57 protein-coding genes (1 of these 57 running past the window's edge) are annotated in these 57671 nt (G+C 43.2%); 23 read left to right on the forward strand and 34 right to left on the reverse strand.

Annotated features, from left to right (window positions below):
* Positions 1-537: 537 nt before the first annotated feature.
* From FTT87_RS06745 to def, 3 genes are all read right to left on the reverse strand, one after another.
* On the reverse strand, positions 538-2550 hold the full coding sequence (locus FTT87_RS06745; protein ID WP_180174577.1) for a TonB-dependent copper receptor: 2013 nt from the start codon (positions 2548-2550) through the stop codon (positions 538-540).
* 87 nt (positions 2551-2637) lie between these two features.
* Entirely contained in the window at positions 2638-3060 is a 423-nt protein-coding gene (locus FTT87_RS06750) for a DUF2946 family protein (RefSeq protein ID WP_180042920.1), read from the reverse strand.
* A 93-nt stretch (positions 3061-3153) separates the two neighbouring features.
* On the reverse strand, positions 3154-3684 hold the full coding sequence (gene def, locus FTT87_RS06755; RefSeq protein WP_086196623.1) for a peptide deformylase: 531 nt from the start codon (positions 3682-3684) through the stop codon (positions 3154-3156).
* Positions 3685-3803: 119 nt separating this feature from the next.
* Between def and FTT87_RS06760 the strand changes: the two genes are divergently transcribed.
* The 3 genes from FTT87_RS06760 to FTT87_RS06770 all read left to right on the forward strand — a co-directional run bounded on the left by FTT87_RS06760 (position 3804) and on the right by FTT87_RS06770 (position 6810).
* Positions 3804-4958 carry a LysM peptidoglycan-binding domain-containing protein gene (locus FTT87_RS06760; protein ID WP_180042919.1) on the forward strand — a complete coding sequence of 385 codons (1155 nt, stop codon included), beginning with the start codon at positions 3804-3806 and terminating at the stop codon, positions 4956-4958.
* A gap of 94 nt (positions 4959-5052) precedes the next feature.
* The gene (gene dprA / locus FTT87_RS06765) at positions 5053-6198 is read left to right on the forward strand and encodes a DNA-processing protein DprA (protein ID WP_180174578.1); all 1146 of its coding nucleotides are present in this window, start codon (positions 5053-5055) and stop codon (positions 6196-6198) included.
* A 42-nt stretch (positions 6199-6240) separates the two neighbouring features.
* On the forward strand, positions 6241-6810 hold the full coding sequence (locus FTT87_RS06770; RefSeq protein WP_086196626.1) for an L-threonylcarbamoyladenylate synthase: 570 nt from the start codon (positions 6241-6243) through the stop codon (positions 6808-6810).
* A gap of 418 nt (positions 6811-7228) precedes the next feature.
* Here the strand turns inward: FTT87_RS06770 and FTT87_RS06775 are convergent, their stop codons facing one another.
* On the reverse strand, positions 7229-8143 hold the full coding sequence (locus tag FTT87_RS06775; protein ID WP_086196627.1) for a DMT family transporter: 915 nt from the start codon (positions 8141-8143) through the stop codon (positions 7229-7231).
* 183 nt (positions 8144-8326) lie between these two features.
* On the opposite strand from FTT87_RS06775, the gene FTT87_RS06780 reads away from it, so the two are divergent.
* From FTT87_RS06780 to FTT87_RS06800, 5 genes are all read left to right on the forward strand, one after another.
* On the forward strand, positions 8327-9079 hold the full coding sequence (locus tag FTT87_RS06780) for a helix-turn-helix transcriptional regulator (RefSeq protein WP_086196628.1): 753 nt from the start codon (positions 8327-8329) through the stop codon (positions 9077-9079).
* Between the two features lie 199 nt (positions 9080-9278).
* Entirely contained in the window at positions 9279-9821 is a 543-nt protein-coding gene (locus FTT87_RS06785) for a hypothetical protein (RefSeq protein ID WP_180174579.1), read from the forward strand.
* Positions 9822-9972: 151 nt separating this feature from the next.
* The gene (locus tag FTT87_RS06790; RefSeq protein WP_086196630.1) at positions 9973-10518 is read left to right on the forward strand and encodes a glutathione peroxidase; all 546 of its coding nucleotides are present in this window, start codon (positions 9973-9975) and stop codon (positions 10516-10518) included.
* A 488-nt stretch (positions 10519-11006) separates the two neighbouring features.
* Positions 11007-11390 carry an RcnB family protein gene (locus FTT87_RS06795; protein ID WP_086196631.1) on the forward strand — a complete coding sequence of 128 codons (384 nt, stop codon included), beginning with the start codon at positions 11007-11009 and terminating at the stop codon, positions 11388-11390.
* 161 nt (positions 11391-11551) lie between these two features.
* The gene (locus tag FTT87_RS06800) at positions 11552-12160 is read left to right on the forward strand and encodes a hypothetical protein (protein ID WP_180042911.1); all 609 of its coding nucleotides are present in this window, start codon (positions 11552-11554) and stop codon (positions 12158-12160) included.
* Positions 12161-12236: 76 nt separating this feature from the next.
* Here the strand turns inward: FTT87_RS06800 and adhP are convergent, their stop codons facing one another.
* Positions 12237-13268 carry an alcohol dehydrogenase AdhP gene (gene adhP, locus FTT87_RS06805; RefSeq protein ID WP_086196633.1) on the reverse strand — a complete coding sequence of 344 codons (1032 nt, stop codon included), beginning with the start codon at positions 13266-13268 and terminating at the stop codon, positions 12237-12239.
* 388 nt (positions 13269-13656) lie between these two features.
* Entirely contained in the window at positions 13657-13950 is a 294-nt protein-coding gene (locus tag FTT87_RS06810; RefSeq protein ID WP_180174580.1) for a hypothetical protein, read from the reverse strand.
* Between the two features lie 354 nt (positions 13951-14304).
* Between FTT87_RS06810 and FTT87_RS06815 the strand changes: the two genes are divergently transcribed.
* Positions 14305-15243 carry a hypothetical protein gene (locus tag FTT87_RS06815; RefSeq protein WP_180174581.1) on the forward strand — a complete coding sequence of 313 codons (939 nt, stop codon included), beginning with the start codon at positions 14305-14307 and terminating at the stop codon, positions 15241-15243.
* Between the two features lie 119 nt (positions 15244-15362).
* On the opposite strand, the gene FTT87_RS06820 is transcribed toward FTT87_RS06815, so the two are convergent.
* The 10 genes from FTT87_RS06820 to FTT87_RS06865 form a co-directional block, all read right to left on the reverse strand.
* Positions 15363-15782, reverse strand: a complete 420-nt coding sequence (locus tag FTT87_RS06820; protein WP_086196636.1) for a F0F1 ATP synthase subunit epsilon — start codon at positions 15780-15782, stop codon at positions 15363-15365.
* A 26-nt stretch (positions 15783-15808) separates the two neighbouring features.
* Positions 15809-17203, reverse strand: a complete 1395-nt coding sequence (gene atpD / locus FTT87_RS06825; protein ID WP_086196637.1) for a F0F1 ATP synthase subunit beta — start codon at positions 17201-17203, stop codon at positions 15809-15811.
* Between the two features lie 29 nt (positions 17204-17232).
* Positions 17233-18102, reverse strand: a complete 870-nt coding sequence (atpG, locus tag FTT87_RS06830; RefSeq protein ID WP_086196638.1) for a F0F1 ATP synthase subunit gamma — start codon at positions 18100-18102, stop codon at positions 17233-17235.
* Between the two features lie 88 nt (positions 18103-18190).
* Positions 18191-19735 (reverse strand): F0F1 ATP synthase subunit alpha, encoded by a 1545-nt coding sequence (atpA, locus tag FTT87_RS06835; RefSeq protein ID WP_086196639.1) that lies wholly within the window; start codon positions 19733-19735, stop codon positions 18191-18193.
* Between the two features lie 63 nt (positions 19736-19798).
* Positions 19799-20335, reverse strand: coding sequence for a F0F1 ATP synthase subunit delta (locus FTT87_RS06840; RefSeq protein WP_166171993.1), 537 nt, complete (start codon positions 20333-20335; stop codon positions 19799-19801).
* 12 nt (positions 20336-20347) lie between these two features.
* Complete coding sequence (locus tag FTT87_RS06845; protein ID WP_086196641.1) at positions 20348-20818, reverse strand: F0F1 ATP synthase subunit B; 471 nt, start codon at positions 20816-20818, stop codon at positions 20348-20350.
* Between the two features lie 38 nt (positions 20819-20856).
* Complete coding sequence (atpE, locus tag FTT87_RS06850; protein WP_000424060.1) at positions 20857-21102, reverse strand: F0F1 ATP synthase subunit C; 246 nt, start codon at positions 21100-21102, stop codon at positions 20857-20859.
* 82 nt (positions 21103-21184) lie between these two features.
* Positions 21185-22060, reverse strand: a complete 876-nt coding sequence (atpB, locus tag FTT87_RS06855; protein WP_086176476.1) for a F0F1 ATP synthase subunit A — start codon at positions 22058-22060, stop codon at positions 21185-21187.
* 111 nt (positions 22061-22171) lie between these two features.
* Complete coding sequence (locus FTT87_RS06860; protein WP_092820019.1) at positions 22172-22564, reverse strand: ATP synthase subunit I; 393 nt, start codon at positions 22562-22564, stop codon at positions 22172-22174.
* Between the two features lie 170 nt (positions 22565-22734).
* On the reverse strand, positions 22735-23574 hold the full coding sequence (locus FTT87_RS06865) for a metal ABC transporter solute-binding protein, Zn/Mn family (RefSeq protein WP_180174582.1): 840 nt from the start codon (positions 23572-23574) through the stop codon (positions 22735-22737).
* 139 nt (positions 23575-23713) lie between these two features.
* Between FTT87_RS06865 and FTT87_RS06870 the strand changes: the two genes are divergently transcribed.
* The 5 genes from FTT87_RS06870 to FTT87_RS06890 all read left to right on the forward strand — a co-directional run bounded on the left by FTT87_RS06870 (position 23714) and on the right by FTT87_RS06890 (position 26877).
* Positions 23714-24211 carry a transcriptional repressor gene (locus tag FTT87_RS06870; RefSeq protein ID WP_180174583.1) on the forward strand — a complete coding sequence of 166 codons (498 nt, stop codon included), beginning with the start codon at positions 23714-23716 and terminating at the stop codon, positions 24209-24211.
* Positions 24184-24975, forward strand: a complete 792-nt coding sequence (znuC, locus tag FTT87_RS06875) for a zinc ABC transporter ATP-binding protein ZnuC (RefSeq protein WP_180174584.1) — start codon at positions 24184-24186, stop codon at positions 24973-24975. Before FTT87_RS06870 ends, znuC begins: the two co-directional genes overlap by 28 nt.
* Before the next feature lie 3 nt (positions 24976-24978).
* Entirely contained in the window at positions 24979-25779 is an 801-nt protein-coding gene (znuB, locus tag FTT87_RS06880) for a zinc ABC transporter permease subunit ZnuB (RefSeq protein ID WP_086196646.1), read from the forward strand.
* Positions 25780-25783: 4 nt separating this feature from the next.
* On the forward strand, positions 25784-26266 hold the full coding sequence (locus FTT87_RS06885; protein ID WP_180174603.1) for a DUF523 domain-containing protein: 483 nt from the start codon (positions 25784-25786) through the stop codon (positions 26264-26266).
* Positions 26267-26364: 98 nt separating this feature from the next.
* Complete coding sequence (locus FTT87_RS06890) at positions 26365-26877, forward strand: DinB family protein (protein ID WP_086196647.1); 513 nt, start codon at positions 26365-26367, stop codon at positions 26875-26877.
* Between the two features lie 12 nt (positions 26878-26889).
* On the opposite strand, the gene FTT87_RS06895 is transcribed toward FTT87_RS06890, so the two are convergent.
* Entirely contained in the window at positions 26890-27510 is a 621-nt protein-coding gene (locus FTT87_RS06895; protein WP_086196648.1) for a LysE family transporter, read from the reverse strand.
* Between the two features lie 162 nt (positions 27511-27672).
* Here FTT87_RS06895 and FTT87_RS06900 point away from each other — a divergent pair, with 162 nt between their 5' ends.
* On the forward strand, positions 27673-28590 hold the full coding sequence (locus FTT87_RS06900) for a Dyp-type peroxidase (protein ID WP_180174585.1): 918 nt from the start codon (positions 27673-27675) through the stop codon (positions 28588-28590).
* A gap of 61 nt (positions 28591-28651) precedes the next feature.
* Here the strand turns inward: FTT87_RS06900 and FTT87_RS16215 are convergent, their stop codons facing one another.
* The 3 genes from FTT87_RS16215 to FTT87_RS06915 are packed head-to-tail and all read right to left on the reverse strand — an operon-like array spanning position 28652 to position 33448.
* The gene (locus FTT87_RS16215) at positions 28652-29017 is read right to left on the reverse strand and encodes a lysozyme inhibitor LprI family protein (RefSeq protein ID WP_180174586.1); all 366 of its coding nucleotides are present in this window, start codon (positions 29015-29017) and stop codon (positions 28652-28654) included.
* Positions 29001-30584 (reverse strand): hypothetical protein, encoded by a 1584-nt coding sequence (locus FTT87_RS06910; RefSeq protein WP_180174587.1) that lies wholly within the window; start codon positions 30582-30584, stop codon positions 29001-29003. Before FTT87_RS06910 ends, FTT87_RS16215 begins: the two co-directional genes overlap by 17 nt.
* Complete coding sequence (locus FTT87_RS06915) at positions 30584-33448, reverse strand: type VI secretion system Vgr family protein (protein WP_180174604.1); 2865 nt, start codon at positions 33446-33448, stop codon at positions 30584-30586. The genes FTT87_RS06910 and FTT87_RS06915 overlap by 1 nt, the downstream gene beginning before the upstream one ends.
* A 223-nt stretch (positions 33449-33671) precedes the next feature.
* On the opposite strand from FTT87_RS06915, the gene FTT87_RS06920 reads away from it, so the two are divergent.
* The 4 genes from FTT87_RS06920 (at position 33672) to FTT87_RS06935 (ending at position 39509) form a co-directional block, all read left to right on the forward strand.
* Positions 33672-34826, forward strand: a complete 1155-nt coding sequence (locus FTT87_RS06920) for a methionine aminotransferase (protein ID WP_086196653.1) — start codon at positions 33672-33674, stop codon at positions 34824-34826.
* A 118-nt stretch (positions 34827-34944) separates the two neighbouring features.
* Complete coding sequence (locus FTT87_RS06925) at positions 34945-36315, forward strand: MATE family efflux transporter (RefSeq protein WP_180174588.1); 1371 nt, start codon at positions 34945-34947, stop codon at positions 36313-36315.
* A 164-nt stretch (positions 36316-36479) separates the two neighbouring features.
* The gene (locus tag FTT87_RS06930) at positions 36480-37847 is read left to right on the forward strand and encodes an LLM class flavin-dependent oxidoreductase (RefSeq protein WP_180174589.1); all 1368 of its coding nucleotides are present in this window, start codon (positions 36480-36482) and stop codon (positions 37845-37847) included.
* 300 nt (positions 37848-38147) lie between these two features.
* Positions 38148-39509, forward strand: coding sequence for an LLM class flavin-dependent oxidoreductase (locus FTT87_RS06935; protein WP_180174590.1), 1362 nt, complete (start codon positions 38148-38150; stop codon positions 39507-39509).
* A gap of 114 nt (positions 39510-39623) precedes the next feature.
* Here the strand turns inward: FTT87_RS06935 and FTT87_RS06940 are convergent, their stop codons facing one another.
* Together FTT87_RS06940 and FTT87_RS06945 are read right to left on the reverse strand one after the other, a co-directional pair.
* Entirely contained in the window at positions 39624-40451 is an 828-nt protein-coding gene (locus FTT87_RS06940) for an ABC transporter ATP-binding protein (RefSeq protein WP_086196657.1), read from the reverse strand.
* A gap of 37 nt (positions 40452-40488) precedes the next feature.
* Positions 40489-40704 (reverse strand): molybdopterin-binding protein, encoded by a 216-nt coding sequence (locus tag FTT87_RS06945; RefSeq protein ID WP_086176493.1) that lies wholly within the window; start codon positions 40702-40704, stop codon positions 40489-40491.
* 229 nt (positions 40705-40933) lie between these two features.
* On the opposite strand from FTT87_RS06945, the gene FTT87_RS06950 reads away from it, so the two are divergent.
* A complete protein-coding gene (locus FTT87_RS06950; protein WP_180174591.1) occupies positions 40934-42022 on the forward strand; it encodes a sigma-54-dependent Fis family transcriptional regulator in 1089 nt (362 codons plus the stop codon).
* Positions 42023-42220: 198 nt separating this feature from the next.
* Here the strand turns inward: FTT87_RS06950 and FTT87_RS06955 are convergent, their stop codons facing one another.
* The 10 genes from FTT87_RS06955 to FTT87_RS07000 form a co-directional block, all read right to left on the reverse strand.
* Positions 42221-43051, reverse strand: a complete 831-nt coding sequence (locus FTT87_RS06955) for an ABC transporter permease (RefSeq protein WP_086196659.1) — start codon at positions 43049-43051, stop codon at positions 42221-42223.
* A gap of 22 nt (positions 43052-43073) precedes the next feature.
* Positions 43074-43907 carry an ABC transporter ATP-binding protein gene (locus FTT87_RS06960; protein ID WP_086196660.1) on the reverse strand — a complete coding sequence of 278 codons (834 nt, stop codon included), beginning with the start codon at positions 43905-43907 and terminating at the stop codon, positions 43074-43076.
* Positions 43908-43928: 21 nt separating this feature from the next.
* Positions 43929-44957, reverse strand: a complete 1029-nt coding sequence (locus FTT87_RS06965; RefSeq protein ID WP_180080943.1) for an ABC transporter substrate-binding protein — start codon at positions 44955-44957, stop codon at positions 43929-43931.
* Positions 44958-44968: 11 nt separating this feature from the next.
* Positions 44969-45781, reverse strand: a complete 813-nt coding sequence (locus FTT87_RS06970; protein ID WP_180174592.1) for an ABC transporter permease — start codon at positions 45779-45781, stop codon at positions 44969-44971.
* A 2-nt stretch (positions 45782-45783) separates the two neighbouring features.
* A complete protein-coding gene (locus tag FTT87_RS06975) occupies positions 45784-46629 on the reverse strand; it encodes an ABC transporter permease (protein ID WP_373423502.1) in 846 nt (281 codons plus the stop codon).
* Positions 46623-47873: an MFS transporter gene (locus FTT87_RS06980; RefSeq protein ID WP_180174594.1), complete on the reverse strand. Its 1251-nt coding sequence runs from the start codon at positions 47871-47873 to the stop codon at positions 46623-46625. The genes FTT87_RS06975 and FTT87_RS06980 overlap by 7 nt, the downstream gene beginning before the upstream one ends.
* A 15-nt stretch (positions 47874-47888) precedes the next feature.
* The gene (locus tag FTT87_RS06985; protein ID WP_180080951.1) at positions 47889-48944 is read right to left on the reverse strand and encodes an ABC transporter substrate-binding protein; all 1056 of its coding nucleotides are present in this window, start codon (positions 48942-48944) and stop codon (positions 47889-47891) included.
* Positions 48945-48969: 25 nt separating this feature from the next.
* Positions 48970-50469: a carbohydrate porin gene (locus FTT87_RS06990; protein ID WP_180080953.1), complete on the reverse strand. Its 1500-nt coding sequence runs from the start codon at positions 50467-50469 to the stop codon at positions 48970-48972.
* Between the two features lie 94 nt (positions 50470-50563).
* Complete coding sequence (locus FTT87_RS06995; RefSeq protein ID WP_180080955.1) at positions 50564-52072, reverse strand: amidohydrolase family protein; 1509 nt, start codon at positions 52070-52072, stop codon at positions 50564-50566.
* A gap of 342 nt (positions 52073-52414) precedes the next feature.
* Positions 52415-53263 (reverse strand): SDR family oxidoreductase, encoded by an 849-nt coding sequence (locus FTT87_RS07000; RefSeq protein WP_180080957.1) that lies wholly within the window; start codon positions 53261-53263, stop codon positions 52415-52417.
* A gap of 236 nt (positions 53264-53499) precedes the next feature.
* Here FTT87_RS07000 and FTT87_RS07005 point away from each other — a divergent pair, with 236 nt between their 5' ends.
* The 3 genes from FTT87_RS07005 (at position 53500) to phoR (ending at position 56524) form a co-directional block, all read left to right on the forward strand.
* Positions 53500-54189, forward strand: coding sequence for a TetR/AcrR family transcriptional regulator (locus tag FTT87_RS07005; protein WP_180080959.1), 690 nt, complete (start codon positions 53500-53502; stop codon positions 54187-54189).
* A 240-nt stretch (positions 54190-54429) separates the two neighbouring features.
* Positions 54430-55140, forward strand: coding sequence for a phosphate regulon transcriptional regulator PhoB (gene phoB, locus FTT87_RS07010; RefSeq protein WP_180080961.1), 711 nt, complete (start codon positions 54430-54432; stop codon positions 55138-55140).
* A gap of 25 nt (positions 55141-55165) precedes the next feature.
* Positions 55166-56524: a phosphate regulon sensor histidine kinase PhoR gene (phoR, locus tag FTT87_RS07015; protein ID WP_086196671.1), complete on the forward strand. Its 1359-nt coding sequence runs from the start codon at positions 55166-55168 to the stop codon at positions 56522-56524.
* 45 nt (positions 56525-56569) lie between these two features.
* Here the strand turns inward: phoR and FTT87_RS07020 are convergent, their stop codons facing one another.
* Entirely contained in the window at positions 56570-57217 is a 648-nt protein-coding gene (locus FTT87_RS07020) for a glutathione S-transferase (protein ID WP_180174595.1), read from the reverse strand.
* A 99-nt stretch (positions 57218-57316) separates the two neighbouring features.
* Positions 57317-57671, reverse strand: partial view of an OsmC family protein gene (locus FTT87_RS07025; RefSeq protein WP_086196673.1) — the 3' portion only. The gene runs 44 nt beyond the window's last position; the window shows 355 of its 399 coding nt (coding positions 45-399); the start codon falls outside the window, past its right edge — the gene reads right to left on this strand; the stop codon is at positions 57317-57319.

A 57671-nucleotide genomic window follows, 5' to 3' on the forward strand; every position in this document is an offset into this window, starting at 1 on the left:
TGACAAATATTTCTCAAATAAACTTCGAGTAATTTCTACCATCAATCAATGAAAATAATTTCGATCAATCAACCAGTAAAAATCCACACAAGTTGTTCTTCATAATCTCTTAATGATCTTCTTACTGATTCGTCACCAGCAAGCTAGGTCGGCTATATTACACTAGATATTCTCAGTGTCAATCAGTAATTCAAATTATTTTAAACTTTCTTTCTAAAACCAAATCTCAACACTTCGCGCTAAGTTGCTGTTTTATCAGAAGTTTTAATCTTCATCACCGCCGATGGATGTGCATTCTACACCATCCCAAACCCAATGCAACTCCTTTTTTAAAGCAGTTGAATCGGGTGTCTATTTTATAAACCATAAAATAAATAAGTATATGTTTTATATAATTAAATTATTTAAATAAAAATATTCATTATTTTATTTAGAAATATCACCTCAACATAAGATTATGAAAAATATAAATTTTATAAAATAAAAAACCAAAAAAGCAGGAGAATACTCCTGCTTTTTGCCTAATTTAAAGACAAATTAGAACTTCATACTCACCCGTGCCCAATAGTTACGTCCAATATTGTTAAACTGTTCATCACTATCAAAACCAAAGCCAGCACTGCCCGCTTTATTTAGATGCTCGGTATAGGTTTTATCAAGCACGTTATCAATACCGACTGACAAATCAACACCATCTCGTAAATGATAAGTTCCATTTAGGGATAAAGTGGCAAAACCTGCGCTTTCCTTAAAGTCCTTACCGACAATATTGCCTTGATTCTGGCTGATACGGCTTTGATCATCCACTATTCTCCATAATGCACCCAGAGTATAGTTGTCTTGAATATAACGTAAGTTGATACGTGCCTCTAAAGGTGCTATCTGTGGTAATGGTGTATTGTCTGTGGTATTTTCCCCCCACGCATACATTGCACTCACATCCGCCTGAATTGCATCGGTAAACTGATAACCAATACCCGCTTCTGCACCAGCAATGGTTGCATCCACATTACGTGAATCTGCTGCATTGGCCATCATACTGGTCATCTTGGTTGGATCATAAGTCATCAAGATAAAATCATTGATTAGCCCGGCATAAGCTGAAGCCCAAGTATTTAATGCACCATGCTGATGCTGATAACCTAAGTCCAATTGTAAGGTTTTTTCAGTATCTAAGCGTTTGAAGGTATGCATCGTACCTTCATAATCAGTTCTAAAAAGTTCCCAATAATCCGGCATGCGTTCAACATAGCCAAGACCAAGATAGCTTTTGGCATTATGATCTGGATGCTGGCTTTCTAAGCGCAAAAAAGCACTTGGTATGGTCTCAGTCCGCTTCACCCCTTTTGCAAGTTTTTCCACACTAACATCATCAACGCGCGCACCACCGACCAACTTATGTTGTTCAGTCATCTGATAACTTAGTTCACCAAATGCCCCATAGGAATTAAACTTCATATCTGTCTTCACGGGCATATTCATCATGGCAGAACTCATCCCACCGGCATGATGGTTTTGCTGTGAATCCACACCTGATACGAGTTGAAACTTGTCCCATTCAGTGGTCATTGCAAGACGGGTATTCAGCGTACGGCGCGTAACATTCATGGATTTATCAGCCGCAGGAACGTCTCGTAAGCTATAGTTATCCATGACATGATCGTTAAAGTTGTAATTGATTTGCCCTTCAACTTTTTTAATCACATCATTGATATTCTTTTTCTCAAATCGCAAGCCTAGACTTTCCCGGGCAAATTTAGAGCCATCCATATCACGGCCTGCATACACCACTTCACCGTCGGCTTTTCCCCCACTCAGTTCGATCCATGTATTTTCGTCCGGTGTCCAACCCAATGCGACATCGGCATTCCAGCGTTCCCAATCCGATGGAACAGTGGTGCCATCACCATCTTTATAACTATCCGATACAGAACGATTGGTATTCAGGCGGATATATTTTTTTTCATCGCCGATTGCCGTTTCCACATTCTGATCCAGACGACCATAAGAACCGAGCAGCACACTGGCCTGACCACGATAATTTTTTTCAGCCGTTAATTCTGTTTCCGGACCACGCTCAAAAATAACCGTCGCAGCCGAACCGGTATTGGCATATTGCACCGTCTGCGGTCCTTTAATCACCGAGATCCGGTCATAGCTTTCCGGGGAAATATACGACGTCGGTGAATCCATACGACTTGGGCATGCCCCGAGGTTTTCCGTACCATCGGTCAAAATTTTAATCCGTGAACCAAACATACCACGGAAGGTGACATCCCCATTGGTTCCGGCACCGCTATTGACTGAACTAAAACCGACAATACTTTGCAGATAATCTGCACCATCTGTCGCCGGAATCGGCTGGATCGGCTGTTTGGGATCGGCATGCACAATCAAACCATTGGCATCATTGCCCTGATGAGCAGTTACCACAATCGGCGCTAAGGTTTGAACAGTAGTCGTTTGTTGCTCGGCAAATACAGCCGCTGAATAACCGGCAACACAAATCGCAGCCGCAAGTGGCTGTAAAAAGAATTTTGGCTGAGCCATTTTCAATCTCACTAATACATAAATATGAGCTGCGGTTGAAGCAGCGCAAGGGCTAGAGTCAGTCAAGACCCGAAAATACCTTTTGATTTATGCAAATAGTGGTGGGGCTCGCCCTTGGGGCAGAAGAAAGAGTCGCTGTAAAACAAACCAGACATGACTAAAAGTCTTCTGGAATGCCAATAAGCGTACTTGAATACGGTCTAAAACTTCTTTGACCTCCAGTTCAGGAGGCAAAACCAAATTACCGTAGACAGTACAATACTGACATTGATGATCGGCATCTTGATGGCTATGTTCTACAGACTGCTGTTGATGATCTTGATGCAACTGATGATGTGCATGTGTGGATGCGGAAATGTACGGTAAAGCAGGTTTTTGCAATAATGCACGCGTAATGGTTTCACAGACCGGAGCAATCTGATATTGCTTCGGCAGCAAAGGCTGTAAAAACACAGCAATCTGTAAAAATACGGCTATACAAGATAGCAGTAGACCACTACGAAAAAGCACAGGCAAATCCTAAAATTTGTCGGCGGCCAGTATAACAAAGCCCAATTTAAATTGGGCTTTTTTTTAAACTATTTAATCCGGAAGTTGTATGGATTAGCGTTTCACCGCGACTTTTTCTTTTTGGCGCTGACGCACTACTTTTTCCACTTTTTCACGTGCACGTTGACGTTTTAAAGGCGATAAATAATCAACAAATAATTTACCATTTAAGTGATCCATTTCATGTTGAATACAAACAGCGAGAAGTTCGTCTGCTTCCAGCTCAAATGATTGACCCTCAAGGTTAATTGCCTCGATTTTTACACGTGACGGACGCTCAACTTTATCGTATATTTGGGGCACTGACAGACAGCCTTCTTCATAAGGCTGAGTTTCTTCAGTTAATGGCGTAACTTTGGGATTAATAAAGACCATGGGTTGATCTTTATTTTCAGATAAATCCATGACTATCAGCTGAATATGACGATCCACCTGTGTAGCAGCCAAACCGATACCTGGGGCTTCATACATGGTTTCAAGCATATCGGCTACGAGCTGACGAATTTCATCAGTAACTTCTTCGACTGGTTTAGCAATGGTACGCAGACGGGGATCCGGGAAACTTAAAATAGGTAATAAGGCCATACGGTGTCCTCACTTATGCCATTGATCAAAAAACAAAATGAAGGAATGCTTCATCAAAAAAATGTGTGTAATATCGTTATTATAACGCAACTACATACATAATTTTAGGAATTATGATAATGAAAAAGGTTTTGAAGGGCATGCCAACTTTTAGTGCCTTGGGGTTTAAAAAACAATTGTTGGCACTTGCCGTATGTGTAAGTGTTGGGGCCGGCATGGTCAGCATTGCTGAAGCAGCACCTGCTCGTAATATCAATCCACCTGCATTAAAAGCCGGAGCACCACAAGTTTATGTGGTGAAAAAAGGCGATACTTTATGGGATATTTCCAAAAGATTTTTGAAGAATCCAGTACGTTGGCCTGAAATCTGGGCCAGCAATAAACATGTGAAAAACCCACACTGGATTTTCCCGGGCGACCGCCTGCTCATGTGTACCTATAACGGCAAACCAATTATTGGTAAAGATGAAGGTGATGGCTGTGAAGGGATTATCCGTCGTTATACCGGTGGCACCAAGTTACAACCTCAGGTTCGGGTAGAATCATTAAACAATGCCATTCCAGTCATTCCGCTGGAACACATCAAGCAGTGGTTAGAACGCAGCACCATTGTTGCACCTGAATCCATCACAGGTACGCCATACATTTTAGGCACGGCGGACCAACGTGTTCTGGCGGCTCAAGGTCAAACAGTATATGCGCGCGGTAATGGTCTGGAAGTGGGCCAACGCTATGCCGTTTACCGTGAAGGTGAACCGTATATGTTTACCGATGCAAAAGGCAAAAAATACAATGCCGGTCTTGAATTGATTCAGGTGGCATCTGGCATTGCCATCCGTGGTGAAAATGACATTACTACGCTTGAACTGACAGATACCTATAATGCTGAAGTTCGTCGTGGCGACCGTGTATTGCCTGAATACGATCCAATGCTTCCAACCTTATTCTACCCAACCAATGCTGAAGATGTGGTTGCCGGTGGCCAAGTGGTTCGCGTGATGGGATCAATTGGCACTGCTGCGAAACACAGTGTAGTGACGATTGACCGTGGTAGTTTGCAAGGCGTTCAAGCTGGACAGGTATTGACGGTGAGCCAGAAAGGCGAAGTCGTGACTGACCCGAAAACCAAAGAGCGTATTCAACTCCCTGGACAGCACATTGGTAACATCATGGTATTCAAGAGCTTTGATAACCTGAGTTATGCCTATGTACTGGATAGCGAATTGCCAATTAAAGTCGGTGCTGGCATCCAGCCACCACTAATGGATGAATAATCCTTCAATCAAAATAAAATAAGGCTGAGATTCAGCCTTATTTTTTAAACAATAATTTAAACAATAAAAAGAAGATATCTTTAAAGGTCTCGTTATGCTCAATTCCTTAAGCGCCTTGCAGCTGGATTACATTCGTTTATGGTTTCTGGTACAGCACTCTCTGCCCAGCTTTTATAAAATCCAGGAATACTATACCCATCTGGCCGAAGCAACACTGCCTGACCAAATTGAAACATGGCAAAAACTTGGCATTCACAAAAATCATATTCAGCGGCTGCGAGATTTTCATCTTCCTGAATCACAGCGGCAATTTCAGCATTGTATTGATCTGATTCAAAAACAGAGTGATTTTGTACTGTTGCAGGATGATGCACACTACCCGCAGCAACTACTGCCCTATGCCGATAAGCCGCCGATCCTGTTTGGCCAGGGCAATGTCCAAACCCTGTTACAAGCACAAATTGCCATTGTCGGTAGCCGTAAACCCAGCAATCACGGACGCCAGGTGGCCTATGACTTTGCTTATTATCTCAGTGAAAAAGGCTTTTATATCAGCAGTGGCTTGGCACAAGGCATTGATGAAGCCGCCCATCAGGGTGCTTTGCAGCACAATCGCACCATTGCCGTGATGGGTACAGGCCTAGACCTGACCTATCCCAGTCAAAATCAGCCGTTGCGACAGCAGATTCTTGCTCAGGCCGGTACGGTAATCACCGAGTTCTTACCCGGAACCCCTCCTTTACAGCAGCATTTTCCGCGGCGCAACCGCATTGTCAGTGCCTTAAGCCTCGGCGTGATTGTGGCAGAAGCTGCACTGAAAAGTGGTTCTTTAATCACGGCGAAATGGGCAGCGGAACAGGGCAAATTGGTGTTTGCCATTCCGGGACATATTTATAGCGAGCATCATCAAGGCTGCCATCAACTGATTCGTGAAGGTGGCATTTTAGTCGATCATCCTGAACAGGTGATTGAAGATCTGGCCCTGCCGACACAATGGCAAGCTCAACAGCATAGTGAACAGACCAGTAAACTCGCACCTCTGGATGCCCGGCCCGAACTGCCAGCGCATTTAAGCACTTTGTATAATCAGCTAGACTGGGTCGGGCAACTTCTGGATGAGCTGGTCATTCAACTGCAGTTAGACATTGCCACCCTGACCAGTCAATTGATGGAACTGGAATTACTTGGCTTGTGCACCCAACAAGCTGGCATATATCTACGTTGTCGTCCAGGCAAATAAGGTTCACAATAGCGCTTTAATCAATTTGAAGAGAAAGGTCTGATGATTAGCACCTCTGTTGCCGAAGCTGCTCAATGTTTAAAACAGGGACATGTTTTAGCATATCCCACAGAGGCAGTTTGGGGCTTAGGCTGTGATCCTTTTAACGAACAAGCGTTCCTGGAAATTCTACGTTTAAAGCAACGTCCCATTGAAAAAGGGGTAATTCTCCTGGCAGCACAAATTGCACAGGTAGAACATCTGTTAAAACCGCTGACTGCGGAAATGCGCCAACAGGTCATTGATTCATGGAGTCATCGCTCTCCGACCGAACGTGCAACCACTTGGCTGTTACCCGCAGGCGATCATATTCCGGCATGGATTAAAGGCAACCATCCCAAAGTAGCGGTACGGGTCACTACCCATCCCTTATGTGTCGCACTGTGCAATGCCTTTAACGGTTTTATTGTCTCGACCAGTGCCAATCCTGCTGGAAAAAACCCTGCCCGCTCCCTTCAGGAAGCCAGCCAATATTTTTCCAGCCAAGTAGATTATTTAAATGGCGATTTAGGTTTAAGCAAAGAACCTAGCCGTATTGTGGATGCTGAAACAGGTGAAGTGATCCGCGCTTAATGCGGATCACTTTGATATAATACGGGCTGAATATTATTTTCAGGCAAAAAAAAGCTCAACCATATAGGGATGGTTGAGCATAAAAAGGATGTGCATAAATCACATCCAGAGGGTATGTAAATCTGGTTGTGAAGGTTTAAAGATTGTTAAGAATAACTTAAACATTCACGATATAAATATTATGTAATAATTAATTTCTTTATACAAATATATTATTTATCTTAAAAGACAGCTAAAAACTATCAAATATTTATCACTTTTTATTAATAATTTAAATTATCTCACTATTTTTTAATTATCTTTTAGCTAAATATCCATTTTAAATACTTTTTTAAAACTACGACTCAGACTTTATTTCCATAAAAATTAATGATAAAACCAGTTTATTTGTCTGTTTTTTAATCTGCTATTTTTACGTTTATGCATTTAATTTTGCTGTTGTTACTACCCGATCTTTCTTTTGAGCCAATAAAATACCCAATAAAATGACCAGACCACCGATGCTGTGATACACGGTCCATGCTTCACCTAACCACAGATTGGCAATAATGGCCGTACAGACCGGCATTAAATTCATAAAAATACTGGTGCGATTCGGTCCGATCATCTGTACCGCCAACATCCAGACCAAGGGTGCAATCAAAGATGGGAAAATACCGGCATACAGCACACTGCTTACATTGTGTTGATCAATTGCATCCAGCCCCAAGTATAAAACGAAGGGCAAATGGTAAAGCAGGGCAAAAATAATCTGAACATAAAGACTGATCAGCAAGGGAATCTGCAGTTGCCATTTTTTCAGGAAAACGCCATAAAACGCATAAAAAAATACTGCCAGTACCATCATGATATCGCCCGGATGTCCACCAGATTGCAGCAGATGGGTCAAATTCCCCTGAGCCATGACATAAAGCAAACCGGCAAAAGACAGCATGCTGCCTACAACAGCAAAACGGTTAGGCATGTCCTTAAGCATGAGCATGGACACAAAAATGGTAAATACCGGAATAAAGGCATTGATAATGCCCATGTTAGTCGCAGTGGTATAATGCGCTGCGCTATAGCCCAACCCTTGATACAGCACCATACCAAAAGCACCAAGAACGGCGAGCTGCTTCCAGTGTGCCAAAACTAGCTGACTTTCACGCCAGACCTTGCCCAGCATAAACGGGGTTAAGACGATAAAAGCCACCAGCCAGCGATAGAAACTGATGCTAACCGGAGAAATATAGTCCGCCACATAACGGGTTACGGTAATGTTCATCGACCAGATTAAAACTGCAAGTAATGGCAAAACAAATGCCCACCAGACTGTTTTGTGTTGCTGTGTCATGCCCTATACCATGCTTGAATGTTCAGTTTTTATTTTTACTGAAGTCTGAAATAATTATAATATCGAATTTCAGACATTAATACTGCGCTCAGGACACTGAAGCATTGGGTTGTGACGATTGAGATGACACCCAATATCTTTCAGGCATGAAAGTACGCATACATAAAGATCAAGGACATTCACATGCTCCAGCAGATTCAAAACTATATAGAAGTGGATGAATTCTTTTATCAGAAAGATGAAATTATTGCGCCACACAGTTCATTATGGGGTGATTTCAATTTTAGTTTGAATGGTATTTTGGAATATGAAATTGAAGGACAAATTTATCTGTCACCACCGAATTATGGTCTGTGGCTCCCTCCACAAACAGCACATACCTCTATCGCACTAGATGAAAAAATCACCCACTATGTCTGTATTCGAGTACATCCTTACTTATGTCAGCATTTTGCACCTTGCACCAAAACCTTAAGTATTCGCCCCTTTCTTCGGCATTTGGTGCATGAAATCTTAGAGCAAAAACAGCAGGGTATAACTACACTACATTATCAGCATTTATTACTGGTAGTGAAGGATCAACTAAAAACTGCAGCGGCATATGATCACTATTTACCGCAAACCAACCATGTTTTGCTTAAGCCGCTATTACAGCAATTGGCCAATCCACAGCTCTTTCACAAGAGTTTGCAGCAACTTCTCAGCGGCTCGCCTATGAGCGAACGACATTTACTGCGCTTGAGCCAGCAAGAATTACAATTGAGCTTATCGGAATGGCGCAATCGGGCTAAAATTTTATATGCAATCTCTCAAATTCGCCAAGGCAAGACAGTGAAAAAATTGGCCTATGAGCTGGGTTATCAGCACAGTTCCAGCTTTATTGAGTTTTTTAAACGCTATACCGAACAAACACCTGCACAACTGCGTGATATCTAATACTTACATGAACTTAAATAACTACTTTGCAATTTGCAGCAGCTTAACAACAAAAATGCCCTAGTCACGGGCTAAACTCCTATGCCATTTTGATGACAACACTCTATTAAAGGGAGTCTCTAGCATATATTTCTTAACGTCTTTAATATTTTTTAAATAGTTAGGTCTGATGTTGTCATTGGATCTATAAGGATGCGATATGAAAACACCCTTACTGGCTTCACTCTGTGTTGCCACTCTGGCATTAATAGCCTGTGATAAAAAATCAAATGAAGCACCCGCATCGTCAGCAGCTACCAGCGCTTCCCCTGCAAGTACACAACCTGCAACCGCAGCACTGAGTACAAACAATATCAAAGATATTAAAAATGATTTAATTGAAATCCAGACCCTCTCCCAAAATCGCTCCAAAGAGGCTTTAGACTTGCAAAATAAAGCCAACCAGGCTGCGCAAAAAAATGATAAAGCCGCACTAAATACGATCATTGCAGAAATGAAAACCTATATTGCGAACTTTAACCGGGATCTGGATGCTTTAGCCCTGAAAAGTACCGAGCTAGACAAAGTACGTGGCAAAATTAAAGAATCCAATAATCTGGGTATCGAACTTGCTGAAGAAAGTATTGCCGAAAAACCGGATATGAAAAAAATTGCTGAACTGCGAGACCAGGCAACGCAATTGCAAAAAGAACTGGTCGCCGACATGCAGGCTCTGGAAAACAAAGTCAAAACCGCACAATAATGCATTGCATGATAAAAACAGGTCGATTGGCCTGTTTTTATTTACCCTGCATGAAAGATTACCATCCAGATCTCAATAAAAACTTGTCGATCGACACAATAAGCTTTAAAACAAAGCAGTCATTCACATTCAAATATTCAAGGACTTTCTCATGAGCCAATCTGTTTATGATATTCCGGTCAAGACCATTGCCGGACAGGACATCACCTTAAATCAATATGCAGGCAAAGTATTGCTGTTGGTGAATGTCGCCTCTAAATGCGGTTTAACCCCGCAATATGAAGGCTTAGAAAAACTGTATAAAGAAAAGAAAGACCAAGGACTGGAAATTTTAGGTTTTCCTGCCAATAATTTCCTGGCTCAGGAACCGGGTTCTGATGCAGAAATCCAGGAATTTTGTTCTTTAAATTATCAGGTGGATTTTCCGCTATTTTCTAAAATTTCCGTAGCAGGTGAAGATAAGCATCCGCTTTATCAAACCCTGACTCAGGCCATTCCTGAACGTATTGGCGAAGGACCTTGGTGGAAAGATCTGGTCGATTATGGCCTGACTCCAAATGAGCCGCCTGAAGTGTTATGGAACTTTGAAAAATTCCTGATCAATAAAAAAGGGGAAGTGGTGGCCCGCTTTGCACCAGACATCACAGCCGATGATCCGCGTATTGTTGATGCGATTAATGCTGAACTTGCCAAATAAAAGTATGCTCTAAACCGGCCGGTTCAGCGTGTTTAATTCAGGCTGAAGTCGGCTTTATTTTTCTCTAATCATTTTAACTTTCAAAAAACTGTCCAGACATGAAATCTGTTAAAAATGGCCAAAACCTGGCGAACGTCAGGCTATTTCTACCCCCGGTTTTTATTATCATATCGGTGCAACAACCTGCCGCATGAATGAGATGCCAGTCCAAATCATCACCAGACAAAACACACTACTGACGGATAATGAAAGCCGATTGCCCTAGCACTTTGAAAATTCCCGATCAGCCAGCAAAGGGACATCGGAGCTGGTTGTCCACAGAAATTAGCAGATTCAAATCAAGGCAGGAATTCAGAGAGTTGCATGCCATTCATGCTTCAGAGCAGGCAGCAAATTACATTTATACAATAGATTATTCACGTTTTCTCTTTAACTTAGAGGTGAAATAAAAATATCGGCTGACAGCTATTTTTAATATAGGTAAACCCATGAAAAAACTAGTACATGCTGGACTCTTTGCTTTAACCACTGCCGTGCTGGCAGCACCTGCAGCAATCGCCGCGCCACCTGCTCATGCCCATGAAAATAACAGCCATGCCCAAAATATGCATCCGGGTGACACACATGGCCAACAGCACGCTGGACAGCGTCATCATGAAGTCATACAAGATCGGGTTTTAAAACCATCCCGCGACTGGAAAGCCGGTCAAGCCCTGCCTTCACATTATTATGGTAAAGGCTATGCAATTGATCATAAGCGTTATAAAAATCTGAGTAAACCGGGCAAAAACCAGCGCTGGATTCGCGTCAATGGCGACTATGTACTGATTAACACGCTCAATCACAGTATTGTGAAAATTATGACAAATTGAGCTTAGTCATTTATGTAAAGTTAAGAGCGCTGCAGCGCTCTTTTTTAATAACTCAAGCGCTTATATTCAAAATATTTGTTATCACTTTGCAACAATTAGTTTTTTCTCCACATTCTGTCCCTATATTGTGATGTATTGATTGAAGCTGAAATGAAAGAGATATGAAAAAATTCATCCAAAATGCGGTTTCTCCTTTTGTGATGTTTAGTGCGGGCCTTTTGCTGATCGGTTGTGAACAAGCCAGTACACCGGATTCAACTGAAAATGAAACATCCAGCGAAGTCTCCGAACAGGTCTCTACCCCGTCAGCTACAGAAGCCTCAGCTAATAAAACGGAACTGAAAAGCGGAAACATGTTTTATATTGTCCGCGATGTTGCCGATATGCAATTGAAAACCGGTGACTATATTGAACAGCTCAAACAGAGCCAATCGGATTTAGAAGCGGCTGTTTCCAATCATGATCAGCAGCAATTACAAAGCACTGCAGAATCCTTAAAAGCCCAGTTAAAAGGTTTTGATCAGGCTCTCAGCAGCTTGAACCTGAAAAGCCAGGAAATTGATTCGATTCGTCAAAATGTAATGCAGGCCAATCAGCAAGTACTAGCCACCCCGTTTTTAAATGGCAAGATCGACTTGACTCAGGTCGATTTCAAGAAAATTGAACAACAAATGGGTACGATCCAGACGGAAATGATTAAACTGGCCGGCATGATGATTCCTGCAGGTCAGCATGATTCAGGTTCAAGTGAATCAGATCAGGAAAGTTAATTCTCCTATAGAGAAAGCCTCTAAAAATAAAGACCAATTCAGCGGTCCTGCAGAATTGGTCTGTTTAAATTGAAGATTAAAGTCTCATATCAATCACGATACGGCCATCAATTTTACCCTGCTCCATACGCTCAAAAATATCGTTAATATTCTCAAGCGGTTCAACATGGATATGCGCCTTGACCTTGCCGCGCGCTGCAATATCCAGTGCTTCTTTCAAGTCCAGACGCGTTCCGACAATCGAGCCGCGCACGGTAATCCCTTCCAGCACCATATTAAAAATCGACAAGTCAAAGGTTCCCGCTGGTAAACCGTTTAAAACCATAGTGCCACCACGACGAACAATTGCCACAGCCTGTTCAAATGCCTTTGGCGATACCGCAGTCACCAAAACACCGTGACAACCCTCACCCGTGGCTTTCATGACTTCTTCCTTAACATCCACTTTCAGGGCATTAATGGTCACATCGGCACCCAAGTTTTTGGCCAATTCCAGTTTAGAATCATCCACATCAATTGCCACCACATTAAAGCCCATAGTCTTGGCATACTGAATTGCCACATGACCTAGGCCACCAATTCCGGAAATGGCTACCCAGTCCCCGGTTTTGGCCTCTGTCATTTTCAAACCTTTATAGACTGTCACGCCAGCACACAAAATCGGAGCAATTTCCAGCAGATCAACACCTTCAGGAATCACGCCGACGTAGTCACCATCTGCCAGGCAATATTCAGCAAAACTGCCATTCACTGAATAACCCGAATTTTGCTGCTTCTTACACAAGGTTTCCCAGCCTGCATAGCAATGATCGCAATGACCACATGCAGAATACAGCCACGGAACACCTACAATATCTCCCACCTTTAAATGCTCTACACCCTCACCGACCTCTATGACTTCACCCACACCTTCATGGCCGGGAACAAAAGGTAAAGTCGGTTTTACCGGCCAATCCCCATGCATGGCATGCAGATCGGTATGACAAACACCTGTTGCAATAATTTTCACCAGTACTTTGCCCGGACTGATTTTCGGAATTTCCAGTTCTTGTATTTGCAGCGGCTGGTTAAATGCCGTAACCACCGCGGCTTTCATTGTATTCGCCATATTGATGTTCTCCATATTACGCATACTGAGAAGACTCTTGTTAGAGGAGCCACAGCCCTACTATATCGAACAATAAATAATCAAAATGAGTGGATTTGTATCGGATTTGATCACTTTAGATGTGTTTGCCGTTCAGCAGTACAAGGTGTGCCGGCTCTAAAATGATTGTTTCTTATTTTGAAGCTGATTTGAAAAAAATCACTGGTAAGACTATAAATAACAGCAAGGCATAGCCAATCTTGCTAAAGTCGGGATTCGGGCAACGGATAAGAACTAGACATGTCACGTTTAACTTAGATTTTTACTAAGATTTATAGAGAGTGAACATAATTATTAAAGGTGATTTTTCATCTTAGCGATGAGGTTCATCCTTACCGACTCATGGATTTTACTGTACACGCCATTGTTTAAAAGCAGCCTGCATCGCTTGTTTTTCTTTAGATGAGGCTAGACGGCTTTCCATAGCAGAAAAATCACCTTTATACGCTGCAGCAACCATCGACTTTGCCAGTTCCTCAATACTCTTCCGACCGTACTGTTTATAAGCCAGGATTTCATCTTGCGTTAAAAACAAGTCCCAGCAGGATACGACCGAACTCATATCCACTGCAATGCTGAGATAATAATGCTCAAAGTCTTGGTAAAGTTCCCAAAAATGCGGTTCATGTTCGATAAGGTTCATCTAAAACTATAAGCGTTCAAAGTAGATACTTTTAATCTATACCCAATACCTGCTTATAAGATATGCAACTTTAGATATTATTTTTGCACTGTTGAAATAAAATAGAAATTGTTTGGCTTGAAATAACCCGGCAAAAGCCAATTTTCCTGAAGTAAAAACATGCGCATGGGTAATCTAAAAAGGTAGAGATATAAGCTGGAAGTAAGATCGAATGAAATTTTAAGTTAAAAATAGAACGGTGCTCTGTGTTCTATTCTCCCTCTATACAATTGATGTTTTTATAAAAAAACATTATCCACTTCTCATTTTTCCTATAATATGTACAAATAGCAAACACAAAAAATATTTTATAATATGAAAAAAATGATTCTTGTGGTGGTCTGTTTAGCAATCATGGCGTATGGCATGTTGCATTTCATCATGCCTGAAAAAGCTATGCCACGCTTAAATCAATTTTTTTCTCACCCTATAAAAGATGTTCAACTGATTCAAGACTGGCTCAAACATAATCAACAACAGCAGTTGTTATTGGTTGATGTCATCCAACCGGTCAGCCCAAAGCAAACTGGTCCTTATGTTGAATACATCAAACAACGAATTGAATTGAATCAACAAAATATTCAGCGTATTAAACTCAGTCACTACAAAAGCAAAGCATTTAAAGAAATTCAACAATTGGAAATTCATGCCTTGCAACAATGGAATAATCTCTATCAAAGCAATATTGTTGATGCTTTTGAACAGCAACAACGTTTTTTAGACTTGCCCATGAAAGAATTGCAACAACTGGAAACTGAAGCACGTTACGCACTTCAACAACAAGAAATGAGCGTATTGCAACGGCTACAACAATTGGTCCAACAGAACAGCGATTATGTTGCAAATATTGACCATAACCTGCTTGGTGACTGGCTTGACTACCATTTAATGCAACATGAAATTCACCCGATCATTGTCGAAGGGCAAAATCCCTCCTCCACTGACCCAGATGATCGTTTAGAATCATTACAAGATTTGCAACTGTATAAACGTTTTCAGCCAGATACGGATGAATATAAATACATCATGGCGCTTTCAACTCAGCTTTGGCATGTTGAATATCCCGCTTCATCCAATCTAGCCACAGCAAACCCGCGACCTATTTCATATGCTGACCAATCCGGAGAAGAAATTATCGTTCCGGAAGATATACCCAAAGCTGAAAAATTAAAGCAACTGATTAAGACACAAGATGACAAAGTGAGTGATATGTTGTTCGGTCAACTCAGACAGGCTTTCTTTAAAGAAAAATAGAATTAAATATAGAAAATTCACTCTGCTTTTTAAGCAGGAATAATCTCTTGGGGAAGTAAAAAGAATTTAAAAATAAAAAAACCACCCTTTCGGGTGGTTTTTCAATCTCGAACCGTGTCTTATTGAGCGCGGTTTTTGATTTTGCGGATGGTTTCCAGCTGAGCAGCAGTTTCTGCAAGAGCAGCAAGCGCAGCAGCAGAGTCCAAGTCGCTCTTTTGATTTGCTAGCAATTGTTCAGCTTGTTTACGAGCTTCAATAATTGCGGCTTCATCAAGGTTGTCAGCACGGACTGCAGTGTCTGCAAGTACAGTAACAACGTGCGGTTGAACTTCAAGTACACCACCAGATACATAGATTAACTCTTCTGTACCATTTTCAAGCAGAACGCGGATTGCACCCGGCTTGAGTAAAGTTACCAGCGGAGCATGGCCAGGCATAATACCCAACTCACCACCAGCACCTTTAGCAATTAGCATAGTTACAGTGCCTGAGTACAAAGACTCTTTAACACTTACAACGTCACATTGCATAGTCGCCATGAGAATCTCCTAAATTAGGTAGCTAATTAAAGTTTCTCGGCTTTAGCAATCACTTCGTCAATACCACCAACCATATAGAACGCTTGTTCTGGGATGTGATCGTATTCACCAGCTAGAAGACCTTTAAAGCCACGAATTGTTTCTTTAAGCGGTACAAGTTTACCAGGAGCACCAGTAAACACTTCAGCTACGTGGAACGGTTGAGAGAAGAAACGTTGGATCTTACGTGCACGGTATACAGTAAGTTTGTCTTCTTCAGCCAATTCGTCCATACCAAGAATCGCGATGATGTCTTTCAATTCTTTATAACGTTGAAGAACGTTTTGAACTGAACGAGCAATTTCGTAATGCTCAGCACCTACAACTAATGGATCTAACTGACGTGAAGTAGAGTCAAGTGGATCGATCGCTGGGTAAATACCAGAAGATGCGATATCACGACTCAATACTACAGTTGCGTCCAAGTGAGCGAAGGTAGTAGCAGGCGATGGATCTGTTAAGTCATCGGCAGGTACGTATACCGCTTGGATTGACGTAATAGAACCAGACTTAGTCGATGTAATACGTTCTTGAAGAACACCCATCTCTTCTGCAAGAGTCGGTTGGTAACCTACTGCAGATGGCATACGACCTAGAAGTGCTGATACTTCAGTACCTGCCAGTGTATAACGGTAGATGTTGTCTACGAACAATAGTACGTCACGGCCTTTACCGTTTTCGTCTTTCTCGTCACGGAAATACTCAGCCATAGTCAAACCAGTCAACGCTACGCGTAAACGGTTACCCGGTGGCTCGTTCATCTGACCGTAAACCATCGCTACTTTGTCAAGTACGTTAGAGTCTTTCATCTCGTGATAGAAGTCGTTACCTTCACGAGTACGCTCACCAACACCAGCAAACACAGATAAACCTGAGTGCGCTTTAGCGATGTTGTTGATCAACTCCATCATGTTTACAGTTTTACCAACACCGGCACCACCGAACAGACCAACTTTACCACCTTTAGCGAACGGGCAAAGTAAGTCGATGACTTTAATACCAGTTTCTAAAAGGTCAGTAGATGCTGCTTGTTCAGCATAAGAAGGTGCTTGACGGTGAATCGGCAAACGTTCTTCAGTGGCAACTGGACCAGCTTCGTCGATAGGGCGACCAAGAACGTCCATGATACGACCTAAACATGCAGTACCTACAGGTACAGAGATAGGCGCGCCAGTGTTAGTTACGTTCAAACCACGCTTAAGTCCTTCAGTAGAACCCATTGCAATAGTACGAACTACGCCATCACCAAGTTGTTGCTGAACTTCTAATGTAGTTTCAGTGCCATCAACGTGGAGAGCGTCATAGATCTTAGGAACGCTGTTACGTTCAAACTCGACGTCGATAACCGCGCCGATGATCTGAATGATACGACCGCTACTCATTGCTGTCTCCTCAATTCAAACTAATAATGTTAAACGGCAGCGGCACCACCAACGATCTCAGAAATTTCCTGAGTAATCGCGGCTTGACGCAGCTTGTTATAAATAAGTTGTAGGCTCTTGATCAGCTCACCCGCGTTATCAGTTGCAGCTTTCATTGCAACCATACGTGCAGACTGTTCACACGCGATGTTTTCAATCACGCCTTGATAAACCATAGACTCGATGTAACGAACCAATAAACCATTTAAAAGCTCTTCAGCTTCTGGTTCATAGATATAGTCCCAACCGTATTGACGGTTCAGACCTTCGCTTTCTTCAGCAGCTGCTAAAGGAACGAGCTGTTCGATCTTTTGGTTTTGAGTCATGGCATTGACAAAGCCGTTTGACACCAGATAAATACGATCTAACTCGCCTTTATCGTAAGCGTCCAACATCACCTGTACAGAACCAGTTAACTGTTCAAGACTTGGCGCATCACCTACGTTTGTAGTTGCACCAAGCACTTTACCGCCGTAGTTTTTAAAAAACGAAACCGCTTTTTGACCAATTAAAGCAAATTGAACTTCAATTGACTGCTCTTGTTGCTGTTGGACGTGTTTTACCACTTTCTTGAACAAGTTAATGTTCAAGCCACCAGCAAGGCCGCGATCTGATGACACAATGATATAGCCAACGCGCTTAACTGGGCGTTCAACCATATAACGGTGTTTGTATTCAGGATTCGCTTGGACCAAGTGAGCAATTACACGGTGCATATTTTCGGCATACGGACGGCCTTGAGCCATGCGCTCTTGCGCACGACGCATCTTAGAAGCTGCTACCATCTGCATCGCGCGAGTAATTTTCTGCGTGCTTTTGATACTAGCTACTTTGGCGCGAATTTCTTTTAAATTTGCCATACGCTTAACCTAGTATTCGAAGGCTCTTTCGAGCCCTCGAAGGTTGATTCCGTGAACCAAACCAACACTAATCTAGCAAGTTGCTAAATTAGTAAGTTTGAGTCGCTTTGAACTTTTCAATACCAGCTTTGAATTCAGCTTCGATATCTTTGTCCCAAGCACCAGTCTCGTCAATTTTTTGCATTACTGCAGCGTGTTCTGAACGGAAGTAAGCAATTAACGCAGCATCAAATGCAACGATTTTTTTCACTTCAACGTCAGCCATGTAGCCTTCGTTAGATGCATAAATTGAAACAGCCTGGTCAGCAATTGAGTAAGGAGCATATTGTTTTTGCTTCATTAACTCAGTTACACGTTGACCATGTTCAAGTTGCTTACGAGTTGCTTCGTCAAGGTCAGAAGCGAACTGAGCAAACGCTGCCAATTCACGATATTGCGCCAAAGCGGTACGGATACCACCAGACAATTTCTTGATGATCTTGGTTTGAGCAGAACCACCAACACGAGATACAGAGATACCCGCGTTCACAGCAGGACGGATACCTGCGTTGAACAATGATGTTTCAAGGAAGATCTGACCATCAGTAATCGAAATTACGTTGGTTGGTACGAATGCAGATACGTCACCGGCTTGAGTTTCAATAATCGGCAATGCAGTTAATGAACCAGTTTGGCCTTTAACTTCACCGTTAGTGAATTTCTCAACGTAGTCAGCAGATACACGAGAAGCACGTTCAAGTAAACGGCTGTGTAAATAGAATACGTCACCAGGATATGCTTCACGACCTGGTGGACGACGTAAAAGCAATGAAATTTGACGGTAAGCAACAGCTTGTTTAGACAAGTCATCATAAATGATAAGCGCGTCTTCACCGCGGTCACGGAAGTACTCACCCATTGTACAGCCAGCATAAGGAGCTAGATACTGCATTGCTGCAGGATCAGCTGCAGCTGCAGCTACAACAGTTGTGTACGCCATAGCGCCAGTTTCTTCAAGCTTGCGTACTACGTTAGCAATAGTCGATTGTTTTTGACCAATAGCTACGTATACACATTTAATGCCAGAGTTTTTCTGAGCGATGATCGCATCGATCGCCATTGCTGTTTTACCAGTTTGACGGTCACCAATGATCAACTCACGTTGACCACGGCCTACAGGGATCATTGTATCTACTGATTTATAACCAGTTTGTACAGGTTCATCCACTGATTGACGCCAAATTACACCTGGTGCTACTTTTTCAACAGCATCAGTAAGTTTTGCATCAATAGGGCCTTTACCATCAATCGGGTTACCCAAAGCATCTACTACACGGCCTAAAAGTTCTGGACCAACCGGAACTTCTAATACACGACCTGTGCAACGCGCTTTTTGACCTTCTTGAAGGCTTAAGTAGTTACCTAAGACAACGGCACCCACTGAATCCTGTTCTAGGTTCAGTGCCATACCAAATAAGCCGCCGTCGAATTCGATCATTTCACCGTACATTGCATCAGCAAGGCCGTGAATACGCACAATACCGTCGGAAACCATAACAATGGTCCCTTCGTTCTTAGCGGTCGCGCTGGTGTCCAGATCGCCGATACGCTGTTTAATGAGCGCACTGATCTCGGATGGATTCAGTTGTTGCATTGCGCTATACCTCAATCTTTTTAAAGTTCAGTCTTCTTTTACGCAGTAATTTTTTATAAATAATTACGCAAGAAGACGAGTCCGCATTTTTTCAAGCTTGTTAAGCGCAGAATCATCTATCACTTGGTCGCCTGCACGAATAACTACACCAGCAATTAATTCTGGTTTAACTTCTACAGAAACATTTACCGCAGCGTTAAAGCGTTTTTTCAACGCATCTGCAAGTAGCTGTTCTTGTGTAGAAGACAATGGGAATGCTGATTCAATCACAACATCCACAGTGTTGTTATTCTGTGATTTGAGCTGTTCGTATTCTGTTTCAATTTCAGGAAGAAGAGTCAAACGGTCATTTTCAGCAAGCAATGTCAAAAAGTTTGACACTGCTGCAGTTTGATCTTCACCTAAAACTTTAGCAAAAACACTTACCTGCTCTGCAGGAGTAAGCTCAGGGCGATTTAAGTAAGCTGAAAATGCTTCATCTTGCACCGCAGCACTGAGCAAAGTTAATGCATTTGACCAAGCGTCAGTTGCACCTTGCTCAGAAGCGTAAGCAAATGCTGCTTTAGCGTATGGGCGTGCCAACGTCAAGAGTTCAGCCATAATCCGCCTCTCTTAAAGTTTAGCAGCCAGCTGAGTCAGCATGGCATTGTGAGCTTCTGCGTCAACTTGCTGGGTCAGAATTTTTTCTGCACCAATCACTGCAAGAGCAGCAACTTGTTGACGTAATTCTTCGCGAGCAGCATTGATTTCAGTATCAACAGCTTCTTTCGCTTGTTGACGAATACGCTCACCTTCAGCAGCTGCTTGAGTACGCGCTTCTTCTACCAATTGCGCACCGCGACGGTTCGCTTGTTCGATCAATTGAGCCGCTTGTGCTTTAGCTGCGTCTAATTCGGCTTTCACTTGAGCTTGCGCATCGGCAAGGTCAGCTTTCGCTTTTTCAGCAGCATTTAAGCCATCAGCGATTTTACGCTGACGCTCACTAATCGCATTGATTAGTGGTGGCCATACAAACTTCATGCAGAATGCGACGAAAATCGCAAATGCAATCGCTTGGCCAATCAATGTGAGGTTGATATTCATTGCTATTCCTCAATGGTTTAATTTAGGAATTAAGCTGATTAACCTACAAATGGATTAGCGAAGATGAAGAACAAGCCAATACCAACACCGATCATAGGCACAGCATCAAGAAGACCCGCGATTAAGAACATACGAGTTTGAAGTTGTGGAGCCAATTCTGGTTGACGAGCTACAGCTTCAAGGAAACGGCCGCCTAAAAGACCAAAACCAATCGCAGTACCTAAAGCACCAAAAGCGATCAAGATAGCAGATGCAATTGCAACTAGACCTAAAGTGAGTTCCATGATAATTCCTCAGAGGTTAGGTATATACCAAATTAAAGTAAAAAATTAAGCCCAACCATCCTTTGACAGTCAGGCAATACCATTAATGTTTTTCGCTAGCCATACTCAAGTATACGATAGTCAGCATCATGAAAATGAATGCTTGTAACGTAATAACAAGAATGTGGAAGATCGCCCAAGGCACAGACAACGCCCACTGGATCCAGAACGGTAATAATGCGATGAGGATAAAGATTAACTCACCTGCATACATGTTACCGAAAAGTCGTAGAGCCAATGAAACTGGACGTGCAAGGAATGTTACGAGTTCCAGAATCAAGTTCACTGGAATGAGCAACGCTTTTGCAACTGGGTTACTTGGGTTAAATGGGTTGAGTGCTAACTCGCCGACGAAACCGCCGATGCCCTTTTCACGAATGCTATAGAACAAGATAAGCACAAATACCGACAATGACATACCAAGGGTAACGTTAGGGTCAGTAGATGGAACAATCTTGAAGTAAACGTGATGCGGGTCCATACCAAATACGTTTGAACCAATAATTCCTGCAAGATGCGGGATGAAATCTACTGGAAGTAAATCCATCGCATTCATCAGGAAAATCCACACAAAAATTGTGAGGGCTAAAGGCGCAATTAAGCGTGATTTGCCATGGAAAGTGTCGCGGACACTTGAGTCAACAAACTCGATGATCATTTCGATTGCAGACTGGAACTTGGTAGGAACACCAGCGTTTGCAGCTTTCGCTACTAACCAGAACAACAAACAGAAAACCACACCGAGAGTGATAGACCAACCCATTGAATCCAAGTGAATAGCAGTGAACCCCATCTGTTGAGCTTCATCAGCAGTCTCAGCCAATTTCCAAGAACCATCAGGCATTTTGCCATAGGTTAAATTGGTCAAGTGATGCTTGATGTACTCGGTCGAAGTAAGGGCATGTTCTTCAGCAGCCATAAATCACACCTGGTCAATGTCAAATACTAAATAGAGGGAACGAACATCGCGTGCTGCCTGATATCTCGTTCATCTCCTAAAAAACTTTTCAATTTTTTGTTGTGTTTAAACTTATTTCCGGAGTCGTGACGCCCAAAAAGGTGCGACCCACGTCATCGTCTGAACAAGTATAAATCCACAAAACAATGCCACCGCTGACAACGGTTTGACAGTGCTTAAAATTAAAATGAAACCAACAATCACAATTGCAAACTTGCCCATCAAGCCTCTATACATGTTCGAAAGAACCTGTTTTGAAGCTCGCGCACCTGCGGCTCGAAACGATTGCCAAGAAAAATAACAACTTGCAAGCCAACACACCAACGCACCAAGTGCGGCACTGTAAGCTGCAGTTGAGTCTTTCACGACCCACGCTATCAAGGCTGAAACAGGAATCATGCATGCTTGTAAAATGACTAAAGCTTTCGCTAATCGTCGGTCAATCATGCGACTAGTTCGGCTCATTATTTATTCACTCACAGCAATCATGCTTGACAAGTTTAGCTGATGATCGTTTTTAATCGCAGGCATTATAGAGTTACACCCCTGAACATGCAATCTTTTCCCGACCTAAGTCGGATTTTTTAATTACATAAATCGCTTTTGAACTCATCCATTACTGTTTAATTTTTGCATTATTTTCGTGCATTTTGTACACACTTATGGGTTTGTTCGGCAAGTTTTTTCCATGCCAGCACAAAGTCCCCTTCCCTGCCCATACTTTCATCGACCGCCTGGAAGGTCACCGGATTCAACTTCTGGTACTGGTTCTTGCTGGCATGCCCTTCTGCCAGGAGGCACATATTACGAGCTGGACGGCTATCATTTAAATACTTGATTTGGGCAATGGTCGGTGCAACATGTGGATCATCGGTCAATGCACCGGAAAATTTCAGGTTTAAAGCACGTTCCAGATACTGATAGGCATCATGATATGCCCAATAAGGTTTCACTGTTGTATTGCTATTATATTGCTGTGCACTCAGCAACATCTCTTGAGCAAAGCGTTTGGCATTGGCCCAGTAGGCTTCTTTATGCTCCGGTAATTGCTGTGAACGCAGGGCTGCAATAAAAAAGCCGATTCGTACAGCATTGTTGGGATCTAGCCACACATGCGTATCGACCGTATTGTTCAACGCCACACCACGAGTAGTACGCTGCGGCAGGGTCTGCACAATACCGGAATCTAAAATCGAAATCGCTTTGGGATTATCAGACAACAGCTTATTCAATGGAGCTTCATGTGCCTTACCCAGCCAGATCACCAGTGAGGCATCCAGAATGGCTTTGCGATGCGCTGGCGTCAGGGTAATGTCATGTCCAGACTGATCCCCCAGCAAGAGCACAGGCTTCTCCACGCCCTGAGTCACTTCCTGAGCAATAAGATAAATGGGATGCGTAGAAACCACCAGACTCTGTGTCCAACCAAAGCTACTGAAGAGGGCCAGTGCACAAAATGCAAAGAAACGGGACATGAAGAAAATCACCAAATACTCAATAAGTGTTATAATATAACAAATCGACAAAAATACCTATGTTTATCGAAACAGGTATCGCTTCATGTTAAGATTTAATGTCCTTTGATTTTTATAAATTTCGCACTTGAGGTTGGCTATGAGCTTATGTTCGCACGAACATCACAATGCATTACATGGCGTACATGACCATCATAATATAGCAACTCGTCTTGCTGAAGCAGAAAGTCTCTGTGCAACGACTGGCGCACGCTTAACCCCATTACGTAAAGAAGTGCTGGAACTGATTTTAAATGCCAGCGGTCCCATGGGTGCCTATGACTTGCTGGCTAAAATCAAGAGTGAATCTGACCGTCCTGCTGCACCACCAACGGTATATCGTACTTTGGACTTTTTACTGGAAAAAGGTTTAATCCATCGTTTAACTTCGATTAATGCCTACATTCCATGTTGTCATCCGCGCGAAGGACATCAGGCAGCATTTTTAATTTGTACCGAATGCAAAAATGTTACAGAGGCCTCTGCTCAGGGGCTATTAAAACAATTGGATGAACTTTCAGCATCAGATCAATTTACTGCACATCACAGTATTATTGAAATTTCCGGGATATGTCAGCAGTGTCGCAACAAACAGTAACAGTCAATCCCCTAATTGCCCTGGATAAAATCAGTGTGCGGATTGATGACCGTGACATTTTGAAAAATGTGGATTTCGCTTTACACGAGCGAGAAATTGTCACCCTGATCGGTCCAAATGGTGCGGGAAAATCTACCCTGATTAAAGTGCTTTTAGGCATTGTAAAAGCCAATTCAGGAAAAATTCATAGCCATAAAAAACTCAAATTTTCCTATGTGCCGCAAAAGTTTAGTCCATCGCATAGCCTGCCTTTGCGGGTGCGGGATTTATTGGCTTTAGAACACTGCGATGCAGATATCAAGGCAGAAATTATTCGTGATACCGGCATTACCAAATTACAGGATTGTAAGGTTCAGCAACTTTCAGGTGGTGAACGGCAACGGGTATTACTGGCACGGGCTTTACTGCGTTTGCCCGAGGTACTGGTACTAGATGAACCGATGCAAGGTCTGGATATTCAGTCCGAGGCTGAACTGTATGAATATGTCAGAAGCCTGCCGATCAAATATGGCTGTGCCGTGTTGATGGTCTCACACGACCTGCAATGGGTCATGCAAGGTACGCATCGGGTCGTGTGTTTAAATAAACATATCTGCTGTAGCGGCTTGCCGGAAAATGTGCAGCAGCACCCCGAATATCAGGCCATTTTCGGTACCAACCGTGTGTTCTATCAACATCATCATGACCACTGTGCGCATGGTGACAGTGCGACTCCGTGTCAGCATGATCCTCGTCCACATATTCACCCTGAACCGGAAGCTTAAGCCATGATGGAATGGTTACAACTCTTGTTACCTGCATGGACCATGGGAACCCTGTTGGTGTTTCTAACGGCTCCGCTGGGCTGTCTGATGTTATGGCGACGGATGTCTTTTTTTGCCGACACCATGGCACATGGCACTTTATTGGGCGTGGCGATTGCAGGTGCTTTGAGCCTACCTTTATGGTTGGGCGTGAGCTTTTTGGCTTTTCTATTGGTAGCCATTTTATGGGTACTGCATGATCCTCGCCTACCCAATGATGCCCTACTGGCACTTTGTTCAGCCACCCTGCTCTGCTCGGGCTTACTGTTTATTCAGCATATTCCTAGTTTAAGACCTGAACTGCTCAGCTATTTGTTTGGCGATCTGTTGCAAATTTCCTGGTCAGACTTGCCGATGTTTGCTCTAGTCATTATTGCGGCTTTAGCTGTGTTGTATAAAAACTGGCAAGCACAGATTCAGATTGCGATTGATCCCGATATGGCAGTGAGTGAAGGCGTGAATGCCAAATGGCAACGTCTGGTGTTTATGCTACTGCTGGCCCTGTTTACCGTATTGGCTTTGCGTGCGGTCGGTTCATTGTTGATGGGCGCTTTACTGGTGATTCCGGCATTAACCGCACGTTTGCTGGCAAACTCGCCGAAACAGATGGTGGTTTGGGCTTTTGTGATTGCACAAATCGGGATTAGTGTCGGACTATGGTCCAGCGCAGGACTCGATACCTCTACCGGCCTGACCATTGTCCTGACTATGGCAATTTTATTTGCGGTGATTTTTACAGTACAAAAGTTCAAGAAGCTGAGCTAAGATGATGACCGGCAAGCGATACTTTATTAGTGCTTGTCTGCTTGGACAAAAAGTTCGTTACGATGGACAAGATTGTTTAGTCCGGGAATTAGTTTCAGATTTAATACCTGATCAATATGTGAGTTTATGTCCTGAGATCAGTGGCGGACTGCCTACCCCTCGCCCGCCTGCTGAAATTCAGAATGCATCAGGTAGAGATGTTCTGAACAATCATGCGACTGTAATAGATCGAGAAGGCATGAATGTTTCTGATGCCTTTATTCAAGGGGCTTATGCAGCCTTAGCCTTGGCGCAAGAACATCAGGTTACTCATGCCATCCTAAAAGCAAATAGTCCATCCTGTGGCAGTGACTTGATTTATGATGGAACATTTACAGGAGATAAAATTCAGGGTGAAGGCGTAACCGCCGCGCTGTTTAGGAAACAGGGTATTGTGGTATTAACTGAACATGAATTCCTTCAGGCTTTAAAACTCACTGAACGCTGATACATTTCAACTTTATCCAGACAATAGTTTTATTCTAGCCAAAGCTTCAAACGGCTTTTATATATACTGTTCAAATAAAAAACAAAATAAGTTTTCCAATGAATATTCACACCTTCGAACTATGGGCGCGTTATCATCTTTGGGCCACCCATCGCTTAAGCATATCTCTACACACTGTTTCTGATGAAGATTTTGCGAAAGATTGTGGTCTGTTCTTCAAAAGTATTTTGGGTACACTGAACCACTTGCTTGTTGCTGAACATGAACTTTGGTTTTCTCGTTTTTCTAAAGGGGAATCACCCGCTATCGCCTTAAACAGTGTGATTGAGACTGACCGTCATCGATTATTAGAACGGCTGCTTCAAAGTGCTGGGCTGTGGCAGAGCTTGATACAAGAGCTAAACCAGGAAGCTTTAGATGGCGTGCTACATTACCGGAATACACGGGGCCAAGACTTGAGCCTACCTTATGCAGCAACACTAATGCATGTGTTCAATCATGCTACCCATCATCGCGGACAAATCACGGCTGCAATGACGGCTTTGGATTATGCATCACCGGAACTGGATATGTTATTTATGCTGATGGAAGAACAACAGGCTGTGACTTAATCCATTCTCATTTTATTGATGTACCAAACTTAATAACGTTGCTGCACAGGCAAACAATACCGCAAAGGTCCGGTTCATATATTTCTGCTGTTCCGGCGATTTTAAAAGTCTCAGCACTTTGGCGGCCAATCCTGTATAACCCGCCATCACGATCAGATCAATCGTCACCATGGTGACTGCCATAATCAGATACTGAATCCATTGTGGTTTAGACAAATCCAGAAACTGTGGCAACACGGCAAGTAAAAATACAATCGCTTTCGGGTTGCTCATATTGACCAAGAAGCCATATAAGACCAATTTAGGAATCGATTTAGTCGGTTGTTGATGTTGAATCTCAATGGCCTGTGCGGGTGCTGTCCATTGCAGGTATGCCAAATACAAGAGATACGCTACGCCAAACCATTTCACCACCCAAAAAGCCCAAGGTGTCGTGGCAAATAGCACCCCGACCCCAGCTGCCACAATCCCGATTTGCACTAAAAGTGCCAGCTGTAAACCTAAAGCATTCCAGTATCCACGTCGAAAACCATAATTTAAACCGCTCGACATCGAAGCAATTGCACCTGCCCCAGGAGAAATACTGATGACCCAGCATGCCAGCATATAGGCAAGCCAAACTTGGTAAGACATAAAATATAAGGAGATAAAAAAGTGAAACTATTATATGACTTTTCATCTTTTAAAGGGCTTAAAAATCGAAGTGCAAACTCAAGCCTTGGGCTATTCACTCAAGCAGTGATGAGGCACAATAAAGCCAGATACGTATTTTATAAAAATTGTTAGGAGCCCTGTATGACTGCCCAATCTGTAATTTTACCGTTACCTTCAGATCATGCCCGGTTTATTGTTTTACGTTTAAAAGACTTAACGATTGAAGAGTTAAAAGAAAAACTTGCGGATTTATTTAGCACCCGTGACCGTTTAATCACCCAGCATCCGAATGCACAAATTAAAACAGGCGTCGCTTTTGGTCCGGAGCTTTGGGCAAAACTTTATCATCAAACTCCTGCCGGCTTTAAGCAATTACAACCGATTCAAGGTTCATTCCAGATGCCTGTTGTCCCTGCTGATCTGCTGATTCATATTGCCAGTGCTCGCGCCGACATCTGCTTTGCCTTAAGCCAGTCTTTCTTTGAAGGTATTCAAGACAAAGTTGAAGTACTGGATGAACGGGTATGTTTCCGCTATTTCGATGGACGTGACATGACTGGTTTCATAGATGGCACTGAAAATCCGCAATTCCCCGATGATCGTGCCGAAGTCGCTTTACTCGATGAAGATGCCGGAATTTTTGCTGATGGCTCTTTTGTCTTTGCGCAGCGCTATGCACATAACCTGGAAAAATGGAAAAAATTAAAAGTCGATGCACAAGAAAATGTGATGGGTCGAACCAAGTTAGAGTCGATTGAACTGGATGATGAGGTGAAGCCTAAAGATGCCCACATTGCCCGTGTGGTGATTGAGGATGAGAAAGGTGAAGAAATGGAAATTTTACGCCATTCCCTTCCTTATGGCGAAGGTCGAGGTGACCAAGGTTTATTCTTTATTGCTTATACCAAAAACTTAAACATTATCGATCATATGCTGGAACATATGTTTGGCACTACGGGTGATGGTATTCATGACCGTCTGCTTCACTTTGTCACACCAATGGATGGAGCGTATTACTTTGCGCCGAGTGAAGAATTACTGGAAGAAGTTGTAGCATGATAATAAAATGAGAAATATCTTATTAAGCTATTTCTCATTTTTTAATGGTTCAATATATAAATCAATTATATTTTTCTAAAAATAATATTCTTTCTTTAGTCATGTCGATTTGACATTGCATAGCATCAAAATGACTTTCTCTTCCATAATTTTTTTCATCTGCTACACATATTGATTCCTTAAGCTTGATCCATTCTCGTTGAGAATTTTTTAATTTATTTTTTTTAATTTTCGACAGCTTACTTATTTTATAAGCATATAATTCATTCAATTCTTTGTCATATTTATTATACTCATTTATATAACACCCTAAAATATCATTAAAAATTACGCTATCAGGAACACATTTTTGACTATAAGCAAAACATGTTATTGAACTAATTAATAATAATATAAAAATTAATATTTTTTTATTGAAAACAATCACATTTTAATCCTTCTTCAAATATAGCAGCTTCCTGCCTTCTACGTATTCCTACCCCTCTATTCCCATTTTTCCCTGTCTTATTCCAAAGCTTTGACATGTCTCTAAAAATATCCGGAATTGTATCGATCTCATTATTTTTAAATGCTTCTTTAATTTGCCGCATATGCTTTCGTGTTAACTGCCCTTTTTTATCCTTCAATCCCGGCCCACGATTAAAGACAAGTGAAAGTAACACTCCCTGACAATGAGGATGAAGATTTAATGCTTCAGGATAAATAGAGAGAACTTGATTAGCATAACGAGTCTTGAGCACGGTCGCTAAACGTAAAGCTTTATCTTTTGTAATCGTAATATCTGATAATTTTGGTATCAGTTCTGTTGCCACAGCACCAATTTTACCTTGTGCAGTCAATAATCGATTAATTTGCTCTGCCGAATAAAATGATGCTAAATCTTTTTGAATCTGTGCTTTTGTTTGTTGACCTAAATCATAGCCTATTGCAATTGTAACACCACTAGAATTATCCCCTGGTTGGTATGGTTTAGCTTCGTAAGTTTCAAATTCTAAAATTTTCTTCCAAGTCAGCATGGAAATAATATAAGGACCCGGTTCAGTATTAAAGGTTACTGTTTCGATAATACATTCTTTTGGACATGGTTTATTTTCAATATTTTTATTAATATTTGGTTTATCTTGCTGAGTACTTCCATTCGTGACATCCACATCTAAATGCAACTTAACTGAACTTTCCTTTATTCTTTTTGGTAAATAATTTACCGATTTGAGTGGCGTACCATCAGGTTTATATACTGTTATTTTTAACCATTTTCCAATATAACCTCGAACTGCAAGCTTTCCATTTGAAACAGAAATTAGATTTTTTTCTTTGCTCTCTAGAGCCAATATTTCAACATTGGTTTTTGCTACATTATATTTATTATCATTTCTATCCAGCAGCGTAATCGTCGATAAACTTTTAAAGTTATCGCAAGATTCATCTAATTGAATAAGGATTGGCTGTTCAGAACCACTGCCAGAATTTACAGATTTTTTTAAAACAAATGTATCACCCGATGTCAGCACTAAAATTTCGATGTCCCGATTTGGAGAAGATTCTATTTCTGCCAGTCCTTCTTGATTGGTACAACGCTCAAAAGAATTTTTCCCTTTGGGACGTGATTGTATAGGAAAGTTGCTCATCACTTTTCCATGACAATCAACCACCTTAAAAAGATTTTTTACAGTTTTACTCTGACGAATTTTGATGTTTTCTTGTCGATATTCTTCAATCGTTTTGGGTAAATAAACTTTTACCGGATAACTGGCAGATGAGCTTACGGATGAATTCATCATTTTAAGAACTGTATATTCTTTAGCATTCGGTGGTTTAGCTAAAATTTCAATTGTTCTGTTAGAAGAAGCCTGAAAGATGAAAAAACCCTTTTCATCTGTTTTTTGCTGGTTTTCTCTACTTGAGCCTTGATAACGGGACTTTACATTTAGATTAATAATTCGTTGACCTGATTTATCATAGAATTTAGAAAAAATTGTGATTAGATGACTCATTAATCAAAATCCTCTTCTGTGTAAACATCATCATCTTCTAAAATTTCTTCTTCTGTTTCTTCTATCAGCTCATCACCATTATCGTTTGATATGTCCTGACTTAAATAAGTATTTAAAGAATTAAATCCCAATGCTGTAAATTCTGTTTGTTGTGGCGTATAAAACCTGAAGGAACTCATATTTTTTTCACCATCCAGCTTATTTTTAATATTTTTAATTAATTTTCCATCTAATTGATCAACAATAAAAATTTCCTTTTCACCCTCTGAAAAATGATTCCAGCTGTAATCCATCTGATTACTATAAGGCGTTTCAAACATTGGTAAACTGATCTGAGGCATAACGACCTTCCCTCCTCCTACAAAACTATGTTGTCCCGCCTTACTCTCAAACTTGCCAGCCGTAGTCGTAAAAACACCTTCTGCACTGATCTTTAACTGTGAACCACCCGCTATCAGTACAATCTCTTTCGGACTGGTGATTTCAATCTGGTCTTCGGTCGAAATCAGCTTAATGACCTTACGGGCTATGGCTTCAATAGCATCATCCTGTGCTTGAAGCTCGACTTTGCCTTTCGCCGCATATGCACTAAAGCCCTGCTGCGCTGCAAACAGGCTGATCTTGTCTTGAGCATGGCTAATGAATGACTTTTGCGTTGAGAAATTAATCGCATCTCCAGCAGTTTGACTGATCTGCCCATCAGCAGAGAAATGTAAATCTTCATGGGTGACACAGGCGATGGAGCTTGGCGCAGAAAGAATCATCAAGGCCTGTTTAAAGGCATTTGCTTTAGCTTCATCCTTATGTTCCATCTGCTCTAGAAAATGCTTTAAATTGTCTAAAACAGTGAGTGAATCTGTTTGCTGATTTTTCGCTATGTCATTGAGTGCTTTTGAATGATTGAAACTATTTTCAAGCTGACGTTTGGCCTGATTCACCTCTAAATGATGACCTGCCGCGCTATCTTGTTTATGTGTGGAAATGAGCAAACCTTCACCCGCCCGAACAGCACCCCAGTGATCCGTTCTTAGCTCAAAACCTTCACCACGACCCTCACTGGCCTCAGCAGCTTTGGGATGGCTAAGATGTCCCAAATTCAGCTGACTTGCGCCATGGCTACTCTGTAACTGGCTACTGATCTGTCCAGAGGTATCATCAAAACGCAATTGGTTAAAACCCGACCCACCAACTTCCTGCGAGCGGATACCACTGAGCTTTTTGGTCTCCGGTAACTGCCCTTTGCCATCAAACATGGTCTGATGGCGTTCCGCTTCATGAATCCGCCCCACCACAAAAGGCCGGTCCACATCCCCCTCAAAGAAGTCAATTACCACAATTTCACCAATCCGTGGATGAAAACGCACACCATAACCTTCACCTGCCCACGGGGTCAGGACATCCACCCAGGCTGAATCGCTATCATTGTCATTGCTGCCGGCTCCGCCATCATGTCCATGATCCTCGTCACGGGTAAACAAAAAGCGGACTTTTATTCGCCCCCACTGATCGACATAAATACTTTCCCCTTCCGGACCGACTACTCTGGCACGTTGCGGATACGCTACAGGTCGGTGATTTAGGGGATGAAATTCAGGCACTACGGCAATATTGCGGCGGACCAGATACAGCTCATTCCCCTGTCGTTCCTCACCCTGCTGCTGCCAACGGCTTAAACTCAACAAGCTATCGACTTGCCGATGGATGTCTTTCGGCAAATTATTCTGGTTATAAAAAGACTTGCCTAAAATCAGGAATTCTTTGTCTGAACCCGAATGCTGGTCAATTTCAGGATGGCCGAGCAATTCAAACCAGTAGCCCACATGAGCATCCCGTACACTGCTCTGGGCAGTAAAATATTTGGCCTGCAAGTCTTGGTACTGGCTCAGTTGCCGGTTCAGTTTTTCCAGTTGCTGGTTGTTTGAAACAGTACTTTGATCCGTACCCGTTAAGTCAGATGTCCATGCGGGGCTAATGCTCCAGGCCTGTTCCAGACTTAAGCTTGCATTGTCCTGTACATCACTATGCTGATGCTTGCTCAGCTGGGAATAGGGTTGATCCTGAAACAGCAGACTGGGTTGCCAGCGCTGAGCCTGAACGGCAGTCGATTGCAAAGCGCGTTCGGCAATAAAACTGGTGATGCTGTCAAACACTTCTGCGGCATAGCTACGATGAAAGCGCACCGATCTTCTTTTTAAGGCATTAAACTGATGATTCTCATCAATCAAACATAATTTTTGCGCTTGAATGCCTGCTGCCGAGCTGGCAACGACATGCTCGGCTTCATCAATCAGCCAATTAATGCCTTCGCTGCGCCACAGTCGGGTGAGAAATTCATAATCGGTTTCATTAGCCTGCATCACAAAAGGACGCACATCATATTCTTTGCTCAGGCCTTGCATATTTAAACTGAGACTGGCTGCAAACAGGCCACTTTTGCTTTGCCATTCCCTAAACAGGATTTCGCTAATCTCACGTACGCTTTTGTTCATAAACACGCGACTATTACGGCGCTTGTGCCAAAGTGCAGTCGCATCTTCAAGGGTCAGTTTATACAGGGTCAGTGCACCATCACTTTGCCCCTGACTGGCAGCAGTAATTACCCCGGTCATCCGGGACAGTTCACCTGCATCGGTCACCTGATCCACAGCTACCTGTCCGCCAATAAATTGTTTTAATGGAATATAAGCATGCGTCGACAGACACATCAGTTCAGCTTTTAGGCCCTGATTGATGCGGTGCTGCCCTTCAATACGTTGAATAAAGACCTGAGCATTCAGCAACTCATTGGAAAACTGGATGTGCAGGGCGCGCTTTTGCAAACTTAAGCCCACACTGTCCATTACAGTATGGATATTTTTAAACATGTTCATTTATTGTTGTTATGGCTTTATTTTAATTTGAGACGCATTCTAGGAAATGTTGTTTTTTTCGTCCAGTAGGTTTTTTGTTAATTTTATCCATCAGCGTAATTCAGTTAAATGAATGAAATTAGATAAAAATGTGCAGAGCTTAAGCCTATCCTTTTATTTTGCTGTGCTGCGCTTGCTGTTACACTGAAAAGCAAAAGAATATTGAAGAGTTCGGGTCATGCTTGAGATTCATTCCAAACTACCGGCACAGGGTGTCACTATTTTCAGCGTAATGACCGCGATGGCACATCGCCTAAATGCCCTAAATCTCTCCCAGGGTTTTCCTGACTTTGCTGCCCCACCCGCGCTACTCAAAGCCTTAAGCCAGGCGGCTCTAGATGGTTTTAACCAATATGCACCCAGTGATGGTTTGATTTCACTGCGGGAACAGGTAGCCCAGCAATTTTTACAACGCGATCAACTGGTGATTGATCCGCTGACTGAAATCACCATTACCCCCGGAGCCACGATTGCCATTTTTGTTGCCATTCAAGCACTGATTCATGCCGGTGATGAAGTGATTATTTTCGCCCCCTGTTATGACAGTTATGGACCCAGCGTTAAACTGGTGGGAGCTAAAGCCGTACATATTCCCCTGACCGCCCCACAATTTTCAGTAGACTGGGATCGTGTTAAGAATGCCATTAACGACAAAACCCGGATGATCATTGTGAATACCCCGCATAATCCGAGCGGTGCCATCTGGTCAGGTCAGGACTGGTTAAATTTAATTGAACTGATTCGCGATAAAAATATCATTGTTCTGTCCGACGAAGTTTATGAGCACCTGATTTATGATGGTCAAAAGCACTATTCGGCGCTGTCATTCCCTGAATTACGTGACCGCAGCATCGTGGTCGGTTCCTTTGGTAAAACTTTCCATGTCACTGGCTGGAAAACCGGATATTGTATTGCCTCACCTGAACTGATGAAAATATTCAGACAGGTCTATCAGTTCGCCAGTTTCTGCGGGGTGACACCAATACAAATGGCGCTGGCCACATTTATGCAGCAGCATCCCGAACATATTGAAGGGCTTGCAGATTTTTATCAGGAAAAGCGTGACCTGTTTAATTCAGGGCTGCGTAATTCGCGTTTTCATTTTACCCCTTCACAAGGCACCTATTTTCAAAACCTGAATTACAGTGCTATTCGTCCCGATCTGGATGATGTCGAGATGTGTAAATTCTTGGCTGAACAGCATGGCATTGTTGCCATTCCAATCTCTGTGTTTTATCAGCAAGCACCGGAAAACTTACGTTTAATCCGCTTCTGTTTTGCCAAAAAAGATGAAACCTTAGAACAGGCTACTGCCATTTTATCGGCTGTTTAAGCTCATCATTTGCAATCAAATCCGGCCTTGGTTACGGAATAACTAAGGCTTGTTTAAGCTAACTCAGGTAGGGTTAGCAATGAGAATCAAAAGATAAAAAATCGTTACAGGACGTTCCATGCCTCCTCATCATCACTCCTTGTTCAACCAGCAAAAACTGTGGAAAACATTTCTGATTTTTCTGTGGCCGTTAATTGCGACCAATATTCTGCAAAACCTGTCCGGAACCATAAATACCATTTTTGTCGGGCAAATGATGGGGGTGAATGCCATTGCCGCGGTGGCGGTATTTTTTCCAATTCTGTTCTGCCTGCTGGCTTTTGTGATTGGTCTTTCCACAGGGGCAACGGTATTGGTTGGACAGGCTTGGGGAGCGAAAAATATTGAAAAAGTGCGCTATGTGGTGGGATCTACCCTGTTCATGACCCTCATTGGCGGTAGTATCATTGCCCTGCTGGGGATGTTTTTTGCCGAAAATATTCTTTTGGCCCTAGGTACCGACCCGGAGGTGATGCCCCTATCGCTGCCTTATGTACAGTGGATGCTGGCCGGCAGTCCCCTACTGTTTGTTTATATTATCTATAGCTCGATTTTGCGCGGAGTCGGTGACAGTACCACACCACTGATTGCCTCTGCCATGACCATTATGATCGGGGTCCTGATCACCCCGGTGCTGATTGGCGGATATTTTGGCTTTCCGAAAATGGGCATTATTGCTCCAGCAATTGCGACCGCTGTCGGTTATATGGCAGTCCTGATCTTTTTGTACATTTACCTGAATAAAAAAGGTCACCCGCTGAAGCCTGACCGTCATTTGCTCAGCCATATTCGCCATCACCCGGAAATGAGTATAATTATTCTACGTTTAGGTATTCCTACCGGCGTTCAAATGGTCACCACATCTGTTGCCGGACTGGTCATTGTCGGCCTGGTCAACCGTTATGGTTCACATGCCACTGCAGCCTATGGGGCAGTCAATCAGGTTTTGAATTACATCCAGTTTCCCGCCCTGTCTATTTCCATTGCCGCATCCATTTTTGCAGCACAGGCGATTGGTGCAGAAAAATCGGATCTGCTCAATAAAGTGACCCATACTGCACTCGCTATGAATATCGTGATTACCGGTGGATTGGTGGCTCTAGCCTATCTGTTCTCGAAATATCTGATGACGCTGTTTATCACCGACCCGATGGTGGTGGTACTGGGACAGCAACTGTTATTTATTGTGCTATGGTCCATCCTGTTTTTTGGTGCCAGTGCAATTTTTGCTTCCATCATGCGTGCCAGCGGTACCGTGACCCTACCGATGCTGATTAATATTGCTGCGATTTTATTGATTGAAGTGCCCTGTGCCTACCTGTTCAGTTACTGGTGGGGCTTGCAAGGCATCTGGTATGCCTATGCCCTAGCCTTTGTCATCCTGTGCATCATGCAAGGCATGTATTACCAATTCGTGTGGAAGAAAAAGACCATTAAGGCACTGGTGTAATATTCAGCTTTTAACAGCGAAATAAATCCAAGCAAAAAACTTGTGATTGGCGTATTTCCTGCTTAATCCATATTTTTTATATGGATTTAATTTTATCGTATTTTTAAGCCTGAAAATTCCTTGTTATAACCAGCTGACAACATAAAAAACACAAGGTTTTTCTCATGGCTGAACGTAAAATCCGTCTTGGTGCTTTTATTCCAACCACTTCTCAGCATGCTGCCGGCTGGCGTCATCCGCAGTCACGTCCGCAGAATCATTTAAATATTGACTATGCCATTGAGCTGGTCAAAACGGCAGAACGTGGTTTATTTGATGCCTACTTTTTGGCGGACACTTTAGCTGTACGCGGCGACTGGGGTTCCGCCACCAGCAAAGGCTGGGGTCTGGGCGATAAAGATACTGGCTTTGAACCAGTCACCCTATTCGCTGCCCTGTCTGCAGTGACGAAAAATATTGGTTTTGTCGCTACTGCATCGACCACCTATGAGCACCCATATACGCTGGCACGCAAATACGCCTCACTGGATCATATTTCCAAAGGACGTGCGGCATGGAATGTAGTCACCACAGCCTCTAAACAAGTCGCGCGCAATTTTGGCCTGTCCGAACATCCAGATGCCAAAAGCCGCTATGCACGTGCACATGAATTTATTGAGGTTGCACAGAAACTCTGGGATTCTTGGGAAGATGATGCCTTTATATATGACAAAGCCTCTGGACAGTTTTTCCAGCCAGAAAAATTTCATGAACCTCAGCACAAGGGCAAATATTTTGAAGTGCAAGGAGCATTAAACGTACCGCGCCCGCCACAGGGCTATCCGGTGATTGTACAGGCAGGTCAGTCTGAAGATGGCCGTGAGCTGGCTGGAAAATATGCCGAAGTGATTTTTACTGCACAGCAGAATTTAGCCGATGCACAGGAATTTTACCGTGATGTGAAAGGTCGTTTAGCTAAATATGGCCGTCATCCGGATGACCTGAAAATCATGCCGGGTGTTTCGATTTTTGTGGCAAAAACGGCAGAAGAAGCACAGGAAAAATACGATCTGTTAAACAGTCTTATTCATCCACAAGTCGGTCTGGGTCTGCTTTCCGGTTTGGCCGGCGGAATCGATCTGGAACAATATGACATCGATGAGCCTTTCCCTGAACTGGATAAAAGCTTGATCAATTTTGGCAGTCGCCAGCAGATGATGATTGATATTGCCCGCAAGCATAACTTTACCATCCGCCAACTGTATGAATATGTAGCCTCTGCACGTGGCCACTGGACGCTGGTGGGTACTCCTGAGCAGATTGTGAACCAGCTACAAGAATGGTTTGAAAATGAAGCTGCAGATGGCTTTAATATTCTGCCACCAAGTACTCCAGCAGGCCTGAACGATTTTGTTGAGCTGATTGTGCCAGAACTGCAGCGTCGCGGTCTGTTCCGTACTGAATATGAAGGTAGCACCCTTCGTGAAAACTTGGGACTGAAACGTCCGGAAAATCAGTATGTACTGGCGCAAAAACAAGCGCAGGCCTCTTAATTCAAGAACTACCCCAATGCCCTTCGGGGCATTTTTTATGTATTTTGAAATTCACCTCATTTTAATCTTTCTCATCACTACTTTGCCCCAAAGTATTCTTTTTTGAAGATCAACCTTATTTCATATAAGTACTGCATTTTTTCTACTGTTGCATTTGCAACAAAGCAACTTTTTTACTGCTGAACATTAAACACATAAAAATATTATGTATTTTATATTATTGTTTTAATTATATTTTTAAAATGGCATGCATCTTGAAATAGACACTATTGAGAAAAATACACTTCATAGGATAGAACAATGTCTAAGCGTCAAATTAAACTCGGTGCCTTTATTCCCACAACATCGCAACATGCTGCCGGCTGGCGTCATCCTGAATCGCGTCCGCAAGATCATTTAAATATTGATTATGCAATTGAACTGGCACGAACAGCAGAAAAAGGCTTATTTGACGCCTATTTCCTTGCCGATGGTTTATCGGTCAGTTGGGGTAATGCAAAAGAAGGCCAACGCGGTTTAGGCGACAAAGCGGTCGGTTTTGAACCGGTGACCTTATTTGCAGCCCTTTCAGCAGTGACCCAAAATATCGGTTTTATTGCCACCGCATCGACCACTTATGAAGATCCCTACATTTTAGCGCGTAAATATGCCTCGCTGGATCATATTTCCAAAGGTCGGGCTGCCTGGAATGTCGTAACCACAGCTTCAGCTGATACCGCGCGTAACTTCGGACTGGAACAGCATCCTGATCCGAAAACACGCTATGAACGTGCCGACGAATTCATTGAAGTGACACAAAAACTCTGGGATTCCTGGGAGGATGATGCATTCCTTTACAATAAGGAAAGCGGCCAATTTTTTGATGTCAGCAAATTCCACGAACCCAAACATCAAGGAAAATACTTTAAAGTTGAGGGTGCCTTAAATGTCTCTCGTCCACCACAAGGTTACCCGGTGATTGTACAGGCAGGTCAGTCGGAAGATGGCCGTGAACTGGCAGGTAAATATGCCGAAGTGATTTTCACCGCGCAACAAAACCTGGCCGATGCACAGGAATTTTACCGCGATGTAAAAAGCCGTCTGTTGAAATATGGCCGTCATGCCGATGATTTAAAAATCATGCCGGGTGTATCCATTTTTGTTGCGAAAACTGAACAGGAAGCACAAGAAAAATACCAGTTATTAAACAGCCTGATTCATCCCAAAGTTGGCTTAAGTTTACTGTCAGGTTTATCCGGTGGAATTAACCTGGAGAAATATGACCTGGATGCCCCCTTCCCTAAACTTGAAGATGCCGATATTAATTTCTCCAGCCGCCAGCAAATGATGATTGATATTGCACGTAAGCACAATTTCAGCATTCGCCAGCTGTATGAATATATTGCCTCGGCACGTGGGCACTGGACGCTGGTGGGTACACCAGAACAAGTGGTCGATCAGCTACAGAACTGGTTTGAAAATGAAGCGGCGGATGGTTTTAACATTTTACCGCCGACTACCCCAGCTGGCTTAAATGACTTTGTTGAATTTATTGTGCCGGAACTGCAACGCCGTGGCCTGTTCCGTACTGCATATGAAGGCAAAACCTTACGTGAAAATTTAGGTTTGAAACGTCCTGAAAACCAGTATGTGCTGGCAGGTCAGCAAGTCAAAGCATCTTGATTGAAAAGCAATTGAATATCCCTCATTCGTGAGGGATTTTTTATCTCTGGCTGTTTTAAGCAGACATTAAAAAACCTACTTTACGCAGGCTTTTGGATAAAACAGGACATAGCATTACCAGGCAAATTGATAATCTGAAAACTTCGCTGCCAGTTTATTACGGTGTAACTGGTCTTTTAACGGATCGCTAAAATCCGTCAAAATGTCATTTTTAATATTGTGCAAACGTACATCTTCACGTTTACGCGGATGGGCAACTGGGACATCAACAATACGTTTAATCCGGCCCGGATGGGGTTGCATCACCACTACGCGATCACCTAAAAATACCGCCTCTTCGACATCATGGGTCACAATCACCATGGTGATTTTTTCTGCCTGCCAAATCCGCTGTAATTCGTCTTGCAGGTTCTGGCGAGTTAAGGCATCCAGTGCGCCAAAAGGCTCATCCAGAAATAAAATTTCCGGACGATTGACCAGACTGCGGGCAATCGCCACACGCTGGTTCATGCCGCCTGAAAGCTGGGATGGATAGGCATTGGCAAAACTGGTCAGATTGACCAATTGCAGATGTTCATCAATCAGTTTGTCTTCTTCAGCCCGTGTCAGCTTACTTTGATGCAGTGCAATACGCACATTTTCACGCACGCTTAACCACGGAAAAAGACGGTGGTCTTGAAACACGATCCCGCGCTGTAAACTGGTGCCAAAAATCTTTTTGCCATCCACCTGAATCTGGCCTTGATAGCTATTTTCCAGTCCTACCAATAAGCGTAACAGTGTGGATTTACCACAGCCACTGCTGCCGACAATACTGATGAACTCACCTGGCTGGATGTCTAAATTGATATCGTCCAGCACAGTTAAAGCGTCATTGTTTTGTGTCGGATAGGTTTTGCTGAGTTGCTGAATAGATACATGGCCGGTTGCTTGCTGTGTCATCTCTCAATTCTCCTGTAAAGCTTGAGGCACTCGCGAATTAAAGCTTCGCCAGGGACACTTCCGTCGATTTGATTAACACCACAACTTCAGAACCGACTTTAAGGTCTAGGTCTTTGACTGAACGGGTACTGATAATTGAAGTGAACAGACCGGCTTTGGTTTCCACATTTATTTCTGAAACAACGTCACCTTCTAATACTTCTTGAATAATGCCTTTAAACTGGTTACGTACATTTACTGAAGTAATTGCCATTTTAATTCTGCCTTTTGTTATTTAGAGATCTCTAATATAAAACAGATTATTGATTTGCTTTATCTTGATTTATCCTTTAGTTATCCCTATTTTTTTTATCTTTTAAAAAGATAAAGAATCCCAGCTTTAATTTATATCTGAAAGCGATAATCAAATACCGATATATTATTTATCATTCCATTTTAAATATTTCATGATGATTAACATTTTCAACAAGTATAAGAATCTCATGTCTATTTTAACCCACCCCAATGTACCCTCTGCCCTGAAGCATAAGCGTGCAACGGCGACGGTATTTGAAGATCCTTTATCACAGGCGCTGCTTGCCCGTATTGAACAGATTGCGCCAAGTGAAGCCAATGCGTTGATTATTGGTGATACCGGCACGGGTAAAGAACTGGTCGCCCGGCAGATTCATCAGCTCAGCCATCGCGCCAAAGGCCCGTTTGTGGCGGTGAACTGTGGCGCTTTCACCGAATCATTAGTCGAAAGTGAACTTTTTGGACACGAAAAAGGGGCTTTTACCGGTGCAATCCATACCCGTGTGGGCTGGTTTGAAGCAGCCCATAATGGCACTTTATTTTTAGATGAAATTGGCGATTTATCATTGTCGATGCAGGTCAAATTATTACGAATTTTACAGGAACGCGAAATCGTGCGTGTCGGTTCACTCAAGCCGATTCCAATCAATGTGCGCATCATTGCTGCGACCAATGTTGATCTGGAAAAAGCCGTGCAGGACGGACGTTTCAGGGAAGATTTATTTTATCGCCTGCATGTGGCTTTACTCAGAATTCCAAAGCTTGCAGAGCGTCGTGATGACATTCTTCCGCTGGCAAAACACTTTATTCAGGTCTACCAGACCGACCCGCATGCGACCCCATTGCGTCTCAGTCAACTGGCGCTCAAAAAACTGACTTTGCACCCTTGGCCCGGCAATATCCGCGAGCTGGAAAACACCATTCATCATGCCGTTTTAGTCAGTAAAAATGGGGTGGTTGAACCGGAAGATATTACTTTCTCCAGTATTCAATCGATTGCCCAAAAAACTGAACCTTTTAACTTTACTTCAACTACTTCAGTGAATGGAACAATTAAGGATCTTCAGGATGCAGGACAACTTTTGGAACAGACATTTCAGCGTATTTTTCAGTCTTCGGAACAGTTTAAACAGACCAATATCAATGAGCTGATTGAAGAAAAATTTATTCGCAGTGCCTATCAATACTGCCAGTACAACCAGGTACATACGGCTAAATTATTAGGCGTGACCCGTAATGTCATTCGTACCCGGTTAATTAAATATGGTTTATTATAAATATCCTCTCATTTATTTTATTATGCTTTTATTTTACTATTTAAATTTTAACCAGATAATAAAAAACCTCGATTTATCTATCGAGGTTTTTTTATTAGGCTTCTTTTATAAATTCCTTTTATTTCTCCCTATGGGAGAAATACAAAGAGGGTGTGAATAATTATGAAAGAAGTCTATTTTAATGATTTTTAATTCTTATTATTCGACTGGATTACGTTTCCAGGCCGTAAAGTATTTTTCCAGGCCAATCAAAATATAATTAAACGATAATCCAACTAAGGTAATCACTAAAATTCCCACGAACATTTGTGGAATTTCAAAACTGAACTGTGAATACATAATCAGATAACCCAGTCCGGCTTTGGCACCAAACATTTCTACTGCCACCAAAGCCAGGATCGAGATCGCACCGGCCAGACGGATACCGACAAATATGGTCGGGACAGAAGCGGGTAAAATCACTTTACGGAACAGTTGATAGGGTTTTAAACCCATAGTACGTGCAGATTTAATCAGTAGCGGATCGACCGTTTGTACACCGGTAATGGTATTTAAGAGAATTGGCCAGGTGCAGGCATAGACCAGCAAACTGATTTTAGAGGCTTCGCCAATGCCTAAAAATAAAATGAACAGCGGCATTAAGGCCAGCGCCGTGGTATTACGAAACAGTTCCAGTAATGGATTGAGGGTTTCTGCAACCAGTTTGTACCAGCCGATCACCAAACCCAGTGGAATGGCAATCGCTAAGGCCAGAGCAAAACCAATGATTGAACGCTGAATACTGGCAAAGAAATGCGTACCCAATTGACCACTTTGATAAAGCTGCCAGGCCGTTTCCAACACGGTGGATAATGGCGGTAAAAATGCCGGACTGACCACACCTGTTCGAGGTAAGGTTTCCCAAAGCAATAAAAATAATATGATAGCAATACTACGTTTAAAAATGGTGTTCAGCCAGCTTAGTTCCAGACGTGGTTTTGACGGGCTAAAGGCTTCGCTATGCGGAATCGCCTGTTGAGTCGATGACATGATGAATAATCCTCAATTTTATTTATGCGTGAGCAAGCTGTTTATCTTTCTCGAGTGCTTGTGCCTTAATCACTTCTTCGCTTAAAAGCGACCAGATTTGATGACGAATTTTGCCGTATTCAGCCGTTGAACGGATGTCCTCATCTTTGGCTTTCAGGCTAGCTGGAATGTCGATGACTTCCTTAATCCGTCCCGGTCTAGAGGTCATAATGGCCACGCGCTGGCTCAGGAAAATCGCTTCATCAATACTATGAGTAATGAAAACAATGGTTTTTTTCGAGCTTTGCCAGATTTTAATCAGTTCTTCTTGCAGGGTTTCACGGGTTTGTGCATCCAGTGCGGCAAAGGGTTCATCCATCAATAAAATTTCAGGTTCATAGGCGAGGCTGCGTGCAATCGCAACACGCTGTTTCATGCCGCCTGAAAGTTCATTCGGATAATGTTTTTCAAAACCGGACAGCCCGACCAGTTGCAGGTAATACAAAGCTTTTTCACGGCGAGTTTTTTTATCTACACCTTTGGCTTCCAGACCAAATTCAATATTTTCTAAAGCGGTCAGCCAGGGATACAGTGCATATTGCTGAAACACAATGCCACGATCCAGACCCGGTTGGGTAATCTGTTTGCCACTGAGTAAAATCTGCCCCGAAGAAGGTTTGGTCAGGCCGGCAATCAGGTCAAGTAAAGTCGATTTACCGCAGCCGCTAGGCCCCACGATGGAAACAAATTCACCTTGCTGAATATCTAGAGTGACATCTTCAACCGCCACGAATTCAGGTTTATAATTTTTGCTATTGGCATGATTTTGTGCGGGAAAAACCTTACGCACATGATCTAAATTTAAAGCACTGGTCATGGTTATATTCCTTTTTTAATCTTAATTTTTTTGTGCTGCATAAGGATTAAATTCATTGCTATACAACGTACTGACATTGAGCTGATGCGGTTTTAATTTCTGCTCTTGTACCAAAGCCTTGACCCAAGGTGCGAAGTCTTGGTCTTTTTGCACCCCACCCACTGCATGTACACCGGTTCCGGTATAAAATGGGATCAGGACTTTGGTTTCGTTGCGCTGACGTTTATCAATAATGCTTTCCATACGCGCAATAATTTGTTCTTTTGGTGTGTTGTGTAGCCACTCTTGTGCACGTGCCACACCATTGACAAAGGTTTTGGCCAGCTCCGGGTTTTGTTCAATAAAGTCGCGGCGCATTGAATAACTGCCGGCAGTAAATGGTCCATAAAGCTCAATATCTTTAAACACCGGACGGACACCTCCGCTTTTTAATGCGCGTTTTTCCAAAATGCCCGAGAACACAGCAATATCAATTTGCCCATTGCGTAAGGCTTGCTCGGCACTGATTGGCGGCAAGACAATCAGCTCCACCTCACGAATTTCTTTTTCGGTTAAACCATGACGCAGTAAATAATCTTTCACGATAAATTCATAATGTGCGCCAAAGGCATTTACCGCGACTTTTTTGCCAATAAAATCGCGTGCGCTACGAATCGGGCTATTTTCCAGTACATAGAAACCCACGTTCATTTCCGCATCACTGCCATAAGATGCAACAACCGGTACAACATCCAGACCTGCAGCAATCACTTTCACCACCGCCCCATTAAAGGCCGAGGCAAAGTCGACATCGCCTGCAACCAGCGTGAGCAGGTCTTGTGGACCACCCTGTACCGTGCCGACATAATCCAGTTTAATTTTGCCCAGGTAACCCAAGTCTTGTGCAAGTTCAGGCAAGGACACCAGACCGGGATAACTTTGGTAACGCAAATTCGTCACTGCTGCGGCAGGATTTTTTACCAACTGTTCTGTGCTACAGCCTGCAACGACACTTGCACCGATCACGGCAGCCAAGACCGCTTTTTGCCAAAATTTTGGGAGTATTTTCATTGTTATTTCTCCTAGCTACGCTGCTGCCAGCACAGGACTTTTCGTTCTATCCGCGCAAGAATGCTGTTTAAGATCACCCCGACAATACCAATGCTCAGCATGCCTAAAATAATCAGCGACACATTAAATTGCTCACGGCCACGGATGACCAGATTACCCAGCCCAACGCCATAATTTGCCAGTAAAAATTCTGAACCCACGGTTGCCAGCCAGGCAAAAATCAAACCCAGTTGCAGACCGACAAAAATCTGTGGACTGGCTGCCGGTAGAATGAGTTTGCGATAGGTGTAGTGTTTGGGAAATTGATAGACTCTTGCGACTTCGCTGTATTTCGCACTGATGCTGCTCACGCCTTCAAGACTATGCAGTGCCACGGGATAGAATACCGAAAGGCTGATAAACAGGATTTTTGCACCGTTGCCATAACCTAAAAAGGTCGAGATCAACGGCAACCATGCAAACAGTGACACCTGACGTAATACGTTAAAACCGGGTGCAAATAACCAGTTGATCCAGCGTGTAGTCCCTAAAGCCACACCAAAGGTCACGCCCAGACTTGCGCCAATTGCATAGCCGACAAAATTACGACTTAAGCTCGCCACAAAACCCTGCCAAAATTCGGCTTGGCTAAAGCTCTGGATTGCTCCGTTGAATACCGTCAAGGGTGATGGAATCAGTTTGGCATCCAGCCACTGTAAGGCTGAAGCCACGGTCCAGAGTGCAATAAAGGCGAGGGGTAAAATCAAGGCTTGCAGCACTTTAATACTTTTTTCCACAGCTGAATTTACACGGATGGCTGATTTTTCAAGACTGAGTTCTGACATGATTAACCCCCTACCCGTGTTGCATAAAAACGAGCAAGACGTTCAAAAGCAGCCAAACCACTGTCCAGAACAAAACCCGTGATGCCAATTAAAATAATGCCCATGAAAATAATATCCATCTGCATCAATTGACGTCCCCAGACCATGAGGAAGCCAATGCCTTCACTGCTTGCCAGTAATTCCACAAACACTAGAGCCAGCCACGCCTGCATCACGCCTTGGCGTAAACCGCTAATAATCGCAGGGAGGCTTGCCGGTAAAATCACCTTGGAAAAAGTCTGGAATTTAGAAAACTGGTAAACCAGTGCCACTTCAATTAAACGGTTTGGTACTTGCTGAATGCCTTTAAAGGTTGCGATCAGCACCGGTGAAACCACGGCTAATGAGATCGCGACAATCTTCAAGGCTTCATCAATACCCAAGAAAATCATCAGCAGTGGAATCCAGCCAATAATTGGAAACTGGGTCAGGAGCTGAATCGTTGGCAAGACAAAACGCTGCGCACGCTGTGATAATGCAAACCAGATCCCCAAACTTAAGCCTACGCTCACCCCTAAAGCCACGCTCCAGAAAATACGTTTGGCACTGGTGGCAAAGTGGAATTGCAAATCGCCAGACTGCCAAAGTTCAACAGTGGTCGTCCACACCAATTGTGGCGCTGGCAAAATTTGCTCTGGCAACCACTGCTGCACGCTTGCCACATGCCACACCGCCAAAAACAACACCGGTAGCAGCAGACCACAAGCCAATTGCAAGGTTACTTTCAGGTATTTCTTAAAAAATTCAAATGCACTACGGTAACTTTGCCACTGTACCGAATGTGTGCTTACATTCGTAAGGCTCATGATTCTTGTCCTTCTGCTGGTTGTTGTGAATCATCAGGCTTTAAAAAAGAGATAAATGCCTGATCACGAGAGATCAATAAAATCAGTCCGATAAAGGCCAGACCAATCGGGAAAAACAGGTTTTGTAAGCCTACACTGGCACCCAATGCAGCCCCTAAAAAGCCGCCAAACAAGCCACCGGCTGGGCCAACCAGCGCTACAATCGGTGAAATTTTTGCCATTGCGGTTTGTTCGCCCACCCTGGCAAATGCCATAAGGTTGGCAATGTGCAGCATGCCCAAACCAAGACCCAGCATCAGCGATGCCGGCCACATCCAGAATGTAATCGGCGTGATGGCTAAAATCAGTAAGGCACTGCCCATTAAGCTCAGTCCGATCCAGTAAAATTTCGGATAGCCAATCAGTTCGGCCCAACCGCCCAGGGTAAATAAGGAACCGACAAAAACCAGGCCTTGGGTCGTCAACAACATGACTGCCGCCGATTCAGCCATGGAGAAGCTTTGAATGGCGATGACGACAATGAAAAAACCAAAAAAGTTATTGGCCAGACTGCTTAAAAACTCTAAAGCGCAGACCATACGCAAGGCAGCATGGGCTTTCAGTAATGCCAGTGGGGCAACTACATCTCGCCATTGAAAATGCGGTGCATTGGCTGCAGCCTGATGTACTTGCTGAAAGCAAAACGGGGCAAAAAATAGCGTGGCCAGAAACATTAAGGCCACACAGTAAAAACTGCTGCTATAACCAAAGTGCTGAATCAGCAAGACGGTTAAAGCCGGGGCGATCAGGAAAAATCCCATCATGTGTGAACCCCTGAACCAGCCTGCTTTGGCTGGCCCAAGACGCTTTAAATTGCTCAGGAAAACGGTATTAATCGAGACAAAGCGCATCGGCAAGACAAAGCTCACCAAGGCTGTCAATGCCAGTAAATACCAGGCACTTTCCTGCAGTGGGGTGAGCGCATACAAAGCTGCACCCATCACACTACCCAGACTAAAAACTTTCAGTGAACCGAGACGCTGCACCATGACCCCAATCGGCAGCGCCATCAGCAGAATGCCTGCACTTTGCGCTGCTGCAATCAGTCCCAACTGAAGCTCTGTTGCTTCGAGCTGCACGGCGTACAATGAAATCAAAATACGGGCAACACCGACGCCTAAACCGGCAATAATGGTCAAAAGTACAAAACTGCCCATGAATTTTGCGCTCAGGGGGCTAAGGACAACATTGCTTTCAATCGGATTCATAACCACATTCCTGAATTATTTCGGCTGACCATTGGCATTAAATGCACGCCAATAGTTCTGTAAATTCAGTTCTTTCAAGGCATTGTTTAAGTACTTCGGCTCATACCAGGTTTTGGTATCGACATCGCGGCGGATGAGTTTTGCGTCTTTGGCAATTTTTAATGCGCTGTCAATTTGTGCACGATGAAACTCGTCCAGTAATGGCGAAGTACGGTCTTTCAAGTTCCAGCCATCCCAGGTTTTTTGGTAATCGACCAGTGGTATACCGCTTTGTGACCACAGCTTATACTGGGTGACACGGTTGGCTTCTTCCGAGCTCCACTTTGCCTGTTTGATCAGCGTGGTAACGACTCGCTGCGTCACTTCTGGATATTGTTTTTCAAAACTTTCAGTTACCCAGAAATGCGCCAGTGGGGCAACTTTTGGATCTTTAATTTCAATAAGCTTCTTGGCGACCCCACGTGAAACCAGACTAAAGGGTGAAGTAATCGCAGCATCAATATCCCCGGTGGCCAGTGCGGTACGCGCAGAGTAAGCGTCTTGTGAAATGACACGTAAGTCACGTTCAGTAAAGCCATATTTAGCCAGGACACGGTTAAAAACGATCTGTTGATTTGTCCCTTTAAAGATTGAAAACTTCTTGCCCTTTAAGTCTGCAAATGACTTGGCATTTGAACTCGCAGGCACTACTACATAGGTTGGGCCAAAGCGGCCAGTTGAAAATAGCACCTTGGTTTTAAGGCCCGTTGAACGACCCACCAATGACGGCAAGTCGCCATGTAAAGCAAAATCGACTTTACCGTTGGCTAAGGCTTCATTGGTGGCAGGTCCTGCACCCGGAAAGAATAACCATTTCACTGCAATGCCATCTTTCTTAAATTCCTGTTCCAACACACCACGTAAATGCGCTGAAGCAACAAAGCTCCCGCCTGTTTTTGGCTTACCGCCTTCACCGGCACCCGACATAGAAATGCGGATTTCTTTCGGGTTGGCGGCATGGATGTGTAAACTTAAACCGAATGCGGAGAGGGCTAGAAATGTTGCCGCAATTTTTTTAGAAAAAAGTTTCATTAAATCTGTTCCTTAACAATCAAAATTAAAAGGTGTACTGGAATTGCGCCTGCAATTCGTTAGTGTCTTTTTGGGTGGCAGTCTCAATGTCATAAATGTAGTGATTGAGCTGTAACTGGAATTTGGTGGTCTGGGCAAAAAACAGGTTGAGACCCAGTGAATGAATGTCATATTCACCTATACGGCCACTGGCACTATCGAGATAATCTTTCTGATTTTTATTCGGGTTATAGCTGTCGTAACGGTAGTAACCCTGAACTGATTTCGGCCAGAAATCATCAAACTTGGCATTGGATTTAATGCTGTTATAGAACTGGTCACCCAAGGTATAAAATGCAGTGACGGTATGGCCTTCTGCTTTGGCTTCTTTTATGGCTGGTACAGTCGTATCGATATAATTTGTCTTGCCCTGCAGATATTCATAGGTCACGCCAAAGGGTGCATGGTTGTAATACACGTCAAAACCAAGGCGATCACGTTTGGCTTTGTTGTCGCTAATGCCTGAGCCGGATAATTTTGCTTCGCCTTTAATATAGGACGCACCGAATTTCAGCTCGCGAAGCCAGCTGGCATAATCCACAGGTAAGGTAAATGCCACGCGACCAATATAATCTTTGCTATTGTTGTCATCGGTTTTATTACTGCCATTACCGTTGGTCACCCCAAGCGCGTATTCAAATAGTGGGGCACGATAGTTCGCACCATAGTCCACAAATGGCTTGACATCGCCACGCACAATCAAGCCATTTTGACGGGTAAATAAACCTAGATACGTGGGTGCGGTTGCAGTGCTGATAGTGGGGCGTAAATCTTCCGGAGATTGCACATCCAAGCCGAATGGCAAGAGTTGTTGACCCAAAGTCAGGTTCAGCTTGGGAACTTCTGCACCGCCATTGGTGGAAAATACGTGATAGCGCAGATAAGCATCCAGCAAGTTAAAGTTACTGTTGTTGCTGCCATCATTACGTTTTGAATAGCCGAATGAGGCTTGGTAATCGAGGTTTTTGCCTTCGTTATAATCTTTAAACAAGTTACCGCGCACGCCCAGCAATGCCGTACCCACATCAAAGCTCGATTTAGGCGTATTGGGCGCAGTGTTATTGTCCTGCACATTGGCACGCAGTTGCACCGTACCGAATAAAGTCGTATCGCGGGTCGACTTCACGGTTTGACGTTCATACTGACGAGACTGGTCATATTTATAGTTTTCGATATCGGCACGTAAACCTTCAATATCGTCGGATGTTGCAGGGGTCGCTTCAGCCGTTACGACTTCTTCGCCAGTTTCGCTGTCTTGAGCGGTCAGTTCTTCGCTGTTATCCGCATTCACAGTGGCTGGAACAACTGCTTTTTTTGTGGATGTCGAACTTTGCACTTCCACTGCATTTAAACGCTGTTGTAAAACTTCAATCTGCTTTTTGAGTCCCTCCAATTGCTTGTTGAGAGTGGCATCCTGGGCAAAACTAAAACTCGATGTCGTCGTCAGAATAAATCCAATCGCAACAGTTAAACTCGTCTTTCTCATTGTTACATTCACTTCATCTATTGTTTTAAATACAAAATTTCCCCTACCCCATGCCAAAGGCATGAGGTTGTTTCAATTTTCCAAATAGTTAGGTTTAAGCGGCCTGATTGTTTTTCAGTTTGTGTTCAACTTGCGTTCCCTTGAAGAAATCAGGATTATTCTCGGTATAGAATTGGTATGGATTGGTGAATACCAGGGCCTTGAAGTCTTCTGCCGTAATCGCGCCTTCTTGAACCAGATCCCAAGTTTCTGCCAACGGCTCAGTTAATTCAGGCACATCCCAATGGCCTGAATCTGATGAATAGAGCGCATTAATTTTCTGACCAAATGGATTACCTTTAGGATTCAATGCACCGACAATCGTGCGATCGTCTGCTTCATTGCCAAAATAGAAGTTCGGTACCCAGCGATCCCAAATGTCTTGTTTGTTTTGTATTTTGGCCAAGGCAAAATCATTTATTTCAGCTGGATTTTGCGTCTGGAAACGTGAAGTTGAAGCCACGCCAAATAAACTCTCGATAATCTCAGCTTCATTCAGTTCACGACCCTGGTACAAGGTATGTCCATATTGACGATAGAGCTCTAGCGCCAATTCACGGTTTAGCCGCTCAGGGTTGTACTGTTGCACATGTTCATTACCGCGTTTTTCAAAACGGTCAACCAGATGAGTTAACACATTTTGTCCCCAGGCAGCCCCTGCTTCCAAAAGTGCAATACGAAGCTGTGGAATACGTTCAGTGACACCGCCAAAAAACAAGGCTTTGGCCAATGCTTCAGAGGCATCGGCAAAATGGTTAATGTGGTTAAACATATAATTGCTTGGTGAATTACGTGCCACCCAGCTTTGACTGCCCGAGTGCGTCGACAGGTTAATCCCCAAATCCACACTCTTTTGCCAGAACGGGTCGTAGTCATATTCACTGTCAATACCGAAGAAATCTAACCAGTAAGCATAACGACGCAGGTCTGTATCTTCAGGATATTTCTCTGCAACAGCCTGAATTGGACGACGTACTGCACCCGGAATCAGGGCAGCTTTTAATCCCAACTTTTGTGCAAACTCGAGTTCCTCAATCCCTTCTTGCGGCGTATTCAGCGGAATCGCAGCCACTGGCGTCAGACGGTCGGCATAAGGCTTATAGATGTCGGCATGGAAATGGTTAATTGCACGGGTTAAGGACAGACGCAGGTCATCATTGGATGAATTAATTGGAAATAAAGACAGATTCGGATAGAGCACAGCATAGTCCGTACCGAGTTCTTCCAGACGCTCATACAATAAGCCCGGTAAGGCAACCGTTGCCAAGTCATAAGTATTTTCTGAAGGGAGTGCCCAAAATGGCGGACGGAATAGACGACGGTTTTTACGTTCTTCCGGGCTGGCGTTGTACCACTCTGCCGCTAATGCGTTTAAACCATTACTTTTTAAATGGCTACGAAATACATCGACCACACGTGAACCCCCATACTGCGCAATATAATCCTCCAGAGCCGGACTATAGGCATTGGTATGGATATCCGTATCAATCACCGGATAATCAAGTTGAGAACGTACTTGAGCAGCACGCGATTGTTTTGCCTTTAAATCTTTTAAAATTGTCATGAGATTTACCTAATTTCTTATCATTACACCTCCCTGTTATTACAACAAGCATGCCAACATTTTAAGTTATTGTTTTAATTAAATTTATTACAATTATCCCAACCAGAAATGTTGGTTTTAACGCGATATGTGTGTTGATATTCCAACACTTGCTTATTTAAATTCAGCTGGTTTTTTTATTTTTATTTCTTATTTTTAGATATCAAATTATTTCTGAGTCTCTCCTATCACTTTAATTGACGGGTTAAAACTTAAAAAAGCATACTTTGGAGAGGATTTGAAAAGCTGCATTTCAGCACATAAAAAAACCCGCAATTTGCGGGTTTTTTAAAAGCCGTATTTTTAAGCCGATTTTTTGTTTTTATTGCTTAACTTGGTGGCAAATGCTGTGACACGCTGATAACCGGTCGGCAAAATACGCTGGATTAAATCCAGGGTTTTGGCGTCGTTGCCAATCAGCAGACGGCGCTTGTCTTTTTGCACTGCTTCCAAAATTTGGCGGGCTGCTTCTTCAGGCGGACAACGTAATAATTTATTAAAAGACCTGGCTGATTTTTCCGGATGCATGCCTAAAGACCGGATACTGTCATTCATTTTTGCTGCATTGGCAATATTGGTCCGAATACCGCCAGGATGTACACACAGCGCGCTAACACCGCAGTTTTCAATATCCAGTTCCTGCCGCAAGGATTCGGTAAAACCACGCACAGCAAACTTGGTCGCGTTATAGGCAGACTGGGTCGGCTGTGCGGTTAGGCCAAACAGGCTGGAAATATTGATGATATGCCCTTCACCCGATTGTTTGATTAAAGGCAAGAACTCTTTGGTGCCATACACCACGCCCCAGAAATTAATATTCACAATCCATTCCAGTTCTTCGTAACTCGCCCCTTCCACGGTTGAGCCCAATGCCACACCGGCATTGTTAAAAATCATGTTGACGGAACCATGATCCTGAACAGTTTCAGCAGCCCACGCGCGCACTTCTTCCAGTTTGGCCACATTGACTTTTTTTATCGTCACACGGACATGACTGTCTTTGACCAGTTCAACTGTTTTCGCCAAACCCTGTTCATTGACATCACTTAAAGACAAATGGCAGCCTTGCTTGGCCAAAAGTACGGCCAATTGCTGCCCAATACCCGACCCTGCACCAGTAATGGCTGCGACTTTATTTTTAAAATTTTTCATGAGCTATCCTTATTCAGCTTGCTGCCTCATCCATCTAAACATTTCGATTGTTTTTCTGTCTGGAAGATTGCAGTTCATCCATCCAATATAATTTTGACAATAACAATTGTCAATATAATATATGGTCTATTCCTCCCTGTACTGGAAAAGCTGCTGCTTTGTTTTAAACATAGGTTTAAAGATAAATTATTGTTAATATAAGGCAAAACCTCGATTTCATTCGGCACACCACATCTATGACTGAACAGCACAAAAATTTCGAAGAAAATCAAAATAAACCGGCAAAAACCAAAGAACGTCAATTTAAAGGGATGTCTTTAAGCGAACGTAAACAGGCACGTCGAGAAAAACTGATTGAAGCCGGAATTGAAGCCTATGGTACACATGGTTTTTTTGCAGTCACAGTCAAAGATATTTGTACGGAAGCCAAACTGACTGAACGCTATTTCTATGAATCCTTTAAGAAAAGTGATGAACTGTTTCAGACCATCTTTTTAAAGCTGATTGATCAGTTACAGCACAATGTCACGCAGGCGATTATGCAGGCCTCGACCGATCCGCGGAAAATGATCGAAGCCGGTTTAACCGCCCTGCTCACCACCTTGAAAGACAATCCGGGTATGGCACGGATTATTTATATTGATGCCATGCTGGTTCAGGAGCTGCATAACCAGGCCACCATCCATGAAACCATGTCACGTTTTGACCGTATGATTCATGCCTTTGTGATGCTGATGATGCCGAACATTAACCGCTCTGAACGTGAAATTTCGATGATTTCGACCGGTTTAAATGGCTATGTCACGCAAATCGCCATCCGCTGGGTGGTCAGTGGTTTCAAGCTCTCCATAGAGGATGTACTGTCTTCTTGCAGTATCGTTTTTTTATCACTGCTTGAGACTTTTTCGAAAAAAGAAAAAATATGATTCCGGCACAGCCCTGGTCACCAAACTATCAAAAAATACTCAACACCTTGAATTTAATATATTTATCTAACTGATTTATTTTAAATTCTTGATTGTATCTTATTTTAAATTGTGACAATTTTTTTGCTAAATTCAGTCGAACTACCTATTCTGCAATGATACTGTCATAATTAATCTTTGTAATAAGCCTGTCATAAATATAAAACGGTCCACCGTTTACGTGAAATAGGGTATTGCGCTGTGAAAGATGACTATATATTAATCGTCGATGATGAGCTCCCGATCCGGGAAATGATCCATACCTCGCTGGATATGGCGGGCTTCCAATGCCTACAGGCTGAAGATGCCAAACAGGCCCATCAAATGATTGTGGATCAACGCCCTGTGCTTATTCTACTCGACTGGATGTTACCGGGTGGTGTCAGCGGTGTAGATCTGTGCCGCCGTCTGAAACGCGATGAAACCCTATCAGAAATTCCCGTGATCATGCTCACTGCCCGCGCTGAAGAAGACCATAAAGTACAAGGTCTGGATGCCGGTGCAGATGACTATATGACCAAACCGTTTTCCACCCGTGAACTGGTTTCCCGCATTAAGGCCGTGTTACGCCGTGCCAATGCCCTAAACGGTGAAAAAACTATTGATGCTAATGGTCTGGTACTCGACCCTGTCAGCCAGCGGGTCAGTCATGGTCATAATATTTTAGAAATGGGACCCACAGAATACCGTTTATTGGCCTTTTTTATGACGCATCCGGAACGTGCCTATACCCGTGCTCAATTGCTGGATCAGGTCTGGGGTGGTAACGTATATATTGAAGATCGTACCATTGACGTACATATCCGTCGTTTGCGTAAAGTGCTGGAACCGTTTGGTGCAGACCGTTATGTACAAACGGTTCGTGGTACAGGTTACCGTTTTTCTACCCGCGCAGATGTCGCTTTAGGTTAGTCGTCATTTAGGTCAACTATATTTTATGTATGAACCCTACCCCGTCCCGGAACTTGCGCGAGAACATAAACAGTTTCGTTACAGCAGTTTATGGACTTTTGCCAAGCAAGATTTACGTCTGCTGGCCTTTTTATTGCTGATCGCAGGTTTAATCGGTTTAGGGATTGGGTATTTCTGGATTTTTATTCTCATCGCCCTTACGGTGTTTTTTGCCTTGCAATTGCGTTCACTGTATCTGGTCAATGAATGGATTTCCAACCGTCCTTATGATGTGCCACCCAGTTTAAATGGCATCTGGGGAGCCTTGCTGTTTAATGTCTATCGTTCGCAGCGTCAGGAGCGTATTGTTCAGGCAGAAATGGTCGGCCTGATTGATCGGGCGCAATCTTCACTGGTGGCGCTGGCTGAAGCGGTGGTACTGATTGATGATCTGCACCAGATTGAATGGTGGAATCCGGCCGCAGAAAAACTCCTGGGTATTCAACCGCTAGATCGCGGTCGCAATATTTTAACCATTCTGCGCCAGCCCAGTTTTATTGAATATTTTAACCATATTGACGAAGCACCCGATGGCCTGAAAATGAAATCTTCGGCCTTTGAAGACCATTATGTACAAGTCAAAATGACCCGCTTTGGTGGGGAAAGCCGCTTACTGGTGGCTTATGACGTGACCCGCATGCATAATCTGGAACAGATGCGCACAGACTTTGTCGACAATATTTCCCATGAATTACGTACCCCGCTTACCGTACTCAGCGGTTATATTGAAACCTTTACCGATCAGGAAGATTTAAACCCGCGCTGGAAACGTGCCTTCGACCAGATGCAGGCGCAAACCAAGCGCATGAATGCCTTGGTGAATGATCTATTACTATTGTCGCGTTTAGAAAATGATAAAAAAATCGCGAAAAACCAGATTATTGAAATGCCAAGTCTGATGAACCAGCTGTTTGATGATGCACAAGCCTATAATGTCGACTATCACCATGCGCTCAATCTCAACATTGACAGCCATTGTGACCTGATCGGTTCCGAGACCGAGCTAGCCAGTGCCTTTAGCAACCTGATTACCAATGCCATTAAGTACACCCCTAAAGGTGGAACGATTACCATGGGCTGGCATGATGATGGTGAACACGGCATCTTTACCGTTCAAGATACCGGCATCGGGATTGACCCCAAACATTTGCCACGTTTAACCGAACGTTTCTATCGTGTGGATAGTGCGCGTAGCCGTCAAACCGGTGGCACTGGCTTAGGTCTGGCCATTGTGAAACATGTGTTGATGCAACACGGCGCGCATCTGGAAATTGAATCCAAAGAGAATGAAGGCTCGACTTTTAAAGTCATTTTCCCTAAAGAACGCCTGTACAAACTCTGCTAGACCGGCCTGTTTTAACCCTGATCTAAAACAGGCCACCTACCTGTTTTAAGTCAGGCTTTGTTCCTTGAACCTGGCTCTCTGAAAAGCAGGCCGTTCCTCAAGACGTTTCAGATATTTGGTTATATTGGGATATGAACCGGATGTTCTGGATTGAATGGCATCGAGTGGAAACCACATCTGAATATCGGCAAAAGAAAATGATCCGGCAAAATATTCATGCATGGATAAATAATCTTCCAGATAAGCAATATGCTCTTTTAAACGCGGATGAATAAATCCCGCCTTCACGCCGGAAGTAATTTTATGTGCCACTGGCTTAATCAGCCAGGGTACACGTTTCGGTACATTGTTCATCACCAGTTGTATCAGCAATAACGGCATTAAGGAGCCTTCGGCATAGTGCATCCAGTAGCGGTATTGTTGCTGGTCTTTTTTGGCCTTCGGCTTAAATTTCTGCGCTGTATCATAACTTTCTTGCAAATGCTGCAAAATCACTGCCGATTCGACAATCGTCTGGTCCTCATCAGTCAAGATCGGTGCTTTAGCCAAAGGATGAACCAGTTTTAATTCAGGCGGTGCAGCAAATGTTGGTAAACGTTTATAAAACTTGACCTGATAATCTTGAGCCAGCTCTTCTAAAGCCCATAAAATTCGAAAAGAACGCGATTGATCTAAATGGTGCAGTGTAATCATTATTTTTTGACCTCTATTTTTATATTTTGATCATGACCGATCGGCTGGAAAAATGACATTCTGCTTTGCACACAATGTCATGGCTATTGGATCATGGATTTAAAGCAGAACCGTGTTAATGTCCAGACTGCGTAACAGCGTCTTGGTGACTGGTGTTTTACTGCTAATGTCTAAAATTTTTTGTTTCAGTTCATCCGATAATGGCTGAGCAAAGGACAAACGACGTTCAATCCACTCTTTACCTTCTTTATTGCTATTAAAATCAGCTTCTACTGAAAATTGACCGAGCTCCAGACCTTTGTGACTGGCATACATGCGCAGCGTAATCATGGTACAGGAAACCAGACCGGAACAAATAAAATCATAAGGTGCAGGACCCCGATCTTGCCCGCCCAATGATTCAGGTTTATCCGTCATAAACTGGTGTTTGCCACTTTTCACTTCGCCTGACCAA

Source organism: Acinetobacter sp. YH01022 (assembly GCF_013420235.1).
In the GTDB taxonomy this organism is placed as follows: domain Bacteria; phylum Pseudomonadota; class Gammaproteobacteria; order Pseudomonadales; family Moraxellaceae; genus Acinetobacter.

What these genes read in the sequence shown, in the direction of transcription:
- FTT87_RS06745 (WP_180174577.1), bottom strand. Translation starts at nt 2,550, where the DNA reads ATGGCTCAGCCAAAATTCTTTTTACAGCCACTTGCGGCTGCGATTTGT.
- def (WP_086196623.1), bottom strand. Translation starts at nt 3,684, where the DNA reads ATGGCCTTATTACCTATTTTAAGTTTCCCGGATCCCCGTCTGCGTACC.
- FTT87_RS06760 (WP_180042919.1), top strand. Translation starts at nt 3,804, where the DNA reads ATGAAAAAGGTTTTGAAGGGCATGCCAACTTTTAGTGCCTTGGGGTTT.
- dprA (WP_180174578.1), top strand. Translation starts at nt 5,053, where the DNA reads ATGCTCAATTCCTTAAGCGCCTTGCAGCTGGATTACATTCGTTTATGG.
- FTT87_RS06770 (WP_086196626.1), top strand. Translation starts at nt 6,241, where the DNA reads ATGATTAGCACCTCTGTTGCCGAAGCTGCTCAATGTTTAAAACAGGGA.
- FTT87_RS06775 (WP_086196627.1), bottom strand. Translation starts at nt 8,143, where the DNA reads ATGACACAGCAACACAAAACAGTCTGGTGGGCATTTGTTTTGCCATTA.
- FTT87_RS06780 (WP_086196628.1), top strand. Translation starts at nt 8,327, where the DNA reads ATGCTCCAGCAGATTCAAAACTATATAGAAGTGGATGAATTCTTTTAT.
- FTT87_RS06785 (WP_180174579.1), top strand. Translation starts at nt 9,279, where the DNA reads ATGAAAACACCCTTACTGGCTTCACTCTGTGTTGCCACTCTGGCATTA.
- FTT87_RS06790 (WP_086196630.1), top strand. Translation starts at nt 9,973, where the DNA reads ATGAGCCAATCTGTTTATGATATTCCGGTCAAGACCATTGCCGGACAG.
- FTT87_RS06795 (WP_086196631.1), top strand. Translation starts at nt 11,007, where the DNA reads ATGAAAAAACTAGTACATGCTGGACTCTTTGCTTTAACCACTGCCGTG.
- FTT87_RS06800 (WP_180042911.1), top strand. Translation starts at nt 11,552, where the DNA reads ATGAAAAAATTCATCCAAAATGCGGTTTCTCCTTTTGTGATGTTTAGT.
- adhP (WP_086196633.1), bottom strand. Translation starts at nt 13,268, where the DNA reads ATGGCGAATACAATGAAAGCCGCGGTGGTTACGGCATTTAACCAGCCG.
- FTT87_RS06810 (WP_180174580.1), bottom strand. Translation starts at nt 13,950, where the DNA reads ATGAACCTTATCGAACATGAACCGCATTTTTGGGAACTTTACCAAGAC.
- FTT87_RS06815 (WP_180174581.1), top strand. Translation starts at nt 14,305, where the DNA reads ATGAAAAAAATGATTCTTGTGGTGGTCTGTTTAGCAATCATGGCGTAT.
- FTT87_RS06820 (WP_086196636.1), bottom strand. Translation starts at nt 15,782, where the DNA reads ATGGCGACTATGCAATGTGACGTTGTAAGTGTTAAAGAGTCTTTGTAC.
- atpD (WP_086196637.1), bottom strand. Translation starts at nt 17,203, where the DNA reads ATGAGTAGCGGTCGTATCATTCAGATCATCGGCGCGGTTATCGACGTC.
- atpG (WP_086196638.1), bottom strand. Translation starts at nt 18,102, where the DNA reads ATGGCAAATTTAAAAGAAATTCGCGCCAAAGTAGCTAGTATCAAAAGC.
- atpA (WP_086196639.1), bottom strand. Translation starts at nt 19,735, where the DNA reads ATGCAACAACTGAATCCATCCGAGATCAGTGCGCTCATTAAACAGCGT.
- FTT87_RS06840 (WP_166171993.1), bottom strand. Translation starts at nt 20,335, where the DNA reads ATGGCTGAACTCTTGACGTTGGCACGCCCATACGCTAAAGCAGCATTT.
- FTT87_RS06845 (WP_086196641.1), bottom strand. Translation starts at nt 20,818, where the DNA reads ATGAATATCAACCTCACATTGATTGGCCAAGCGATTGCATTTGCGATT.
- atpE (WP_000424060.1), bottom strand. Translation starts at nt 21,102, where the DNA reads ATGGAACTCACTTTAGGTCTAGTTGCAATTGCATCTGCTATCTTGATC.
- atpB (WP_086176476.1), bottom strand. Translation starts at nt 22,060, where the DNA reads ATGGCTGCTGAAGAACATGCCCTTACTTCGACCGAGTACATCAAGCAT.
- FTT87_RS06860 (WP_092820019.1), bottom strand. Translation starts at nt 22,564, where the DNA reads ATGAGCCGAACTAGTCGCATGATTGACCGACGATTAGCGAAAGCTTTA.
- FTT87_RS06865 (WP_180174582.1), bottom strand. Translation starts at nt 23,574, where the DNA reads ATGTCCCGTTTCTTTGCATTTTGTGCACTGGCCCTCTTCAGTAGCTTT.
- FTT87_RS06870 (WP_180174583.1), top strand. Translation starts at nt 23,714, where the DNA reads ATGAGCTTATGTTCGCACGAACATCACAATGCATTACATGGCGTACAT.
- znuC (WP_180174584.1), top strand. Translation starts at nt 24,184, where the DNA reads ATGTCAGCAGTGTCGCAACAAACAGTAACAGTCAATCCCCTAATTGCC.
- znuB (WP_086196646.1), top strand. Translation starts at nt 24,979, where the DNA reads ATGATGGAATGGTTACAACTCTTGTTACCTGCATGGACCATGGGAACC.
- FTT87_RS06885 (WP_180174603.1), top strand. Translation starts at nt 25,784, where the DNA reads ATGACCGGCAAGCGATACTTTATTAGTGCTTGTCTGCTTGGACAAAAA.
- FTT87_RS06890 (WP_086196647.1), top strand. Translation starts at nt 26,365, where the DNA reads ATGAATATTCACACCTTCGAACTATGGGCGCGTTATCATCTTTGGGCC.
- FTT87_RS06895 (WP_086196648.1), bottom strand. Translation starts at nt 27,510, where the DNA reads ATGTCTTACCAAGTTTGGCTTGCCTATATGCTGGCATGCTGGGTCATC.
- FTT87_RS06900 (WP_180174585.1), top strand. Translation starts at nt 27,673, where the DNA reads ATGACTGCCCAATCTGTAATTTTACCGTTACCTTCAGATCATGCCCGG.
- FTT87_RS06910 (WP_180174587.1), bottom strand. Translation starts at nt 30,584, where the DNA reads ATGAGTCATCTAATCACAATTTTTTCTAAATTCTATGATAAATCAGGT.
- FTT87_RS06915 (WP_180174604.1), bottom strand. Translation starts at nt 33,448, where the DNA reads ATGTTTAAAAATATCCATACTGTAATGGACAGTGTGGGCTTAAGTTTG.
- FTT87_RS06920 (WP_086196653.1), top strand. Translation starts at nt 33,672, where the DNA reads ATGCTTGAGATTCATTCCAAACTACCGGCACAGGGTGTCACTATTTTC.
- FTT87_RS06925 (WP_180174588.1), top strand. Translation starts at nt 34,945, where the DNA reads ATGCCTCCTCATCATCACTCCTTGTTCAACCAGCAAAAACTGTGGAAA.
- FTT87_RS06930 (WP_180174589.1), top strand. Translation starts at nt 36,480, where the DNA reads ATGGCTGAACGTAAAATCCGTCTTGGTGCTTTTATTCCAACCACTTCT.
- FTT87_RS06935 (WP_180174590.1), top strand. Translation starts at nt 38,148, where the DNA reads ATGTCTAAGCGTCAAATTAAACTCGGTGCCTTTATTCCCACAACATCG.
- FTT87_RS06940 (WP_086196657.1), bottom strand. Translation starts at nt 40,451, where the DNA reads ATGACACAGCAAGCAACCGGCCATGTATCTATTCAGCAACTCAGCAAA.
- FTT87_RS06945 (WP_086176493.1), bottom strand. Translation starts at nt 40,704, where the DNA reads ATGGCAATTACTTCAGTAAATGTACGTAACCAGTTTAAAGGCATTATT.
- FTT87_RS06950 (WP_180174591.1), top strand. Translation starts at nt 40,934, where the DNA reads ATGTCTATTTTAACCCACCCCAATGTACCCTCTGCCCTGAAGCATAAG.
- FTT87_RS06955 (WP_086196659.1), bottom strand. Translation starts at nt 43,051, where the DNA reads ATGTCATCGACTCAACAGGCGATTCCGCATAGCGAAGCCTTTAGCCCG.
- FTT87_RS06960 (WP_086196660.1), bottom strand. Translation starts at nt 43,907, where the DNA reads ATGACCAGTGCTTTAAATTTAGATCATGTGCGTAAGGTTTTTCCCGCA.
- FTT87_RS06965 (WP_180080943.1), bottom strand. Translation starts at nt 44,957, where the DNA reads ATGAAAATACTCCCAAAATTTTGGCAAAAAGCGGTCTTGGCTGCCGTG.
- FTT87_RS06970 (WP_180174592.1), bottom strand. Translation starts at nt 45,781, where the DNA reads ATGTCAGAACTCAGTCTTGAAAAATCAGCCATCCGTGTAAATTCAGCT.
- FTT87_RS06980 (WP_180174594.1), bottom strand. Translation starts at nt 47,873, where the DNA reads ATGAATCCGATTGAAAGCAATGTTGTCCTTAGCCCCCTGAGCGCAAAA.
- FTT87_RS06985 (WP_180080951.1), bottom strand. Translation starts at nt 48,944, where the DNA reads ATGAAACTTTTTTCTAAAAAAATTGCGGCAACATTTCTAGCCCTCTCC.
- FTT87_RS06990 (WP_180080953.1), bottom strand. Translation starts at nt 50,469, where the DNA reads ATGAGAAAGACGAGTTTAACTGTTGCGATTGGATTTATTCTGACGACG.
- FTT87_RS06995 (WP_180080955.1), bottom strand. Translation starts at nt 52,072, where the DNA reads ATGACAATTTTAAAAGATTTAAAGGCAAAACAATCGCGTGCTGCTCAA.
- FTT87_RS07000 (WP_180080957.1), bottom strand. Translation starts at nt 53,263, where the DNA reads ATGAAAAATTTTAAAAATAAAGTCGCAGCCATTACTGGTGCAGGGTCG.
- FTT87_RS07005 (WP_180080959.1), top strand. Translation starts at nt 53,500, where the DNA reads ATGACTGAACAGCACAAAAATTTCGAAGAAAATCAAAATAAACCGGCA.
- phoR (WP_086196671.1), top strand. Translation starts at nt 55,166, where the DNA reads ATGTATGAACCCTACCCCGTCCCGGAACTTGCGCGAGAACATAAACAG.
- FTT87_RS07020 (WP_180174595.1), bottom strand. Translation starts at nt 57,217, where the DNA reads ATGATTACACTGCACCATTTAGATCAATCGCGTTCTTTTCGAATTTTA.